The 56,273-nt window shown below is 74.0% G+C and carries 48 protein-coding genes and 2 tRNA genes (1 of these 50 running past the window's edge); 16 read left to right on the top strand and 34 right to left on the bottom strand.

The genetic code is table 11. From position 1 onward, the window contains the following. Positions 1-275: the start of a GntR family transcriptional regulator gene (locus tag ACFV9M_RS21090; protein WP_385075903.1), read on the bottom strand. Its footprint begins 376 nt before the window's first position; the window shows 275 of its 651 coding nt (coding positions 1-275); its start codon is at positions 273-275; the stop codon falls past the left edge of the window. 200 nt (positions 276-475) lie between these two features. On the opposite strand from ACFV9M_RS21090, the gene ACFV9M_RS21085 reads away from it, so the two are divergent. Together ACFV9M_RS21085 and ACFV9M_RS21080 are read left to right on the top strand one after the other, a co-directional pair. Continuing rightward, on the top strand, positions 476-820 hold the full coding sequence (locus ACFV9M_RS21085) for a cupin domain-containing protein (RefSeq protein ID WP_385075901.1): 345 nt from the start codon (positions 476-478) through the stop codon (positions 818-820). 139 nt (positions 821-959) lie between these two features. Further along, complete coding sequence (locus tag ACFV9M_RS21080; protein ID WP_385075898.1) at positions 960-2,123, top strand: Gfo/Idh/MocA family protein; 1,164 nt, start codon at positions 960-962, stop codon at positions 2,121-2,123. Between the two features lie 94 nt (positions 2,124-2,217). Here the strand turns inward: ACFV9M_RS21080 and ACFV9M_RS21075 are convergent, their stop codons facing one another. Continuing rightward, complete coding sequence (locus ACFV9M_RS21075) at positions 2,218-3,252, bottom strand: LacI family DNA-binding transcriptional regulator (RefSeq protein WP_385075896.1); 1,035 nt, start codon at positions 3,250-3,252, stop codon at positions 2,218-2,220. A gap of 363 nt (positions 3,253-3,615) precedes the next feature. Between ACFV9M_RS21075 and ACFV9M_RS21070 the strand changes: the two genes are divergently transcribed. Beyond that, positions 3,616-3,765 (top strand): hypothetical protein, encoded by a 150-nt coding sequence (locus tag ACFV9M_RS21070; protein ID WP_385075948.1) that lies wholly within the window; start codon positions 3,616-3,618, stop codon positions 3,763-3,765. Positions 3,766-3,796: 31 nt separating this feature from the next. Further along, positions 3,797-4,801: a Gfo/Idh/MocA family oxidoreductase gene (locus ACFV9M_RS21065; protein WP_385075894.1), complete on the top strand. Its 1,005-nt coding sequence runs from the start codon at positions 3,797-3,799 to the stop codon at positions 4,799-4,801. 48 nt (positions 4,802-4,849) lie between these two features. Here ACFV9M_RS21065 and ACFV9M_RS21060 read toward each other — a convergent pair whose 3' ends face one another. The 8 genes from ACFV9M_RS21060 to ACFV9M_RS21025 all read right to left on the bottom strand — a co-directional run bounded on the left by ACFV9M_RS21060 (position 4,850) and on the right by ACFV9M_RS21025 (position 13,022). Then, positions 4,850-6,085 (bottom strand): serine hydrolase domain-containing protein, encoded by a 1,236-nt coding sequence (locus tag ACFV9M_RS21060; protein WP_385075891.1) that lies wholly within the window; start codon positions 6,083-6,085, stop codon positions 4,850-4,852. 269 nt (positions 6,086-6,354) lie between these two features. Beyond that, a complete protein-coding gene (locus tag ACFV9M_RS21055) occupies positions 6,355-6,945 on the bottom strand; it encodes a GNAT family N-acetyltransferase (protein ID WP_385075889.1) in 591 nt (196 codons plus the stop codon). 117 nt (positions 6,946-7,062) lie between these two features. Then, positions 7,063-7,983 (bottom strand): ATP-binding cassette domain-containing protein, encoded by a 921-nt coding sequence (locus ACFV9M_RS21050; RefSeq protein ID WP_385075886.1) that lies wholly within the window; start codon positions 7,981-7,983, stop codon positions 7,063-7,065. Between the two features lie 5 nt (positions 7,984-7,988). Then, positions 7,989-9,065: an ABC transporter permease gene (locus ACFV9M_RS21045; protein ID WP_385075884.1), complete on the bottom strand. Its 1,077-nt coding sequence runs from the start codon at positions 9,063-9,065 to the stop codon at positions 7,989-7,991. Next, positions 9,065-10,084 (bottom strand): sugar ABC transporter substrate-binding protein, encoded by a 1,020-nt coding sequence (locus tag ACFV9M_RS21040; RefSeq protein WP_385075881.1) that lies wholly within the window; start codon positions 10,082-10,084, stop codon positions 9,065-9,067. The genes ACFV9M_RS21045 and ACFV9M_RS21040 overlap by 1 nt, the downstream gene beginning before the upstream one ends. Positions 10,085-10,270: 186 nt before the next feature. Next, positions 10,271-11,029: an SDR family NAD(P)-dependent oxidoreductase gene (locus ACFV9M_RS21035; RefSeq protein ID WP_385075940.1), complete on the bottom strand. Its 759-nt coding sequence runs from the start codon at positions 11,027-11,029 to the stop codon at positions 10,271-10,273. A gap of 2 nt (positions 11,030-11,031) precedes the next feature. Beyond that, positions 11,032-12,210, bottom strand: a complete 1,179-nt coding sequence (locus ACFV9M_RS21030) for an acyl-CoA dehydrogenase family protein (protein WP_385075879.1) — start codon at positions 12,208-12,210, stop codon at positions 11,032-11,034. A 239-nt stretch (positions 12,211-12,449) separates the two neighbouring features. Further along, positions 12,450-13,022: a TetR/AcrR family transcriptional regulator gene (locus tag ACFV9M_RS21025; RefSeq protein ID WP_385075875.1), complete on the bottom strand. Its 573-nt coding sequence runs from the start codon at positions 13,020-13,022 to the stop codon at positions 12,450-12,452. Positions 13,023-13,171: 149 nt separating this feature from the next. Between ACFV9M_RS21025 and ACFV9M_RS21020 the strand changes: the two genes are divergently transcribed. After that, positions 13,172-13,549 carry a trypco2 family protein gene (locus ACFV9M_RS21020; RefSeq protein ID WP_385075873.1) on the top strand — a complete coding sequence of 126 codons (378 nt, stop codon included), beginning with the start codon at positions 13,172-13,174 and terminating at the stop codon, positions 13,547-13,549. A 32-nt stretch (positions 13,550-13,581) separates the two neighbouring features. Then, a complete protein-coding gene (locus ACFV9M_RS21015) occupies positions 13,582-17,280 on the top strand; it encodes a tetratricopeptide repeat protein (RefSeq protein ID WP_385102504.1) in 3,699 nt (1,232 codons plus the stop codon). 116 nt (positions 17,281-17,396) lie between these two features. On the opposite strand, the gene ACFV9M_RS21010 is transcribed toward ACFV9M_RS21015, so the two are convergent. The 7 genes from ACFV9M_RS21010 to ACFV9M_RS20980 form a co-directional block, all read right to left on the bottom strand. After that, on the bottom strand, positions 17,397-18,617 hold the full coding sequence (locus ACFV9M_RS21010) for a PucR family transcriptional regulator (protein ID WP_385068848.1): 1,221 nt from the start codon (positions 18,615-18,617) through the stop codon (positions 17,397-17,399). Between the two features lie 49 nt (positions 18,618-18,666). Further along, positions 18,667-19,665, bottom strand: coding sequence for an alpha/beta hydrolase (locus ACFV9M_RS21005; protein ID WP_385068847.1), 999 nt, complete (start codon positions 19,663-19,665; stop codon positions 18,667-18,669). Between the two features lie 120 nt (positions 19,666-19,785). After that, complete coding sequence (locus ACFV9M_RS21000) at positions 19,786-21,354, bottom strand: acyl-CoA carboxylase subunit beta (protein ID WP_385068845.1); 1,569 nt, start codon at positions 21,352-21,354, stop codon at positions 19,786-19,788. Further along, entirely contained in the window at positions 21,347-27,925 is a 6,579-nt protein-coding gene (locus tag ACFV9M_RS20995; RefSeq protein WP_385068843.1) for an SDR family NAD(P)-dependent oxidoreductase, read from the bottom strand. Before ACFV9M_RS20995 ends, ACFV9M_RS21000 begins: the two co-directional genes overlap by 8 nt. Further along, positions 27,922-29,760, bottom strand: coding sequence for a fatty acyl-AMP ligase (locus ACFV9M_RS20990; protein ID WP_385068842.1), 1,839 nt, complete (start codon positions 29,758-29,760; stop codon positions 27,922-27,924). Before ACFV9M_RS20990 ends, ACFV9M_RS20995 begins: the two co-directional genes overlap by 4 nt. A gap of 91 nt (positions 29,761-29,851) precedes the next feature. Continuing rightward, positions 29,852-31,228, bottom strand: coding sequence for an MFS transporter (locus ACFV9M_RS20985; protein WP_385068840.1), 1,377 nt, complete (start codon positions 31,226-31,228; stop codon positions 29,852-29,854). Between the two features lie 950 nt (positions 31,229-32,178). Beyond that, positions 32,179-32,252 (bottom strand) — tRNA-Pro (locus ACFV9M_RS20980). A gap of 100 nt (positions 32,253-32,352) precedes the next feature. Here ACFV9M_RS20980 and ACFV9M_RS20975 point away from each other — a divergent pair. The 3 genes from ACFV9M_RS20975 (at position 32,353) to ACFV9M_RS20965 (ending at position 35,977) form a co-directional block, all read left to right on the top strand. Then, positions 32,353-32,874: a DUF309 domain-containing protein gene (locus tag ACFV9M_RS20975; RefSeq protein ID WP_385068839.1), complete on the top strand. Its 522-nt coding sequence runs from the start codon at positions 32,353-32,355 to the stop codon at positions 32,872-32,874. Positions 32,875-33,040: 166 nt separating this feature from the next. Further along, positions 33,041-33,814, top strand: a complete 774-nt coding sequence (cobF, locus tag ACFV9M_RS20970) for a precorrin-6A synthase (deacetylating) (RefSeq protein WP_385068837.1) — start codon at positions 33,041-33,043, stop codon at positions 33,812-33,814. A gap of 75 nt (positions 33,815-33,889) precedes the next feature. Further along, on the top strand, positions 33,890-35,977 hold the full coding sequence (locus ACFV9M_RS20965) for an MDR family MFS transporter (protein ID WP_385068835.1): 2,088 nt from the start codon (positions 33,890-33,892) through the stop codon (positions 35,975-35,977). Between the two features lie 86 nt (positions 35,978-36,063). On the opposite strand, the gene ACFV9M_RS20960 is transcribed toward ACFV9M_RS20965, so the two are convergent. The 3 genes from ACFV9M_RS20960 to ACFV9M_RS20950 form a co-directional block, all read right to left on the bottom strand. Beyond that, positions 36,064-36,810 carry a cobalt-precorrin-6A reductase gene (locus ACFV9M_RS20960; RefSeq protein ID WP_385068833.1) on the bottom strand — a complete coding sequence of 249 codons (747 nt, stop codon included), beginning with the start codon at positions 36,808-36,810 and terminating at the stop codon, positions 36,064-36,066. Positions 36,811-36,911: 101 nt separating this feature from the next. Further along, positions 36,912-37,685, bottom strand: coding sequence for a sulfite exporter TauE/SafE family protein (locus ACFV9M_RS20955; RefSeq protein WP_385068831.1), 774 nt, complete (start codon positions 37,683-37,685; stop codon positions 36,912-36,914). 135 nt (positions 37,686-37,820) lie between these two features. Continuing rightward, positions 37,821-39,008 (bottom strand): thiolase family protein, encoded by a 1,188-nt coding sequence (locus ACFV9M_RS20950; protein WP_385068829.1) that lies wholly within the window; start codon positions 39,006-39,008, stop codon positions 37,821-37,823. A gap of 170 nt (positions 39,009-39,178) precedes the next feature. Here ACFV9M_RS20950 and ACFV9M_RS20945 point away from each other — a divergent pair, with 170 nt between their 5' ends. The 3 genes from ACFV9M_RS20945 (at position 39,179) to ACFV9M_RS20935 (ending at position 41,245) form a co-directional block, all read left to right on the top strand. Next, entirely contained in the window at positions 39,179-40,000 is an 822-nt protein-coding gene (locus ACFV9M_RS20945; RefSeq protein WP_385068828.1) for an alpha/beta hydrolase, read from the top strand. A gap of 359 nt (positions 40,001-40,359) precedes the next feature. Then, positions 40,360-40,842, top strand: coding sequence for a Dps family protein (locus ACFV9M_RS20940; RefSeq protein WP_385068826.1), 483 nt, complete (start codon positions 40,360-40,362; stop codon positions 40,840-40,842). A 61-nt stretch (positions 40,843-40,903) separates the two neighbouring features. Then, positions 40,904-41,245 carry a DUF3140 domain-containing protein gene (locus ACFV9M_RS20935; RefSeq protein ID WP_385068824.1) on the top strand — a complete coding sequence of 114 codons (342 nt, stop codon included), beginning with the start codon at positions 40,904-40,906 and terminating at the stop codon, positions 41,243-41,245. Positions 41,246-41,282: 37 nt separating this feature from the next. Here the strand turns inward: ACFV9M_RS20935 and ACFV9M_RS20930 are convergent, their stop codons facing one another. Beyond that, positions 41,283-42,524, bottom strand: a complete 1,242-nt coding sequence (locus ACFV9M_RS20930; RefSeq protein ID WP_385068822.1) for an amidohydrolase — start codon at positions 42,522-42,524, stop codon at positions 41,283-41,285. Between the two features lie 169 nt (positions 42,525-42,693). Then, a complete protein-coding gene (locus tag ACFV9M_RS20925) occupies positions 42,694-43,563 on the bottom strand; it encodes a Cof-type HAD-IIB family hydrolase (protein WP_385068820.1) in 870 nt (289 codons plus the stop codon). Between the two features lie 208 nt (positions 43,564-43,771). Here ACFV9M_RS20925 and ACFV9M_RS20920 point away from each other — a divergent pair, with 208 nt between their 5' ends. From ACFV9M_RS20920 to ACFV9M_RS20905, 4 genes are all read left to right on the top strand, one after another. Next, positions 43,772-45,175 (top strand): glutamine synthetase, encoded by a 1,404-nt coding sequence (locus ACFV9M_RS20920; protein WP_385068819.1) that lies wholly within the window; start codon positions 43,772-43,774, stop codon positions 45,173-45,175. A 68-nt stretch (positions 45,176-45,243) separates the two neighbouring features. Next, positions 45,244-46,380, top strand: a complete 1,137-nt coding sequence (locus tag ACFV9M_RS20915) for an amidohydrolase family protein (RefSeq protein WP_385068817.1) — start codon at positions 45,244-45,246, stop codon at positions 46,378-46,380. Between the two features lie 24 nt (positions 46,381-46,404). Then, complete coding sequence (locus tag ACFV9M_RS20910; RefSeq protein WP_385068863.1) at positions 46,405-46,935, top strand: NUDIX hydrolase family protein; 531 nt, start codon at positions 46,405-46,407, stop codon at positions 46,933-46,935. A 47-nt stretch (positions 46,936-46,982) separates the two neighbouring features. Beyond that, entirely contained in the window at positions 46,983-47,375 is a 393-nt protein-coding gene (locus ACFV9M_RS20905) for a (2Fe-2S) ferredoxin domain-containing protein (RefSeq protein WP_385068861.1), read from the top strand. Between the two features lie 178 nt (positions 47,376-47,553). Here ACFV9M_RS20905 and ACFV9M_RS20900 read toward each other — a convergent pair. From ACFV9M_RS20900 to ACFV9M_RS20845, 12 genes are all read right to left on the bottom strand, one after another. Further along, positions 47,554-47,630 (bottom strand) — tRNA-Pro (locus tag ACFV9M_RS20900). 107 nt (positions 47,631-47,737) lie between these two features. Beyond that, positions 47,738-48,097, bottom strand: a complete 360-nt coding sequence (locus tag ACFV9M_RS20895) for an MmcQ/YjbR family DNA-binding protein (RefSeq protein WP_385068815.1) — start codon at positions 48,095-48,097, stop codon at positions 47,738-47,740. A gap of 84 nt (positions 48,098-48,181) precedes the next feature. Next, positions 48,182-48,703 (bottom strand): GNAT family N-acetyltransferase, encoded by a 522-nt coding sequence (locus ACFV9M_RS20890; protein WP_385068813.1) that lies wholly within the window; start codon positions 48,701-48,703, stop codon positions 48,182-48,184. Further along, a complete protein-coding gene (locus ACFV9M_RS20885; RefSeq protein WP_385068811.1) occupies positions 48,700-49,278 on the bottom strand; it encodes a helix-turn-helix domain-containing protein in 579 nt (192 codons plus the stop codon). The genes ACFV9M_RS20890 and ACFV9M_RS20885 overlap by 4 nt, the downstream gene beginning before the upstream one ends. A 133-nt stretch (positions 49,279-49,411) precedes the next feature. After that, a complete protein-coding gene (locus tag ACFV9M_RS20880; protein WP_385068809.1) occupies positions 49,412-50,323 on the bottom strand; it encodes a LysR family transcriptional regulator in 912 nt (303 codons plus the stop codon). Positions 50,324-50,354: 31 nt separating this feature from the next. Continuing rightward, on the bottom strand, positions 50,355-51,548 hold the full coding sequence (locus ACFV9M_RS20875) for a glycine C-acetyltransferase (RefSeq protein WP_385068859.1): 1,194 nt from the start codon (positions 51,546-51,548) through the stop codon (positions 50,355-50,357). 18 nt (positions 51,549-51,566) lie between these two features. Then, positions 51,567-52,595, bottom strand: a complete 1,029-nt coding sequence (gene tdh / locus ACFV9M_RS20870; RefSeq protein ID WP_385068807.1) for an L-threonine 3-dehydrogenase — start codon at positions 52,593-52,595, stop codon at positions 51,567-51,569. A 165-nt stretch (positions 52,596-52,760) separates the two neighbouring features. Then, the gene (locus ACFV9M_RS20865; RefSeq protein ID WP_385068805.1) at positions 52,761-53,327 is read right to left on the bottom strand and encodes a GAF domain-containing protein; all 567 of its coding nucleotides are present in this window, start codon (positions 53,325-53,327) and stop codon (positions 52,761-52,763) included. A 61-nt stretch (positions 53,328-53,388) separates the two neighbouring features. Continuing rightward, the gene (locus tag ACFV9M_RS20860; protein ID WP_385068803.1) at positions 53,389-54,054 is read right to left on the bottom strand and encodes an ATP/GTP-binding protein; all 666 of its coding nucleotides are present in this window, start codon (positions 54,052-54,054) and stop codon (positions 53,389-53,391) included. Next, complete coding sequence (locus ACFV9M_RS20855) at positions 54,032-54,403, bottom strand: DUF742 domain-containing protein (RefSeq protein ID WP_365458594.1); 372 nt, start codon at positions 54,401-54,403, stop codon at positions 54,032-54,034. The genes ACFV9M_RS20860 and ACFV9M_RS20855 overlap by 23 nt, the downstream gene beginning before the upstream one ends. Before the next feature lie 2 nt (positions 54,404-54,405). Beyond that, positions 54,406-54,840 carry a roadblock/LC7 domain-containing protein gene (locus tag ACFV9M_RS20850; RefSeq protein ID WP_385068802.1) on the bottom strand — a complete coding sequence of 145 codons (435 nt, stop codon included), beginning with the start codon at positions 54,838-54,840 and terminating at the stop codon, positions 54,406-54,408. Between the two features lie 98 nt (positions 54,841-54,938). Further along, positions 54,939-55,559 (bottom strand): hypothetical protein, encoded by a 621-nt coding sequence (locus ACFV9M_RS20845; RefSeq protein ID WP_385068800.1) that lies wholly within the window; start codon positions 55,557-55,559, stop codon positions 54,939-54,941. Between the last annotated feature and the right edge of the window lie 714 nt (positions 55,560-56,273).

The raw sequence follows: 56,273 nt of genomic DNA, 5'->3' as shown, positions 1-56,273 counted from the left end.
ACCATGCGGCACTCGGTGATGGCGACCGCTTCGTCCACGGTCACCACCCGCACGCGCGAACCGCGGTTGCGGATCCGCTCGACGAGCCCCTGGGACTCCAGATCGATGAGTGCCGCGCGGATGCTGGCCCGCGTCACACCGAACTGCTCGGCGAGCTCGTTCTCCACCAGCCGCTGCGCCGGTGCCATCTCGCCGTGCAGGATCGCCTGCCGCAGCTGCGCGAGCGCATGCTGTTTGGCTTGCTCCCCGGTGCTCGGACGGGCTTCTTTCGGCATCGTGCCCTCCCTGAGTGAGTGCTTGTCGAACCTAAATCTAGCCAAACAAGATTGTCAACAATTTTGTCTGCCGTATTGCGTGCAGCGAGGAGGAGAAAGGAAGGCGTCGGGCGGGGCGCGACGATGTGTCGCGCGCGCCGGGGCGATACCGCACCCTCTGTCCCCACCGGCGGCGCGGACGTGCTCGCTGGGGTCGGCCCATGACGCACAGCCTCGCTCTCCGCATCGCCGACGCCGACCTCGAACCCGAGCCGCTCGACCCCGGGCAGATCGTCTCCGGGACGCCCGAGGTGACCGGCAGGGTGGTGTGGGAGTCGGAGGACGGCAGGCAGGTCCGCAGCGTCTGGCAGATCACGCCCGGGGTCGTCACCGACACCGAGGCGGACGAGGTGTTCGTCGTCGTCAGCGGCTCGGCGACCATCGAGGTCGAGGACGGGCCCACCCTGACGGTCGGCCCCGGGGACATGGCGGTGCTGCGTGCGGGCGACCGGACGACGTGGACCGTGCACGAGACGCTGCGCAAGGCGTACGCCATCACCCTCTGACCGGCGACCGACGCCGTCGGGGCCGTCCCCGGGGTGCGGGGGCCGTGGTTGACAGGGGTGGAGAGGGCCCACAGGGTGGCTCCGAGGGTGGGCCCGGAACGGCTGTGGACCGGTCCGGCCCCGGCTGAGAGGGGCCGTCATGGTGCAGGCGCTGGGGGTCGCGGTCGTCGGGTTCGGCTGGATGGGCCGGGTGCACACGCGGGCGTACGCGCGCGTGCTCCACCACTTCCCGCGGCTGACCGTGCGGCCGGAGCTGGTCACGGTCGCCGAGGAGGTGCCGGGGAGGGCCGAGGAGGCCGCCGCGCGGTACGGCTTCGTCTCCACGACGCGCGACTGGCGCGAGGTCGCCGCCGACCCGCGGGTGAAGGCGGTCAGCGTCACCGCGCCGAACTTCCTGCACCGCGAGATCGGCGTCGCGATGGCCCGGGCGGGCAAGCACCTGTGGATCGAGAAGCCGGTGGGCCTCACGGCCGACGACGCCCGCGCGGTCGCGGACGCGGTCGCCGAGGCGGGCGTGCAGGGCGCGGTCGGCTTCAACTACCGCGGCGCGCCCGCCGTGGAGTCGGCCCGCGAGCTGATCGCCGCCGGGGAGATCGGCACGGTCACGCATGTCCGCATCCGTCTGTTCAGCGACTACGCGGCCCATCCCGACGGTGCTCTGACCTGGCGCTACGAGCGGGAACGCGGCGGCAGCGGGGTGCTCGGCGACCTCGCCTCGCACGGCGCCGACCTGGCCCGCTTCCTGCTCGGCGACATCACCTCGCTCACCGCCGACACCGCGGTCTTCCTCCCCAGGCGCGCCCGGCCCGCCGCCGCGACCGCCGGCCACACTCTGGCCACCGGCGGCGACCTCGGGCCCGTCGAGAACGAGGACTACGTCAACTGCCTGCTCCGCTTCGCCTCCGGCGCCCGTGGCGTCCTGGAGGCGTGCCGGGTGTCGGTCGGCGAGCAGAACAACTACGGCTTCGAGGTGCACGGCACCCGGGGCGCCGTCTTCTGGGACTTCCGCCGGATGAACGAGCTGGCCGTCAGCCGCGGCACGACGTACCAGGACCAGCCGGTCAGCACCGTGTACGTCGGCCCGGGCGCCGGCGAGTTCGGCGCGTTCCAGCCCGGCGCCGCCAACGCCATGGGCTACGACGACCTGAAGGTGATCGAGGCGTACCAGTTCCTGCGCTCGGTCGCCGAGGGCACGCCGTACGGCGCGACGCTCACGGACGCGGTGCGCAGCGCGGCCGTCCTGGACGCGATGGCCCGCTCGGCGGAGAACGGGACGTGGGTGGGCGTGGACGCGCCGGCGTGACGGCCGGCCGCCTCCACAGCGGCCTCACGGCGACCGCCGGCGTCGTCGGCGGCCTGCGGGCCGTGGCGCGCCCCGCGAGCCCCGGCACCGCCCCTCAGCCGGTCACCGCCTGCGGCGGCATGTTGTACGGCGTCACCACCTGGATCGCCGACGGCAGGATCCGCCCGGCGGGTGGCAGGGCACCGTGGGCGCGCATCACGGCGTGGCAGGCCTCGCGCACGTCCTGGCGCAGGTCGTGGTGGAGGACGGCGGACAGGCGGTGCTCGCGCAGCAGACGGGTGTTGTCGTGGTCGAGGTCGTGCGCGACGAACACCGCGCACTCACGGCCGAGGTCGGCGAAGGCGCGCAGGGTGGCGATGTTGCCGCCGCCGATGGAGTAGACGGCGCGGATGCCGGGGTCGCGGGCGAGGGCGGCGCGGACGAGGTCGTACTGGGTGGCGTCCAGGCCCTGGCCCTCGGCGATCTCGACGAGCATCCGCTCGGGGTGGCGGGCGCGCATGGCGCCGCGGAACCCCATCTCGCGCTCCTCCTCGTTGCGGAAGAAGCCGCTGCTGAGGCTGGTCAGCACATTGCCGGGCCGGTCGCCCAGCCACTGGCCCACGAGGTAGGCGGCGGTGGCGCCGGCGGCCCGGTCGTCGATGCCGACGTAGGCGAGGCGGGCGCTGGCGGGCAGGTCGGTGACGAGGGTGACGACCGGGATGCCGGCGGCGACGAGCCGCCCGACCGCCGCCGTGACCTCGGGGACGTCCGGAGCCTTCAGGAGCACCCCCTGCGAGCCGCGCCGGGCGATCCGGTCCAGCCTCGCGACCAGCTCCGCCGCGGGACCGGTCTCCCGGAAGTGGAAGCGGGAGCGCAGGACGGCCGGGTGCAGGGACGGCAGCTCCGCCTCCAGGGCGGCGCGTACGGCGGTGGTGAACCGTTCGGGCGCCTGCACGACGACGTCGACCATGAAGGTGCGGCCGACGAGCCGGACCTGGGTGCGCTGCCGGTCGAGGTCGGCGATGGCCCGGTGGACCTCCTGCGCGGTGGACGCGCGCACCCCTCCGCGGCCGTTGAGGACCCGGTCCACCGTGGCCTCGCTCAGGCCCGCCTGACGTGCGATCTCACGGATCGGGAAGGGATGGCCCACAGCAGGCTCCTGGGACGGGTGTCAGGGCGCGCCTGAGGGGTTTTTGATGGCTCGCCGCCGGTTGTTCGAGGGGTTTGTACTGACAAGAATGACAGAGCCGCCCGGCTCCCCGGACCGCGCCCGGCCCGTACCGCCCGGCTCCCGTAGCGAAGGGACGACGATGTCCTCCACCTCCGCACCGCCCTCCGTATGGCTGAGCGCGCGGGAGTGCGACCTCGATGCCCTCCGTATGGCTGAGCGAGCGGGGTGCGACCTCGACGCCTTCCCTGCGCTCGTCGAGCGCGCCACGGACCTCGCCGTCCACCCGCACGCGGCGGCGGTGGAGGGCAACGCCCTGGTCCCGCCGTGCGGGCGGTGGCGCGGGTGCCGACGGGCAGGCTCGGGCAGCCGGACGAGATCGCCGGCTTCGTGGTGTTCCCGCTGTCCGAGCGGTCCGGCGTGGTCGCCGGTTCGGTGATCGACTGGGACCAGAGCGTGCTCGGCGGCCTGGACCGGTTCCTTTCCCCCTGGTGACGCTGGACCTTCTCTCAAGGAGCTGCAACCCATGCGTATCGGAATCCTCGGCCTCGGCCGCATCGGCGCCTTCCACGCCGAGACCCTCTCCGGCCTCGACGCCGTCGAGTCGCTCGTCGTCGCCGACCCGTTCGCGGAGGCCGCCAAGGCCGCCGCGGAGCGGTTCGGCGCCGAGGTCGCGGACTCGCCGGAGGCGGTGCTGGCCGCGGGCGTGGACGGTGTGGTGATCGCCGCGGCGACGGACGCCCATCCGGGTCTCGTCCGTACGGCCGTCGCGGCCGGCGTCCCCGTCTTCTGCGAGAAGCCCGTCGCCAGGACCATGCGTGAGGGCGTCGAGGTGTTCGAGGCCGTCGAGGGCACGGGCGTGCCCGTCCAGATCGGGTACAACCGTCGCTTCGACGCGGGCTTCGCCGCCGCCCGGGCCGCCGTGCGGGCGGGTGAGCTGGGCGCGCTGCACACCGTGCGCTCGACCACCCTGGACCCGGCGCCGCCGCCCGCCGCGTACGTCGCGGCCTCCGGGGGCATCCTCCGGGACTGCTCGGTCCACGACTTCGACATCATCCGCTGGGTGACGGGCCGTGAGGTGGCCGAGGTGTACGCGGCCGGCGGGAACCGGGGCGCCGACTACATCGAGGCGGCGGGCGACGCCGACACCACGGGAGCGATCCTCACCCTCGACGACGGCACGCTCGCGGTGGTCTCCAACTCCCGTCACAACGGGCGGGGTTACGACGTCCGCTTGGAACTGCACGGCTTCCGGGACTCCATCGCGGTCGGTCTGGAGGACAAGCTGCCGCTGCGGTCGGTGGAGCCCGGCGCCGCCTTCCCGTCCGGCACGCCCCACGACTTCTTCATGGACCGCTTCGCGGCCGCCTACCGCGCCGAACTCACCGCGTTCACCGAGGTGGTGGCCGGCACCCGGCCCTCCCCCTGCACGATCGGGGACGCCCTGGAGGCCGGCTGGATCGCGGAGGCGTGCACGCTGTCGCTGCGCGAGCACCGGCCGGTGACCCTCGCGGAGGTGCGCGCCGGGTGACGACGGCGGCCACGGGTGCGCCCAGGGCCACAGGCGGGCCGGCAGCCGTCATCTCGCCGCGGGCTGGGTGGGCAGATCGAAGACGTGGTCCGGGGAGATGATCGTCGTGATCGCGTCGCCGAACAGGGTGCTGGGCTCCTCGCCGTCGTGGGTGATGTCGGTGTTCAGCACCACGACGAGGGTCGTGTCGGCCGACGGCAGGTAGACGGTCAGGGACTCGTAGCCCGGCAGTGAGCCGTTGTGGCCGATCCACCCCTGCACGTCGAAGATGCCGAGCCCGTATCCGGCGCCGGGGATGGTGGTCGGCGGGGTGACCAGCCGCTCCTTCTGCGTGGCGGGGCTGATCATCGGTTTCCCGTCGGGCAGTCGGCCCGTGGCGACCGTGCGCGCCCACACCCGCAGATCCTCCAGGGTGGAGATCATGGCCCCGGCGGCCCAGCCCCAGGACGGGTTCCAGTCGGTCGCGTTCTCGACCTTGCCGGTCGCGGTCTGGTCGGTGTAGCCCTGGGCGTGCGGCTCGGGGAACTCGTTGCCCTTGGGGAAGAGCGTGTCGTCCAGGCCGGCCGGTGTGAGGACGTGCTCCTGGACGTAGTCCGCGAGCGACTGGCCGCTGACCTTCTCGACGACCAGGCCGAGCAGGATCAGGTTGGTGTTGCAGTAGGAGAACTCCTTGCCCGGTGCGAACAGCACGGGGTGCTTGAAGGAGTAGCCGAGCAGTTGCGCCGGGGTGAACGAGCGCTGCGGGTCCGACGTCAGCGCCTTGAAGAAGCCTTCGTCCTCCGAGTAGTTGAACAGCCCGCTGCGCATGCCGGCCAGTTGACGCAGGGTGATCTCGTCGCCGCCCGGCACACCGTCGACGTACGTGCCGATGGTGTCGTCGAGGCCGATCTCGCCCTCGTCGACCAGTTCGAGGACCGCGGTGACGGTGAACGTCTTGGTCTCGCTGCCGATCCGCATGTGCAGGTCCGGCCGCATCCGCTCGCCGGTGCTCCTGTCGGCGACGCCGAAGGACTTCACGTACCGGCCCTTGTCGGGCGTCCAGATGCCGACGCTCACGCCGGGCACGGCCGCCTCCTTCATGACGCGCTGGACGGCCTGGTCGATCTGCCGCCGCACGGCGGGGGTCAGTTCGCGGACGTCGTCCCCCGACGGAGACGGCGAGGGCGCCTGGGCGACGGCCGGGGGCGACGGCGCCGCGGTGGCACCCGCGGCCGGTGCCACCAGCGCACCCACCGCCGTGGCGACGACGGCTCCTCTGCGCAGTCGATGACGCGGCTGGCTCATGGGCCCACTCCTCCACGAGGAGACGTTCGCCGCAGGCCACAGCCGCACCAGGGGCACGGGCCGCATGCGGCCCATCAGCACCAGCATAGGAGCGGCCCCGCACCGCTGCCTGTCGGCACCTTCGCCGACGCGTACGCCCCGGGGGCACGCGGGCGGTGCCGCGAAGAGCCCCGCCGCCGGCGCCGGCTCCGGCCCCGGAACCCCGTCCGTGTCACCGCGGCCGGCGTGCGCCCCGCACCCCCTTCATCTCCCGCCGCCCGCCGACGGGTTCATCCCGCCTGCCCGGCCGTCCGCCCGGCTCGTCGGCTGCCGCGCTCGCGTACGTGCACATGGCCGTCGAGCGGGAACTCCGGCGGTGCGGCGAGCAGCAGGCCGTCGAACCCGTAGCCGCTCTTCTGCGCCACCCGGCAGGACGCGGTGTTGTCGGCCTGGTGCAGCAGGGTGAGGCGGGTGAGCCCGGCGAAGGCGGTGAACGCCCAGTCCGTCAGGGCGCCCAGTGCCCGGGGGGCCACGCCCCGGCCGCGGGCGTGGGCGGCGGTCCAGTAACCGACCTCCGGGGCGGCTCCGTGAGGGCTCGTGAGGACGACGTTCCCGGCCAGCCGGCCCTCGTCGTCGCCGGGACGGACCTCCAGGACGGCGAAGGCGAGGCGCCGCCCCGTCCGCCAGCCCTGCCGCTGCTCCCCCACCCAGCGCGCCGCGTCCGCCTCGTCCGCCACGGTCACGCCGGACCAGCGGCGCATGGCCGGATCCGCGTACACCCCCGCCAGTGAGGCCGCGTCCCGCGGGCGCCACGGGCGCAGCAGCAGGGCGGAGGCCGACGCGGTGGCGCCGGCCTCCAGACGTACCGGATCGTCGTCCATGCGCCGAGCGTACGTGACGGGTGTCCGGGCTCTCCGACTCCGGGGCGGGGCGGGGGCGAGGGCGGCGTCGGGGCCGGGGCCAGGGGCGGGGCGGGGCGGGATCGGGGCCGGGGCGGGTCAGGACGTGGACGTCCCGTCACCGGGTTCCGCGACGGGCGCGGTGAGGTCCTCCGCCTCCGGAAGCTCCTCGACGTCCACGCCGCGCACCTGCGCCAGTTCGTGCTTGAGCGCGGCGAGTTCGGCGCCGCCGGCCATGTGGTGGGTGAGTTCCTCCAGGCTCACCTCGCTGCGGTCGGCGGAGAGTTCCAGGGTGCCCAGGCGCAGCACGCTGAAGTGGTCGCCGACCATGTAGGCGTGGTGGGGGTTGTGGGTGATGAAGATGACGCCGAGGCCGCGGTCGCGGGCGGCGGCGATGTACTTCAGGACCACGCCGGACTGCTTGACGCCGAGGGCGGCGGTCGGCTCGTCGAGGATCAGCACGCGGGCGCCGAAGTGGACGGCGCGGGCGATGGCGACGCACTGGCGCTGGCCGCCGGAGAGGGTGCCGATGGGCTGTTCCAGGTCGTCGAGGGCGATGCCCATGGTGCGCAGTTCCGCGTCCGCGATCCTCTTCATGCGGTCGATGTCGAGGCGGCGGACCGGCCAGGGCCCCTGGGTCAGTTCCGAGCCGAGGAAGAAGTTGCGCCAGACCGGCATGAGGGGGACGGTGGCGAGGTCCTGGTAGACGGTGGCGATACCGCGGGCGAGGGCGTCGCGGGGGGTGGTGAAGCGGACCGCTTCGCCGTCGACGAGGAACTCGCCCTCGGTGTGCTGGTGCAGCCCCGAGACGATCTTGATCAGGGTGGACTTGCCGGCGCCGTTGTCGCCGAGGACACAGGTGACCCGGCCGGGACGGACGACGAGGCTCACTCCGTGCAGGGCGCGGATGTTGCCGTAGGACTTGCCGGCGCCCCGCAGTTCGACCAGCGGGCGCTCTCCGTCCGGGGGCGGGGTGCCCGCGAGGACGGCGTCGTGCGGTCCTGTGTTGTCTGTCGTCATGGGGGTCACCTCCGGGTCGCCGTGCGCTGGACCCACAGATTGATGAGGACGGCGCCGAGGAGCATCACGCCGAGGAAGGCCTTGAACCAGTCGGGGTTCCAGCCGGCGTAGACGATGCCCTGCTGCACCATGCCGAACATGAACGCGCCGAAGACCGGCCCGACCGCCGAGCCGTAGCCGCCGGTCAGCAGACAGCCGCCGATCACGGCCGCGGCGATGTAGATCAGCTCCTGGCCGACGCCCTCGCCGGACTGCACGGTGTTGAAGGAGAACAGCTGGTGCATGCCGAGGAACCAGGCGCCGAAGCCGACCAGCGTGAACAGCGAGATCTTGGTGAAGGTGACCGGCACGCCGACGGCCCGGGCGCTCTCCTGGTCGCCGCCGACGGCGTAGATCCAGTTGCCGTACCGGGTGCGCAGCAGCACCCAGGTGGCGAGCGCGGCGAAGAGGAGCCACCACACGACGGTGATCTTCACCTGGACGCCGCCGACGTCGAACGACGAGGCGAAGACCGCCCTGGCCTGGTCGAAGCCGTCCATGTCGCTGATGTCGTCGGTGGCGACGTCGCCGGTGACCAGCCGGGTCACGGCGAGGTTGACGCCCTGGAGGATCAGGAAGGTGCCGAGGGTCACCAGGAAGCTCGGCAGGCCGGTTCTGACCAGCAGCCAGCCGTTGAACAGGCCCACGGAGAGCGAGAGGACCAGGGCGAGGACGACGCCCGTCCACACGTTCAGGGTCAGCTGGTAGCTGAGCATGGCCGCGGTGAGCGCCGAGCTGATCACGGCGACACCGGCCGACAGGTCGAACTCGCCGCCGATCATCAGCAGCGCCACCGGCAGTGCCATGATCCCGATGGTCGACGACTGGTAGAGGATGTTGGCCATCGAGCTGCCGTCGCGCACGGGCGGGGCGGTGGCGAGGAAGAACAGGTACACCGCGACCGCGCCGAGGAGGACGCCGACCTCGGGGCGGGCCAGCAGCCGGCGGGCCGGGGAGCGGCGCGCGGTCCGTCCGCCGGTCCCCTTCGGGCGGGGCGCCGGCGGTGTGCCCACCGCCGGCCCGGCGTGCGGGGCCCCGCTCATCACCGGGTGCCCTTCTCCGCGAAGCCGGCGACGGTCTCGACGTTGGACTTGTCGACGAAGGCCGGGCCGGTCAGCACCGGCTGCTCGCCGCCGCCCATGTAGTTGCCGTTGTTCTTGTAGAGCCACAGCGAGTCGACCGCCAGGTAGCCCTGGAGGTAGGGCTGCTGGTCGACGGCGAACTCGATGGTGCCCTCGCTGATGGCGCCGGTCAGTTCCTTGTTCAGGTCGAAGGTGGCGATCCTCGCCTTGCTGCCCGTCTCGGACACCGACTGCGCGGCCGTCATCGCGATCGGGGCGCCGAGGGTGACGACGTGGTCGATGGAGGCGTCCTGCTCGAGCTTGGCGGTGATCGTGGACTTCACGGACGGCATGTCGGTGCCGTTGACGAAGAGGTTCTCGACGGTGCCGGAGAACGTCTTCCTCACGCCGTCGCAGCGCTGGGTGAGGCCGACGTTGCCCTGCTCCTGGATGACGCAGACGGCGTTCTTCGCGCCGAGCGAGTTCAGCTTGCCGCCGAGGGCCTCGCCGGCCACCGTCTCGTCCTGGCCGAAGAACTCCAGCAGGCCGAGCCGCTGCCAGTCGCTCACCCCCGAGTTCAGTCCGACGACGGGGATCTTCGCGGCCGTCGCCCTGGCGATGACGGCCTTGAGGGCGTCGGGCTTGGCGAGGGTGACGGCGATGCCGTCGACCTTCTGGTCGACGGCGTTCTGGATCAGGTTGGCCTGGTTGCCGGCGTTGGGGTCGCGGGAGTAGACCAGCTTGACGTTGTCCTTCGCGGCGGCGGCCTCGGCGCCCTTGCGGACGATGTCCCAGAAGGTGTCGCCGGGCGCCTGGTGGGTGATCAGGGCGACCGTCATCCGCGGTGTGCCGGCCTTGCCCGCGGCGGCGCCGCCTCCCCCTTCCTCGGCCTTCTTGCCTCCGGAACCGCTGGAGCAGCCCGCGAGGGTCAGGGCCACCGCCGCGGCCATGGCCACGACCGGGGCGAGTCTGCGGGAGCGGGAGGGGGAGGAGTTGTCCATCTTTCCAGCACCTCACTGTGCGACGGGGACGACGGGGAACGAGGATCCGATCGCGGCCGGGAGCCTCACACCCGACGACGACGCGCCCGACGGTGACGCACCCGACGGTCACGATCTACCCCGTGCGCACCGCCGTCACCCTCCGCCCCGGGAGAGACGGCGTCCCCGGGGCGGGCGGCCGCGGGCTCAGCGGGGCGCCATGCGCAGTGCGCCGTCCATGCGGATCGTCTCGCCGTTGAGGTAGTCGTGGTCGACGATCGCCAGGGCGAGCCGGGCGTACTCCTCCGGCCGGGCCAGACGGGGCGGGAAGGGCACGCCGGCGGCGAGCGAGGTGCGGAACTCCTCCGACACCGTGGCCAGCATCGGCGTCTCCACGACGCCGGGGGCGATGGTGCACACCCGGATGCCGTACTGCGCCAGGTCGCGGGCTGCGGGCAGGGTCAGGCCGACGACACCGCCCTTGGAGGAGGAGTAGGCGGCCTGGCCGATCTGGCCGTCGTAGGCGGCGATGGAGGCGGTGTTGACGATCACGCCGCGCTGTCCGTCGCCGTCGGCCTCGGTGCCGGCGATGGCCTCCGAGGCGAGCGCGAGCACGTTGAAGGTGCCGATCAGGTTGATCTGGATCACCTTGGCGTACAGGGCGAGGTCGTGGACGCCCTTCCTGCCGAGGATCCGCATCGACGGGCCGATGCCGGCGCAGTTGACGACCGTGCGCAGCGGGACGCCCGCGCCCGCCGCGGTGGCGACGGCGGCGCGCACCTGCTCCGGGTCGGTGACGTCGGCGGCGACGTAGGTGACGCCGGCGACGTCCGGGGCCCGGTCGATGCCGTCCTTCAGGTCGAGGGCGAAGACCGTGGCGCCGCGCTCCGCGAGCGCCCTCGCGGTGGCCGCGCCGAGGCCGGACGCACCGCCGGTGACGAGGGCGGCGGTGTTCTCGAGCTGCATCATCACTCCTTGCCGAGGACGGTGAGCACACCGCCCTCGCTCCGGTCCAGCGCACGGGAGATGATCATGCGCTGGATCTGGTTGGTTCCCTCGAAGATCTGCATGACCTTCGCCTCGCGCATGTAGCGCTCGACGGGGAAGTCGCGGGTGTATCCGTACCCGCCGAGGACCTGCACCGCGTCCGTGGTCACCTTCATGGCGTTGTCGGTGGCCACGAGCTTGGCGATGGACGCCTCCCGGGTGAAGGGCAGGCCGAGGTCCTTCAGCCGGGCGGCGGCCAGGGCGGTGGCGCGCGCCGACTCGATCGCGGCGCCCATGTCGGCGAGGACGAACGCCAGCCCCTGGTGCTCGATGATCGGCTTGCCGAACGTCTCCCGCTCCCGCGCGTAGCGCACGGCGTGGTCGAGGGCGCCCTGGGCGAGGCCGGTGGCGACGGCGGCGATGCCGAGGCGGCCGCAGTCCAGGGAGGCCAGCGCGATCCTCAGTCCCTCCCCCTCCTCCCCGATGCGGCGGGCGACCGGCACCCGCACGCCGTCGAGCCGCATGGTGGCGGTCGCCGACCCGGTCAGGCCCATCTTGCGCTCCGGCGGGTCGGCGCTCAGCCCCGGGGTGTCCGCCGGGACCAGGAAGCAGGAGACGCCGTGGGCGCGGTCCTCGGAGGTGCGGGCCATGACCGTGTAGAAGTCGGCGTACCCCCCGTGCGTGGTCCACGCCTTGGCTCCGTCGAGGACGTACGTGTCGCCGTCGCGGACCGCGCGCGTGAGCATGGCCGCCGGGTCGGAGCCGGCGTGCGGCTCGGACAGGCAGTAGGCGCCGAGGAGCTCCCCGCCCAGCATGTCCGGCAGCCAGGCGCGCCGCTGCTCCTCGGTGCCGAACCGGGCCAGCGGGAAGCAGGACAGCGCGTGCACGGAGAGGCCCACGGCGACGCTCGACCAGACCGCGGCGATCTCCTCCAGCACCTGGAGGTACACCTCGTACGGCTGGCCCGCCCCGCCGTCCTCCTCGGCGAACGGCAGCCCGAGCAGCCCGCTGCGGCCGAGCGTGCGGAAGACGTCGCGGGGGAACGTTCCGTCCGCCTCCGCGTCGGCGACCCGGGGTGCGAGTTCCTTGGCGGCGAGGGTGCGGGTGAGCTGGATGAGCTCGACGGCTTCCTCGGTCGGCAGGGCGCGAGTGGCAGGCATGGTGACCTCCACGGAGTAGTACTCCGAGTGATACTGGAGTGCAGTGATACTGGAGTGCGTACGAACGTATCAATCACAGTACTGCACGGCCGCCGGGGAAGACACCCGTTCGCGAGGGGAGGTTGCCGCCGGGGGCGGCGACGGGAAGCGGCCGGCGGAACGGCCGCGGCGGGGACGCGGGAGACGGAACGGCCGCGCCGGGAAGCGGGAGACGGAACGGCCGCGGCGGGAAGCGGGCGTCAAGGGGCGACGGCGTGCACGATCAGCGACGCGAGCTGCTCGTAGGCCTCCGCGTCGGTCAGCCCGGTGCGTGCCTTGAGCTCGCCCTGCTGGATCTGCCGCATGGTCGCGGCGGCGACCTCGCCCACGAAGGCGGCGTGCACGTCGCGGAACGCGCCGTCGGAGACGCCCTCCGCGATCAGCCGGCGGACCCGCTCCGCGGCCATCCGCGTGTTCGCCTCGTAGACCTCCCGGGCGGGCGGGAAGTCGGCCACGTCGTCGAGGAAGCGGCGGGAGAGCGGACGCAGTTGCTCGGCGACGGCCGTCAGGTACGCGCGGACCCGGTCCGCCGGATCCGCGGTCTGCGCCACCCGCTTCTCGACGGCCTCGGTCGCCCCCCGGAAGTAGTGCTTTACCGCCTCCACGACCAGCCCCTGCTTGCTGGGGGCCAGCTGGTACAGCGTCGTCTTCGAACAGCGCAGCCGCACGGCGAGGTCGTCGAGGGTCAGGTCCGAGAACCCCTCCGCCGTCAGCAGCGCGACGAGTCGTTCCAGCAGGTCGGCCTGTCGGGCGGTACGGCGGGTGGACGGCATGATCCCAGCGTAACCGCGCCACGCCCGGCCGCTGCCGCCCGGCTGCCCGAGCCCTGGGCCCGCCCGCGTTGGTCCTCTCCCCACCCCGTCTGGCACTCTGTCACCTCAGGACCACGGCGCTCTCCGTCCGCGCCGACGAGGGGGACACGATGCCCGAGGAGCTGGAACTGACGGCCGCGGTACGGCTCGTGCGCGACGCGTTGCTGAGCGCCGCCGCCGACACGCACGACGACCTGCGCTTCGAGGTGGGCCCGGTCGGCATGGAGTTCACGGTCGAACTGCGGCGGGACGTCGCCGCGAAGACCGGCTTCCGGGCCTGGGTCCTCTCCGGCGACGCGGAGGCGAGGGCCGGCCGGACCCGCACCCACAAGGTCTCGCTGACCCTCACGCCGAAGCGGGCCGACGGCCGGGCGGTGGAGATCTCCCGGAGCCTGGCGGACGGGGACCCGGCGGACGGGGGCGTGCCGGGCGGCGGCGCCGGGGCCGACGACGGCTCCGCCCTCTTCCTGGCGCCCGACGCCTCCTGACCGCCCGTCCCGCGCGAGAGGGCACGGACGCCATGAACAGAAGTCGGCTGGTCGCCGTGCGCGCCGACGGGGACGGCAGCGGCGGCCGGGTCGGTTCGGGGTGCGTGATCGCGCCCCGCCTGGTGCTGACGGCGGGCCACGCGCTGCCCCCGCGGGGGACCGCCGGGCCGGCCGCCGGTGCGCGGGTGCGGGTGCAGTTGTTCACCGCCCGGCGGCTCGTTCCCGCCGCCGTCGTCTGGGACGGCCGGCCGGCGGGCCTCGACGCGGCCCTGCTGGAGGTGGCGCCGGAGGACTGGCCGCTCGACGTCGCGGACTCCCCGGTGCGGTTCGGCCGGTTCGTGACCCTGCGGGCGGGACAGCCCGCCGACGCCCTGGGCTTCGCCCGGGCCCAGGCCTCCTCCCCCGCCGGTCTGGAGACCGCCCAGGTCTCCGGCACGGTGAGCCCCGGGGACCGGATGATCGCCGACCGCTGGGAACTCGGTGTCGACCGGGCCCCCGCCGACCTCGGCGCGTCCCCGTGGAGCGGGATGTCGGGGGCGGCGCTGTGGAGCGGCCCGCTGCTGTGCGGCGTGGTGGTGGTGGACTCGGCGCACTGGAACCACGGCAAGCTCCAGGCGGTACCGGCGCACCGGCTGCTGGCCCAGGAGGAGTTCCGGTCACTGCTGACCCGGCGCACCGGGTACGTACCGCTGGCCGAGGCGGTGGAACTGGAGGCGCTGTGCGAACCCGCCGTGCCCAGCCGCGCCCCGCGGCTGCCGTCCGAGTTGCTGCGCCCGCAGGCCGAAGCGGTGCCCTTCACCGGCCGGGCCCGGGAGCTGCGGGACTTCGAGGACTGGTGCGCCGAGGGCGGCGGCCTCGCCACCCGGCTGATCACCGGGCTGGGCGGCCAGGGCAAGTCCCGTTTCGCCCGGGAGCTGTCGGTGCGCATGGCGACCCGCGGCTGGGTCGCCGCGCTGCTGCACGAGTCCGCCGCCGAACGGGCCGACCTGGTACGGGGGTTGCGGGCGCTGACCGCCGTCGACCAGCGGATGCTGCTCGTCATGGACTACGCCGAGACCAGCCCCGAGCTGATCGGCAACGTGCTGGAGGTTCTGGAGGCGCGCGGCGGCCATCATCCCGTACGGATCGTGCTGATCGCGCGCAGCGCGGGCGAGTGGTGGGAGCAGCTCCCGGGTGCCACCGCGCGCAGCGCCGGGACGCTGAGCGGGGCCCACACCGTCGAACTCCGCGACGTCGCCACGACGCCCGCGCAGCGCGCCCTGATGTACGAGGGGGCGGTGCGGGCGCTGGCCCGGCGGCTGCCCGGGCTGCGGGAGCTGACCGAGTACGCCCGCGTCGACTGGGCCGCGGTCGAGCGGACGGTTCTGTCGCGGCCCTACCGGGACTTCGACAACGGCTCCGCCCTGCATCTGCACATGCGGGCCCTTCTGCACCTCCTCACGGAGGCCGACCTCCGGGCGGACCGGCCGGCGGACCGGCCGGCGGGCGGGCCTGCTGACGGCTTCCCGTACGGCTCTCCGGACGGCCGCACGGACAGCCGCACGGACAGCCGCACGGACAGCCGCACGGACGGCTGTACTGACAGCCGCACGGACGGCTGTACTGACACCCGTGACGCGGCCGGCGGCCCCGGCCCGGCCGCGTCACGGGTGCCCCGCCCGGGCCGGGAGCCGGACGTCCGGGCGCAGCTCCTCGGGCACGAACGGCGGTACTGGAAGCGGACCGCCGGCGCCTGGGCCGAGCTCGGCGGCCTCGGCCACGACGTGCTGGCCGACGCGGTGGCGACGGCCACGCTGTCCAGGACCGCCGATCCGCAGCGCGCCGCCGAACTGCTGGGACTGCTCCCGGGCCTGGCCGGCGAGGAGCGGATCAGGGCCGCGGCGGAATGGCTCCACCGGCTGTACCCGCCGACCGAGGCGTCGTACTGGGGCGCCCTGGAACCCGATCTGCTCGGCGAGTACCACGTGGCCCTGCGGTGCCGCGGGAACAGGGCCCTGCTGGGCTCGCTGCTGCCCCGGCTGAGCGGCCGCGAGGCCGAACGGGCGCTGACCGTGCTGGCCCGGGCCGAGGCCCAGCCCGGCTGCCCCTGCCCGGATCTGGCGGAGCAGGTGGCGGACCTGATCGTCGGCCACCCCGACGCCCTGGCCGTCCCGGCGGTGGTGGTCGCCGGGCGGTCGGAGAACCCGGGCTTCCTGCTGCACGCGCTGCACCGGCTGGTCGAGCGGCCCGATCTGCCGCTCGGCCTGCTGGAGGTGCTGCACGCCGCGGTGCCGGACCGCAGCCGTCTGCTGGGCGAGCAGGCGCTGGACATCGCCGGGCGGCTCGTCCACGCGCACCGCCGCCGGGCCCGCCTCGCGGGCGGCGCCCTCGCCCGGCCCCGGGTGCGGGCCGACCTGGCGAGGGCGGAGCACAACCTCGCGGTCCGGCTGAGCTCCGTACGGCGCTGGACGGACGCCGTGGAACGCGGCGGCCGTGCGGTACGGCTGTACCGCGGGCTGGCCCGCAGCGACCCGGGCGCGTACCTTCCGCTGCTTGCCGAGTCGATCGGGGTGCGCTGGGGCGCGCTGTTCGAACTGGGCCGGTACCGCGAGGCGCTGGCGGACTGCACGGAGGCGGTACAGGTCGGCCGGCGGCTGGTGGCGGACGGGGCCGGGACGCGGACCGCGGCCGCCGCGATGCCGCACCGGGCCCGGCTGGCGCAGGCGCTGAGCAACCTCTCCGTGGTGCTGGCCTCGCGGAACCTGCGCGTGGAGGCGCTCAGCGCCGGCGAGGAGGCCGTGGAGATCCTGGAGGAACTGGTCCGCGACCGGCCCACCCGCCAGCACCTCGCCCTGCTCGCCGGCGCGCTGCACAACCTCGCCAACCGGCGCTCACCGGGTCAGGACGCCCTGGAGACGGTGACCCACGCCGTCCTGATCCGGCGCCGGCTCGCCCAGGTCCATCCGGACGCCTACCTGCCCGCCCTGGTGGAGTCCCTGCACAACCAGGCGCTGGAGCTGACCGCGCTGAACCGCTACTCGGCGGCGGTGCGGGTCATCGACGAATGCCTGCGGGTGACGCTGCACCTGGTGGAGGACCAGCCCACCATCCACCGTCCCACGCTGGCCCGGGTGCTCGGGACCCGGGCCGGGGCGCTCAGCGGGGCAGGCTCGCACGCCCAGGCGGTCCGTACGGCGGTGCGGGCGCTGCTGCTCCTCCAGGATCTCGCGCGCGAACGGCCCGCCGACTACGAGCAGGCCATCGAGGCCATGACACGGTACACGGCGAACGTGGCCTGGGACGCGTACGCCGGCTGGGACGAGGCGGCCGGGGCCGCGTGGTGGCTGCGGCTGCACCAGGACGCCAACCGCCGGGCCGCCGTGCGCCGTGAGCGGGAGCGGCGGGAGCGGTGGCGCGCGACCCGGTGGCGCCGGGTCCCGGAATGGCTGGGCCGGTGGGCCGGTATCCGGCTGACGGTGTCGCGCCGGCACGATCCGGCGAAGCCCGCGGCGCGGATCCCCCGTTTCGACGTGGACCTCACCCTGCCCCCCGTCCCCGGCACCCCGGACGGGGACGACAGGATCCGTGACCAGCGTGAGTTCCGCAGACTGCTGGACCGCGGAGGCCTGATCCGGGTGGAGACCCCGAAGCCGGACACGATGCGCGGGCTGTCCCAGCTCGCAGAGGCGCTGGCGCGCGCCTACGAGATGGAGGTGACCTTGGAGTCGTACCTGCCGGACCAGGCGCGGTAGGGGAGCACCGTGCCGCGGGGGGCCGGGGACGGCAGTGCGGTCAGCGGACCGGCCCCCGGACCGCGCACGGCGGGTCGTGGCTTCCGCGCCCGGTACGGCCACCGTCGCCGCGTCCCTCACGCGTCGGCCGCTCCGGCCCGTCCGCACGACGTGTCCCGGAGGCGGAGAGCCAGCTCGGCGTCGAAGCGGAAGTCCGCGTCGCCGAGGCGGTCTCCGAAGAGTTCCCTCAGCTGACGCAGCCGGTTGCGGGCCGTCTGGGGATGGATGCCCAGCGCTGTGGCGACCTCCGGCGCGGACCTGCTCCAGGAGGAGAGCAGGGCACGCAGCGTCTCCTCGAGGCGCTTGGCCTTGCCCGGTGACAGTCCTTCCAGGGGATCGGTCAGCCGCTCGGCCACCAGGGCACTGACGGGCTCGCCCGCCAGCAGGATGAGGTCGGTCAGATGTGTCTCGGCCTTCACCAGCGTCGTGTCGCCCGCGATGCGGCCCCGGCGGATGTGGTGCACCGTCAGGCGGGCGCAGTGCAGCGACAGCCACGCCTCCGCCAGGGGGACCGCCGGTCCCACGACCAGGCGCCGCCCGGGAAGCGCCGCCCGCAGGCGTTGCTCCCGTTCGAGTCCGCCCGTGGCCGGGAAGACCGCACGCAGTTCGGTGCCGCGAGTGACGAACAGAACGTCGGGGAGGTGCCCGAGCGGTGGCGTGGTCTGGTTCTCGACGACGAGACAGGAGACCTGCTCGGGCAGTGGCCACCGCGCCTTGTCGGCCAGGACCTCCAGTGCGGCGCCTCCGTCGAGGTCGCGCTGGAGCAGACGCTCGGCCAGCGCGCGGCGGTGGTCGGCCATCTCGTCCGTGCCCACCGCTTTGGCCTCGGCATAGCCTTTGGTCGACTCGTTGGCCAGGGCGTTGATGTGGACCAGCACGGCCTCGCCCAGGCGCAGCACCGCCGAGAGCGGCAGATCGGCCTGACGGGCGGATTCGACGTAGCAGCGGCAGGCCACCTGCGCCCCGATGCGGTATGCCTCCTGGAGGTGGTCGAGGTCGCGGCCGGCGAAGAACTCGGTGCGGCCGAGTCTGCGGAAATAGGCGGTGACCTGGTCCTGGGGTCGACCGGGGTCCTCGATGAGTTCCACGAACTGGTACACCGCGCGCCGGACCGCGCCGACCAGGTCGCGCCCGACGGGGGACTCCAGCGATCCGCGATAGCTGGCCACGCTGCGCTGGATGACCTCGATCATTTCGGTGGCGATGGTGTCCGCCCGGGGCCGCAGCACATGGGCCATCTCGAGCGGCAACTCGGACCAAGGGGCGTAGATCGGGGCCGTGACGTTGTTCCTTCCCACGCCGAGCACCTCCAGCCGACACGGTGTGAACTACTGCTGACAACTTGTCTCACATGCCGAGCCCTTGGGCAAGAGTGGGCCAGGACTGGTGCAGCGCGCGTTCCCAGTAGGGCCAGTCGTGCGTGCCGTTGCCGTAGAAATCGCTGGTCACCGGCAGCCCGTTGGCTTCCAGCTTCTCGACGAACTGCTTCGAGGTGCCCAGGGCGGCGGGTTCGAGGGCGTCAGCGCCCTCGTCCGGCGCGAGATCACCGGTTCGGCCGTTTCCGGACGAGACGTAGAGCGCCTTTCCGCGCAGTGACTCGACGTTGTCGTACGGATTGTGGGACCGCCACAATCCGTTGGTCAGCCGCTCTTCGCCCCACAGGGCCGTCCAGTTCCAGATTCCTTCCCGGACGAGGATTCCTTTTATCAGCCCGGGAACACCGAAGGACAGCGTGTTGAGCATTCCGCTGTAAGAGGCGGCGGCCCCGAACAGCTCCGGGTGCCGGAACGCGTAGTGCATGGCGCCGAATCCGCCGATGGACAGGCCGGCCACGGACCGCTGGGTGCCCGCCCGGTAGTTGCGTTCGAGGATCTGCCGCGTCTCGGTGACATGGAAGGTCTCCCAGTCCGGCTTCGGACCGAGGCCGAAATTCCACCATGCCGAGTACATTCCGGCCGCCCCGTCGGAGGGCATGACGACCATCACGTCCTTGTCGGCGGTGAACTCCTCGACGTCGGTGAACTGGGTCCACGCGCGGTAGTCGGCCTCGTCGCAGCAGCCGTGCAGCAGCCACAGGGTCGGCCAGGTCCGGTCGGGCCGGCTGTCCCAGCCCTCGGGGAGAAGGACCCGGACCATCGCTCGCCGGCCGAGTGCGGGGGAATCGATCTCCAGGTCGACCGTGCGGTCGTCGATCCGGATCTCGTTCACGACGGCGGCGCCGTCATCGGCGGGCACGGACACGGACGCGGCGACGGCGGGCGTGGCCGCGGGGACGAGAGGGCTCACGGTCAGCGCGGCGGCCAGCAGGGCCACGGCAGCCGCGCGATACCCGCGTGGAATTCTCATGCTCTTTCCTCTCTTGACAGGGGCTTTCCCGACGACGACTTTCCTGGCAACGGCTTTCCCGGCAGCAACTTTCCCGGCAAGGGCTTTCCCGGCAAGGGCTTTCCCGACAAGGGCCGGAACTCACAGCGGGATGTTCCCGTGTTTGCGTGCGGGGAGTTGTCTGCGTTTCGAGCGGAGCGATCGAAAGGCCCGCGCCACCTCGATGCGCGTCGCCGCGGGACGTATGACGCGATCGACGTAGCCTCGCTCGGCGGCCAGATACGGTGACGCCGTTCTCGCCCGGTAGTCGTCCACCAGTGCTTGCCTGATCCGGTCGCGGTCGCCCGCGTCGGTCTCCCGCAGGGTGCGCCGGTGCAGGACGGCGACCGCGCCCTCGGCGCCCATGACCGCGATCTCCGCCGAGGGCCAGGCGAGGTTGATGTCGGCGCCGAGGTGTTTGGAGCCCATGACGGCGTAGCCACCGCCGTAGGCCTTGCGGACCACCACGGTCACCTTGGGGACGGTCGCCTCCGCGTACGCGTAGAGGAGCTTCGCTCCGCGCCGGATGATGCCCGCTCGTTCCTGAGCCAGTCCCGGCAGGTATCCGGGGACGTCGGCCAGGGTGAGCAGCGGGATCCCGAAGGCGTCGCAGAACCGGACGAAACGAGCCGCCTTCTCGGAGGCGTCGATGTCGATGACTCCAGCGAGGTGGCGGGGCTGGTTCGCCACCACGCCGACCGTGCCGCCCTCGACGCGGGCGAACGCGCAGAGCATGTTGGGCGCGAACCCGTCGTGCACCTCCAGGAATTCGCGGTCGTCGGCGAGAGCGGCGACGAGTTCCCGCATGTCGTACGACTGGTCGGGGTCGCCGGGGACGAGGGAGTCCAGCGCCCGGTCGGTGGGAGTGATCTCGTCACCGGAGGTGGACGGGTAGGTGGGAGCGGGGTCCATGTTGTTGGCCGGGAGGTACCCCAGGAGGGTCCGGACCCAGTCGACGGCGTCGTGCTCGTCGCCGGCCCGGTAATGGGCGTTGCCGGACACCGCGCTGTTGACGGCGGCGCCGCCGAGGTCGGCGGCGCTGACGTGTTCGCCGGTGACGGCGGCGACGACGTCCGGTCCGGTGACGAACATGTGCGCCGTCTCGTCGACCATCACGGTGAAGTCGGTGAGGGCCGGGGTGTAGACCGCACCGCCCGCGCAGGGCCCGAGGATCAGGGAGATCTGCGGGACCACCCCGGAAGCGGCGACGTTGCGCATGGCGATCTCGGCGTAGTACGCCAGTGACGTCACACCCTCCTGGATGCGGGCCCCGCCGGAGTCGTTGATGCCCACGATCGGGCAGCCGATGTCGAGGGCCCGGTCCATGACCTTGAGGATCTTCTCGCCGAAGACCTCACCGAGACTGCCGCCCAGGATGCTGAAGTCCTGGGAGAACAGGCAGAGGGGGCGTCCGTCCACGGTGGCCTGGCCGGTCACCACGCCGTCACCGTAGGGGCGGTTGTCCGACATGCCGAAGTCGGTGCAGCGGTGGCGGGCGAAGCGGTCGAACTCGATGAAGGAGCCGGGGTCGACGAGCAGGTCGATCCGCTCACGAGCGGTCAGCTTGCCCTTGGCGTGCTGGCGTTCGCCCGCGCTCTTCTCGTTGACGCGCAGGACCTCGTCGTCGCGTGCGAGCAGGTCGGCGATGCCGTCGGAGTGGCGGTCAGCCACGGTGGCCTCCTGGGACGTGTGTCATCGACTCCAGTTCCTTGAGCAGCCGCTGTGCCACGACGTCGATGTGGGGCGGATCGATCACGGAGATGTGGTCTCCGGGGACGGGGACGACGTCGAGGCCGGGGCACAGGGCGTCCCAGCCCAGGGCGGTGTCGGTGCGCAGATAGCGCGGGTCCAGCGATGTGGTGAGAGGGTGCGGCTCGGCGGCGCGGAAGAGCAGGACCGGGCCGTCGTACGGCCGCGGCCGGTAGGCCTCGGCGATGCGCGCGTCGAGGTACGAGGTGTACTGGTGGTGCAGGGCGGCCTGTCCCAGCTGCGGGACCCGCTCGCGGACGCGTGCGACGACCTGCTCGAACAGGTCGAGGTCGGTTCCCTCGCCGAGGACCGGGACGTCCAGGTCGAGCGCCACGCCGTAGGTGTGCTCGATGTGCTCGGCGAAACGCGCGACGCGGGTGAGGCGTGCCCGGTCGATGTCGTCGGTGGGCAGGGGCAGGATGGCGTCGATCAGGAAGAGCAGGTCGACCTCGGCACCGGCGGCGGTCAGCTGCCGCGCGACCTCGTACGCCAGGCAGCCGCCGAAGGACCAGCCTCCGAGCCGGTAGGGCCCGTGGGGGCGCAGGCGGCGGATCTCGTCGACGTAGGCGGCGGCCTTGGCCTCCACGGTGTCGAGGGTGTCGAGCCGTTCCAGCCCGTAGCAGTTCGCCGCCCGGCCGATCCGGTCGGCGAGTGGCCGGTAGACCGCTGTGGGGCCGCCCGCGGGGTGGAACAGGAAGAGCGCCGCTTCCTGTCCGTGGTCGGCGAGGACCCGCACCGGGCCGTCGGCGCCGCCCTCGATCCGGTGGCGCAGCAGATCGGCGACGGTGGCGATCGTGTCCGTGCCGGTGAGCCGGACGGGGTCGTCTCCGGGCAGGGCGGCCGTCATCTCGTGCGCCAGGCGGGCCAGGTCCGCGTCCGTGGCACCCGCGGTGTCCAGCGTGACGTCGACGGTACGGCCGTGGGCGCCGAGTACGTGGCGCCAGTGCCGGGCGACCCAGCGCTCGGCGGTGTCGCGCGGTTCCGGTCCCGGGGCGCTCCCGGTGCCCGGCCGCTGCCGGGGCACCGCCGTCGTGTCGGTGGCGAGCCGTTCGGCCAGCGCGGCGGCGAGTTCGGTGGTCGAGGCGCCCCGCAGCAGCAGCGGGAGCGGCAGCGGCACGCCGAGGTCGCGTTCGACGGTGGAGCGTGCCCGCATGGCGGTGAGCGAGTCCAGTCCCAGTGACGTCAGGGGCACGTCGGGGTCGAGCGATGACGCGTCGGCACGGAGCAGTGCGCCGAACACGACGAGCAGATGGCCGGCGATCGCCTCCGGCGTGGCGCCGACGGCCGTCCGCGTCGAGGCCGGCGCCGGTGCGGCCGGCTCCGCGAAGTAGGCCCGGCCCACGGCGTCGGGGAACACGTCCCGCACGGAGCTCAGGTCCAGCCGGAACACGCCGACTTGGGACAGTCCCGAGGCCAGGAGCTCCCCCAGGGCGGCGAAGCCTTCGACGGGTCCGAGGCGCGCGGCCGCGGACTCCGCCGTCGCGACGGCGGCACCGATCCCGGACCAGGCACCCCAGTGGACGGTGACCACCGGGACACCCCGCGCGCGCCGGTAGGCGCCGAAGGCGTCGAGCCAGGCGTTCGCGGTGGCGTAGGCGGCCTGCCCCGGGGAACCGAGCAGGGCCGCGGCCGAGGAGTAGTCCACCCACCAGTCCAGATCGAGCGCCGCCGTCGCCTCGTGCAGCCGCAGGGCGCCGTCGGCCTTGGCCCGCCAGACGGCGTCGAGCTGGCCGTCGGTCATGGCCATTACGGCAGCGTCGTCGAGGGCGCCCGCGGCGTGGATCACGCCGCGGACCGGGATGCCGTCCGCACCGCCCTCGGCGACCATGCGGTCGGCGGTGCCGGAGTCGGCGATGTCACCGGTGACCACGGCCACCTCGACGCCCGTCGAGCGCATCCGGTCGATGCTCTCGGCCGCGGCGGATGCGGGCGGCCGGCGGCCGGCGAGCACCAGCCGGGTCGCGCCCCGCTCGGCCAGCCACTCGGCGGTGGCCAGGCCGAGGCCGGTGAGACCACCGGTGATCAGGTAGGAGCCCGGCCGTACGACCGGTGTGCGCGGGGTGCCCGGCCGGGGCGCGCCGCCCCGCAGTCTGCGCACGTACCGTACGCCGCCGCGCCACGCGACCTCGTCGTCCGGCGCGGCCGCGAGGATCTCGGCGGCCGCCTCCGCGACGGCCCGCCCGTCGGGCGCCGGGTCGAGGTCCACGAGGGTGGCGCGCAGCTCCGGGTGTTCGAAGGCGAGTACGCGGACCAGCGCACGCAGCGCGGCCCGACCCGGGTGTCCGGGCTGGTCGTCGGTGACCGAGGCGGCGCCCCGGGTCACCAGCCACAGCCGGGGCGGGGTGTCGAGTTCGGCCAGGGCGCGGACGGTGTCCGCGACCGAGGCGACGAGCCGGCGGGCCGCTCGTGGATCGAGCGGTGCGGACGGGCCGTCGATGGCCAGGACCACGCTGTCGCGGCCGGCTGTGCGGGCGGCGGACCGGTGCGCCGGGGCCAGGTGCGCCGGGGCCAGGTGGACCCGTCCCCCGTGTGCGGTGATCTGGTCGGCGAGCTCGGCCGTCCAGGCGGCTCCGGCTCCGTGGTCGAGCAGCACCTGAGTGCCCTGAGGGCCCGTTGGCCGGGGCGGCCCGTCGTGCGGCAGGGGTGTCCACACGGCGTGATGGCCGAGCCGGTCGAGGCCCAGGGGGAGGTCGCCGCCGGGCAGGGGGGCGCACTCGACGGACGCGAACATCGCCACCACCTGGTCCCGGGCGTCGAGGACCTGTACGTCCCCGTGGCGGACAGCGCCCTCTCCGGCCGGCGCGAGCCTGGCCCGGACCCGTACGCCCGCGGCGGGGTCGCCGTACACGTGGACGCCGCCGAAGCGGACCGGCAGCCAGGCCGTGCGTGCGGCCTCGTCCGTGTCGACCGCCGCGGCCAGCGCGTGCAGGCAGGCGTCGGCCCAGGCGGGGTGCAGGTGGAAGCGGCGGATGCGCAGGTGTTCGGGCACGGCGAGATCAGCCCGGGCGGTGCCCGCCGACGCCGTGGCCGACCGCAGCGCCCGGAACGCCGGGCCGTAGTGCTGGCCGACGTCGTCGAAGCGCCGGTAGACATCGACCGGGTCGCCGTCGGGCACGGGGAAGGCGTCGGCCGGGTCGCCGTCGGGCACGGCGAAGACGTCGGCCCGGTCGCCGCCGGGCACCGCGAAGACGTCGGCCGTGTGGCGTCGGGTCGGCACGGCGGTGGCATCGGCCGTGTGGCGTCGGGTCGGCACCGCGGTGGCATCGGCCAGCAGGACGTGCCGGTCCCCCACGGGTCCGTACACGCGTACGGCCAGTCCCGTGCCGGTCCGGCGTCCGCGCAGGCACACCCGGGTCCGCTCGGCCAGCGGAAGCATGCGGTGCAGCACCAGGTCGCGCACCGCGACCGGACCGAGCACCGACTGCCCGGCGGCGAGCACCAGTTCCAGGTGAGCGGTGGCCGGCAGGACCGGTACGCCGTCGACGGCGTGATCGGCGAGCCAGGGGTGGTCGGCGAGCCCGACGTCGCCGAACCACACGTGCCCGTCGCCTTCGGGCAGTTCGTTTCCCTCCCCCAGCAGGGGATGGCCACCGACGGGCCTGCCCGCCGGGGCGGACGGGACCCAGTACGGGCGGTGTTCCCAGCCCGGCGCGGGCAGGTCGAGCACCACTCGGTCGGGGTGCCGGGCGAGCAGGACGTCCGGGTGCCCCAGGACGTGGGCGCGCGCCACCGCGGCGGCGAATCCCCCGGTCGAGCGGTCCGGGTCACGGCGTACGGTCGCCAGCACCTGTGCGGCGCACTCCCGGCCGGCCGCGGTCTGCTCGACGGCGATCGTCGCGACGGGGTGCGCGGACACCTCGACGAAGCCGTGGCGGCCGTCGTCGAGGGCGGCCGCCACGGCCTGGGTGAACCGGACCGGACGGCGCAGGTTGGCCGCCCAGTAACCGGCGTCGAAGGCGGCTTCTGTCCGGGGGTCGTCGGTGACGGTGGAGTACAGGGGGATCGTGGGCGTGGCGGGGTGGATCGACCCGAGGCCGGCGCGGAACCGGCCCAGCAGGGGATCCACGGCCGCCGAGTGGCCGGCGCCGCCCACCTTCAGCATCCGTGCCAGGCCGCCGCCCGCGCCGACGTGGGCGACCAGGGCGGCGACCTGTTCGCGCGGTCCGCTGACGGTGCACTGGGTCGGGGACGCGTGGACGGCGACGGTGACCGAGGGGAACGCCTCGCGCAGCTCGGTGAGTTCTTCCGCCGACAGTTCGACGGCGGCCATCGCGCCCGCGCCCGCGCCGTCGACGTCGGCCAGCAGGGCGGAGCGGGCGAGCACCACCCGAAGGCCGTCCCGGGCGGTCAGCGCTCCCGCCACGACGGCGGCGGCGATCTCGCCGATCGAGTGGCCGATCACCGCGCCGGGTGTCACGCCGTGGGCGCGCCACAGCTCGGCCAGTGCGAGCTGCATGCCGAACAGTGCGGGCTGGTGGACCCGGAAGTCCTGGGCCCGCGCGTTCTCACCCAGGGCTGCCGAGAGCGGGAACCCCGCCAGGTCGGTGTAGTGGCGGTCCAGTTCGGACACCGCGCGGGCGAACGCCGGTTCCTCCTGGAGGAGCCTGGCGCCCATCATCGGCCATTGCGAGCCGTAGCCGGAGAACACGAAGACCGGTGCCCGGTCGAGCGCCGGGGACGGCTGCGCGGTGTCCAGCAGTTCGTGGGGGCGGCCGGCGGCGAGGGCGCTCAGTGCGGCGAGGACGCCGGACCGCTCGGTGGCGACGATCGTCGCGCGGCAGGTGCCGTGGTCGCGGCCGTGGGCCAGCGCGGCGGCCAGCCGATGCGGTGACACGTCCCGCTCGGTCAGCCAGTCGGCGAGCGCCCGGGCGTCGCGGGCGAGCCGCTCGGTGGTCGGGGCACCGAGGCCGATCACCGCCGGGCGCCGCTGCGGCTGCACGGCCTGTGGTGCGGAGCGCGGCCACTCCTCGAGGACGAGGTGGGCGTTCGTGCCGCCGAACCCGAACGCGGACACCCCCGCGCGGGCCTGCCCCGAGTGGCGGGGCCATACGGTGCTCTCGGTGACGACCCGCAGCCGGGACATGTCGATGTGGGGGTTGGGTGCGGTGTAGTTGCGGCTGGCCGGGATGCGGCCGTGGTGCAGGGCCAGCACGGTCTTGATCAGGCCGGCGATGCCCGCGGCGCCCTCCAGGTGGCCGATGTTGCTCTTGACCGAGCCGGTGAGCAGCGGGCGGTCGTCGGCCCGGTCGGCGGCGAGGGCCTCCGACAGGGCGGCCGCCTCGATGGGATCGCCCAGCAGAGTGCCGGTGCCGTGCGCCTCCACGTAGTCGACGGTGGACGGCGGCACCCCGGCCGAGGCGTACGCCTGCCGCAGCAGTCGCCGCTGGGCCAGCGGATTGGGGGCCGGCAGGCCGTTGGAGCGGCCGTCGGAGTTCACGGCCCCGCCACGGATCACGGCGAGGACCCGGTCCCCCGCCCGGCGGGCGTCGGCGAGCCGCTTGAGGACGACCACACCGCAGCCCTCGCCGCGGACGATGCCGTCCGCGGCCGCGTCGAACGGTTTGCACCGCCCGTCGGGGGCCAACGCGCCGGCGGCGGCGAACGACGCGCTCACCCCCGGCGTGGTCAGCACATTGACTCCGCAGGCCAGGGCGGCGTCCGCCTCGCCGAGCGCCAGCGCGCGCACCGCCTGGTGCACCGCCACCAGTGACGACGAGCACGCGGTGTCGATGGTCATGCTGGGGCCGTGGACGCCCAGGGCGTAGGACAGCCGGTTGGCCGCGATCGAGCCCGCCGCGCCCTGGCTCGACCACGCGTCGGCCCGGGACGCGTCGGCGAGGGTGAGCAGCGAGTACTCGGTGGCCGACAGTCCGACCCAGACGCCTGTGTCCGTGCCCCGCAGTCGCCCCGGCGGGATCCCCGCGTGGGCCAGCGCCTCCCAGGTGACCTCCAGCAGCAGCCGCTGCTGCGGGTCCATCACAGCGGCCTCTTCGGGAGAGATGCCGAAGAACTCGGCGTCGAAGGAGGCGATGTCGGCGAGGACGCCCGCCTGTCGCGGCACGTCGTCGCCTGCCTGTGGCCAGCGCTGTGCGGGGACCTCGCCGACCGCGTCCCGGCTCTCCATCAGGAGGGACCAGTACGCCTCGGCCGTGGCGGCGCCGGGGACCCGGCACGCCAGGCCCACCACCGCGACCGGCGGGAAGGCGGCCGTGGCCGCGTGCGCCTCGACCCGTTCTTCCGGACCGGCGGTTTCGGCGAGCACCTTCGCCAGGTCGGTGACCGTGGGCGCGCTCCACAGCAGGGTGGGAGGCAGGTCGCGGCCGGCCCGGCGGGCGACGGCCGCGGCGATGGCGACCGTCTGCCGCGAGGACAGCCCGCACTCGCGCAGCGGGCGGGACAGGTCGGCGTCGGTGAGTCCGTGCCCCAGCTCGCTGCCCACTAAATCGCGTAACCAGAGCAGCCAGGCGCGCTCGTCGCGCGGCGCGGCCGTCATGACGCGGTCCGCAGGAAGCGGGCCCGGGCGCCGGACCGGCTGATCTTTCCGCTGGAGGTGCGCGGAACCTCTCCCGGCCCCAGCAGCACCATCGCGTGCAGTCCGATGCCGTGTACGTCGGTCAGTGCCGCCCGTACCGTGGCGATGATCTCGCTGTCGGGGACGGCGTCCGGCTCGACGCCCTTGGCCCGCTCGGCCAGCAGGACCAGCCGTTCGCCGTCGTCGGTCGGGACACCGAAAGCGGCCACCGCGTGCCTGCGGACGCCGGGGTGCGCCTGCTCGGCGGTGATCTCTATGTCCTGCGGGTAGTGGTTGCGCCCGTCCAGGATCACCAGATCCTTGATGCGGCCGGTGACGCAGAGGTGGTCGTCGACGATCACACCGAGGTCGCCGGTGCGCAGCCAGCGGCCCTCCCCGTCCTCGACGAAGACGGCCGCTGTCTCCCGCGGTCTGCCCCAGTAGCCCAGTCCCACGTTCTCGCCGCTGACCCAGATCTCTCCCACACGGCCCGCGGCCAGCGGTGCGGCCGTGGCCGGGTCGGTGATCCGTATCCGCTGGTCGGCCGGCAGACCGCAACCGACCAGCGTGACCACTCCCGCCACTCCCGCCGCTCCCGCTGCTCCTTCTGCTCCTTCTGCTCCTTCTGCTCCTCCTGGAGTAGCTCCCTCTGCAGTGGCTCCTCCTGGAGTGGCTCCTCCTGGAGTGGCTCCTTCCGCTTCGACGGCGTGTCCGGCCGCGAGGGAGTCCCGGTCCAGGCGGATCACCCGCGGTCCCTCCCCGGCAGGGGAGGCCGACACCAGTACGGTCGCCTCGGCCAGCCCGTAGGCGGGGCGGTGGGCGTCGGGCGGCAGGCCGCAGTCGGTGAACGACTCCCGGAACAGCTCGATGTTCGCGGGCAGGATCGGCTCGCTGCCGTCGATCAGTGCGACGACGTGGTCGAGGTTCAGCAGTGCGCGATCAGCCTCGGTGACACGCGTCGCGGCATAGGCGTAGGCGAAACTCGGAGCGGCGGTGATCGCGCCCGGGTTGGCCGACATCGCGCGCAGCCATCGGGCCGGGTCGGCCAGGAACGCCTCCGGGTCCATCAGCACCGACCGGGTCGCCGACGCCACGGGGCCGGCCAGTCCGACCACCAGTCCCATGTCGTGGAACAGCGGCAGCCAGGACACGTTGACGGTGTGCCCGGACCGCATGCCGAAGGTGTCGACGACCTGGCGGCAGTTCACGAGGACGTTGCGGTGGCTCACCATGACGCCGGCCGGGGCCCTGGTGGACCCGGAGGTGTATTGCAGGTAGGCGATGTCGTCAGGGTCGGTCCGGACGGTTTCGGCGATCGGCTCGCCGGCGGCGGGCAGCGCGTCGACCGCGACCACCGCGCCCTCGGCGAAGCCCTCGGCGTCCGCGAACTCCCGCACGGCGTGGACCTCGCGCCAGGTGGTGAGCAGCAGGGCCGGCGCACAGTCGGCGAGCACGCCGGACAACCGCGGCCGCTGCCGGGCGTCACCCGGAGGGAAGAGGGGCACCGCGATCAGCCCGGCGCGGATCACCCCGAGGAACGACGCGAGATAGTCGATCGACTGGGCGCACATCACCGCGGCCCGGTCCCCCGCGGACGCCCGGGGCAGGATCCAGGCGGCCACGGCGTCGGCTCGTTCGTCGAGCTCTCTCCAGGTGACGGTGGTGGCCACGCCGTCCCGGACACGGGAGTGGTCGAGGTAGGTGACGGCGGGTTCGTCGCCGCGGAAATCGGCGCATCGGCGCAGCAGGCCGGACAGCGTCTGCGGGGACGGTACTTCGGCGGTGGGGGCGGTGGGTTCGGCTCGTTGCACGTGCATGGGATTCTCGGCAATCGTGGAGGGAACGGGACGGGGAACGTGAGTGGGGAACGTGAGTGGGGAACGCGCAGGGGAACGTGAGGAGGAAGGGTCAAGGGGGCGCCTGCTCGGGCGGGCGCAGCAGCGTCAGCGCGGCGGTCGCGGCGACGGCTTGGAGCCCGGCCGCGATCACCAGCGCCGTGGCGTAGCCGTGGGCGAGATCCGCCACCGCGTTCCGGGCCAGTACCAGGCCGAGCAGGGCGACGCCCAGTGCGGCGGCTGTCTCGCGTGCCGCGGTCAGCAGTGCCGCGACCGTGCCGGAGTCCCGGCCGGCGACCGTGTCCAGCGGATGGGCCGTCAGAGGGGCGGTGCACGCTGCCCCGAGGCCGAGCAGCACCAGACCGGGTACCCGCGACAGCAGGTCGGGAGCATGAGCCGTGCCCGCCAGCGCCAGGAATCCGCCGCCGCCCGTCAGGCAGCCGGCCGCGACGGTCGCGCGCACCCCGAACCGCCTCGTCATGCGCACCACGGCAGGTGTGGCGACCACCACCGCGATCGCGATGACGACGAGCGGCAGGCTGGCCGCCACGGGCCCCTGGGCGAACGTCTCCTGATGGACCATCGGGGTGAAGTAGACGGCCCCGCTGACCCCGATCCCCCAGGGCAGCAGCACCGCGACCGAACCGAGCACGGCGGAGTTCCGTACGACCTCGCGGGGGAGCAGCGGCGTCGCGCTGCGCAGTTCGTGGCGTACCAGCGTCGCCAGTGCGGCCGCGCCCACTGCCACGGGCAGCCAGGTCCAGTCCTGGCCCCAGCCCACGATGGCCGCCATCAGCGCCGTGCTCGCGGCGACCGCGAGCAGTGCGGGGCCGACGGGGATCGCGGTGCGTACCGGCTCGGCCCCGTCGTGCGCCGGCCTGCCGAGCAGGACCGCCGCGGCGGCCAGTGGTGGCAGGTGGGCCAGGAAGATCCATGACCAGTGGCCGTGCTGGGTGAGCACACCGCCCAGCCAGGGTCCCAGCGCGAGCGCGGCGGCCAGGGCCGCGGTCCAGACCGCGGCCCCCAAGGGGCGGTGACGGGCCGGCAGCCCGGTGCGCAACAGCCGCAGGGTGCCGGGAACCACGATCGCGGCCCCCGCACCCTGCCCCACCCGGGCGGCCATGAGAACGACGGCGTCGGATGCCGTCGCGGCGGCCAGCGACGCCGAGGCGAAGAGCACCAGCCCTGCCCGCAGCCCCGCCGGACCCCAGCGGTCGAGCAGCGGTCCCGTGGCCGGAAGCAGCCCGGCGAAGGTCAGCATGTAGGCGATGCCGAGCCACTGGGCGCCCGCCATCCCCAGACCGAGTTCGGCCCGCATGGAGGTCAGAGCCGCGACCAGGACCGAATTGTCCGCGGTGGTCACGAACGCGACCAGTGCGATGACGGTCAGCAGCCGGCCGGAAGACGGTCGAGGGCAGGACGGTCGGGGGCAGGACGGTCGGGCCGTCATGGCGACACCGGTAAGGCCGGCGTGCCCGGTGCGTCCGCGGCTGCGGGCCGCATGCGGTACGGCGCGTTGCCGCCCCGGGGCGACGGGATCAGGACCAGTCGGCGCCGCCCCGGTGACCGCGGGCGTACGGCGACGGAGCGCGGCATCACCCGCTGCCCGGGGATGCCGACGCCACGTGTACCGAAGCCGCATGCCGCCCTCACGACGGGAATTCCGGTGCGATGCCGCCGGCCACCGGGGCGGGCAGGGGAAAGAGCAGGAACAGCCGCCACATCTGCTTTCGCCACCACTTCCGAGAACGCGCGCGGTTGACAGTCGGCCGGTCCGTGGGCCGGGGCTCACATGGCGCCCGGACGACGGCTCCAGTCAGACCGGGCAGGTGCCGCGGTGTCCCGAGCCGCTGAGGTCCTCGCGGTCGGCACCTGCTCGTCGGCGAGGGCCGGCGGGCCGGCCGGCGTCGCGGCGCTCACCGCCGCGTCAGCGGCGAAGACCGCCGGCCCCGGAACGAATGCACGGCGCACGTCGAACTCCTCGATTCACAGCGGAAAAGCGGAGTGCAAAAACTAAGTGGACCGTCACGGCACCGAGAACGGGCTCGGGAAAAGATCGCCGCCCCATGCCACGCCCACCGGAGCGGACTGTCACGTTCATGAGCGTCCTGCTCACCGGCACCACCGTGCGTACGCGACCTCACGGCGGATGGCCATATCCATCGGGGGGCGTCGACCGACTGGGGGGCGACTCGGGCGGATGCGCGTAGTCCCGGACGTACCCGAGGTCACGGCCGCCGAAGCGCCACTCCCCGCACACCGGGCGGGCCCGCTGCCGAGTCCGGTCGCCGTCACCCGCCGACGCCGATCGAGGACTCCGGTCCCCGCTGGTTCCCGGAAATGACCGAGGGCCGGTGTCGGATTCCTCCAAAACCGGCCCTGACCTGCGACTCTCACGAGTCGGGACGACAGGATTTGAACCTGCGACCCCTTGACCCCCAGTCAAGTGCGCTACCAAGCTGCGCCACGTCCCGGTGTGCGCTTCCCGCGGAACTCCGCGTGATCGCGCGAACAGCACTTTACCCCACACCGGGCGCTGCGCCGAAGGCGGCTGCGGCGCGGGACAATCACCCCATGGGCAGCACAGGACACAGCGACGACGACCGGCCCGCGGGCGTGCGGGACCGGGACGCGGAGGGGCGGGCGCGCAACGCCCGGCCCCGGGACGGGCTGGGGCGGCCGCTGCCGTACGGCGCGCCCGGGGTGGAACGCCAGCCCGAGGGGGTGGTGCGCACGCCGCAGGAGACGGTCGCGCAGGCGCAGGCCCTGCTGGACGCGGGCAAGCCGTTCCACGCCCACGAGGTGTTCGAGGACGCCTGGAAGTCGGGCCCCGAGGCGGAGCGCGCCCTGTGGCGGGGGCTCGCGCAGCTCGCGGTGGGCCTCACGCACGCGGCGCGCGGGAACGTCACGGGCGGCGCCCGGCTGCTGCGGCGCGGCGCCGGGGCGCTGGAGGAGTGGGCGCGGGGCGCGGCGCAGTGGCACCCGCACGGGATCGACGTCGCCGGGCTGGCCGGCTGGGCGCGGGGGCTCGCCGGGGCCGTGGAGGGCGCGGACCCCGTGGTGGACGCGCGGGAGGCGGCACCCCGGCTACGGTGACGGCGGCGGAGGCGACGCGCCGTCTGCGGCGGAGGCGACGCGCCGTCTGCGGCGGAGGCGACGCGTCGACTGCGGTGGTGGCGGGCGGAGTCGACGCCCCGGCCGCGGTGGCGGCCGGCGGGATCCGGTGCCGTCACTGTCAGTGGCGTACGGCAGACTCGTGGTCGTGCGAGAGATTCATGTCATCGGTATCGGCGCGGGCGACCCCGACCAGCTCACCCTCCAGGCGGTCAGGGCGCTGCGGAGCACGGACGTGTTCTTCGTCCTGGACAAGGGCGAGGTGAAGAGCGACCTCACGCGGCTGCGCCGGGACATGCTGGACACGCACATACCGGAGGGGACGTACCGGATCGTGGAGGCGCGCGATCCCGAGCGGGACCGCCGGGCGGGCGGCGCGGCGTACTCCCCCGCCGTCGGCGACTGGCGCACCGCCCGCGCCGACATCTACGAGCGGCTGATCGCCGAGGAACTGGGCGAGGACGACCAGGGCGCGTTCCTGGTGTGGGGGGACCCGGCGCTCTACGACAGCACGCTGGGGATCCTGGAGGAGGTGCTGGCCCGGGGCACGGTGGCGTTCACGTACGACGTGGTGCCGGGCATCAGCAGTGTCTCGGCGCTCGTCGCCCGGCACCGGACGGGGCTCAACCGGGTGGCGCGGCCGGTGCAGATCACCACCGGGCGGCGGCTCGCCGAGGGCTTCCCGGAGGGGGTGGACGACGTGGTGGTGATGCTCGACGCCCACCAGACCTTCCGGCGGTACGCGGGGGAGGACATCGACATCTACTGGGGCGCCTACATCGGCACCCCGGACGAGATCCTCGTCTCCGGCCCCCTCGCCGAGGCCGGTCCCCGCATCGAGCGGCTGCGGGCCGAGGCGCGCGAACGCAAGGGCTGGATCATGGACACGTATCTGCTGCGCCGCAACCCCGGCGACGCCTGAGAAGAGCCCGCGGGGCGGCACCCGGGCGGACCGCTCCCGCGTGCGGGGCGGGCCGGCGGGTGTGATCGTGACCTGGTGACTGTCACCGACGAAGCCGCGGGACCGGCACCGCCCGCCGCGCAGCCGCCCGTGCTGGACACACGCCGGCGCAACGTCGTCTTCGTGACGATCGTGCTGGGGGTGCTGCTGGCGGCCCTGGACCAGACGATCGTGGGCACGGCGCTGCCGACCATCGTGTCGGACCTCGGCGGAGCCGCGCACATGTCGTGGGTGGTCACCTCCTACCTGCTCGCGGAGACCGTCGCGACGGTGCTGGCCGGCAAGTTCGGCGACCTGTTCGGCCGCAAGGTGGTCTTCCAGGTCTCGGCGATCGTCTTCATCACGGGGTCGTTCCTGTGCGGTCTGGCCACCAGCATGCCGCTGCTGATCGCGTGGCGGGCGATGCAGGGCGTCGGCGCGGGCGGTCTGATGGTGACGTCGATGGCGCTGATCGCCGACGTCGTCCCGCTGCGGCAGCGCGGCACGTACCAGGGCGCGATCGGTGCCGTGTTCGGCGTGTCCACCGTCATCGGGCCGCTGCTGGGCGGCCTGTTCACCGACCACCTGTCGTGGCGGTGGGCGTTCTACGTCAACGTGCCCATCGCGATCCTCGTCGTCGTCGCGGCCGCGCGCACCATCCCGGTGGTGCGCGCGGCGTCCCGCCCGGTCATCGACTACCTGGGCATCGCGCTGGTCGCGGTCGGCGCGAGCGCCCTGATCCTCGCGACGAGCTGGGGAGGCGTCGAGTACGCCTGGGGGTCGCGGGTCGTCATCGGCCTGTTCGTGGGCGGCGCGCTGGCGCTGGCCGGGTTCTGCTGGGTGGAGAGCCGGGCGAGGGAACCGATGCTGCCGATGCGGCTGTTCGGCAACCCGGTGTTCACGGTCTGCTCGTTCCTCAGCTTCATCGTCGGCTTCGCCATGCTCGGCGCGATGACGTACCTGCCGAGCTACCTCCAGTACGTCGACGGCGACTCGGCGACCGTCTCCGGCGTCCGCACCCTGCCCATGGTGATCGGTCTGCTCATCGCGTCGGTCTTCAGCGGCAACGTCGTCAGCAGGACCGGCGCCTACCGGGTGTTCCCGATCGTCGGCTCGCTGGTGATGGCCGTCGGGCTGTACCTGATGTCCCTCATGGGCCCGGCGACGGGCGCCTGGCTGGAGTCGCTGTACATGTTCGTGCTGGGCACCGGCATCGGCCTGTGCATGCAGGTGCTGACCATCGCCGTGCAGAACACCGTGGAGTACGCCGACCTCGGCACCGCCACCTCCGGTGTCACCTTCTTCCGCACCCTGGGCGGTTCGTTCGGCACGGCCGTCTTCGGCACGATCTACACCAACGCCCTCACGGCGAACCTGCGGGACGGTGTCGCGGCCGCCGCGGCGACCGGGGGTGCCGACCCGGCGACCGTCGCCCGGGCCGCGACCAGCCCCCAGGGTCTGCACGGGCTGCCCTCCGACACGGCGGCCCCGATCATCGACGCCTACGCCGACACCCTTCAGACGGTGTTCCGGTGGACGGTGCCGGTCGCCGCCCTCGGCTTCGTCGTCGCGCTGTTCCTCCGGCAGGTCCCGCTGCGCGACAGCGCCCGGATGGGCTCCACCGACCTGGGCGAGGGGTTCGCCTCACCGCACGACGCGAACGCCCGGCGGGTGCTGGAGACCTCCGTCGCGAAGATCATCGGCCGGACGGACCTGGACACCGCGCGGCGGATCGTCGAGGACTCCGACACCCGGCTCGACGTGGCGGGCGCCTGGGCGGTGATGCAGGTCGAGCTGTTCGACCGGATGGTCGGCCACGCCAGCCTCGGGCTGATCGCCGCCCGCCGCCACATCCTGCCGGAGGTCCTGCTGCCGGTGTTCGACCGCATGGTCGACGAGGGCTACCTGACCCGCCACGGCTCGCTCCTGTCGCACACGGCGGCGGGCGAGCGCGAGGCCCGCGTCATCACCGAGGCGTGGGGCCACTGGCTGGAGGACCGCATCCGGCAGGACATCGGCCGGCCGGCGGGCAGCGACCTGCGGGCCGCCGTGGACACCATCGCCAAACGGCTCCTCGTCGAGGACCTCAGCACCGGCCTGCCCCGCCGGGCGGCGCAGCTCGCCCCCGGACCCGCGGCACCGTGACACTCCGCAGCCCCCTGACACCCGGGGGCACGCCGAGCCCGGCACGCCGAGCCCGGCACGTCGAGCACGGCACGTCGAGCCGGCGGTCAGGAGGGGGCGAGGTCCAGGCCTGCCAGCACCCCCGCCACGTCCGGCACCACCGGCACCCCCTCCGGCAGGGCCGGCCGTCGTACCACCACGACCGGCAGGCCCAGCTCGCGCGCGGCGGTCAGCTTGGCGGCCGTCGCCGCTCCCCCGCTGTCCTTGGTCACGACCACGTCGACACGGTGCTCGCGCAGCAGGGCCAGTTCGTCGGCGACGGTGAACGGGCCACGGGCCAGGACGACGTCGACGTCCGCCGGCATCGGCGGTCCGGGGGGTTCCACCGACCGTACGACGAAGTGGAGTCCGGTCAGGTGCGCGAAGGCCGCGAGGCCCAGGCGTCCCGTCGTGAGGAGGACCCGCCGGCCCAGGCCGGGCAACAGGTTTGCCGCCGCCCCCAGGGAGGCGACCGTATGCCAGCGGTCGCCCGGGCCGGGCCGCCAGGACGGCCGGCGCAGGACCAGCAGAGGACATCCGGTGGCGGCCGCGGCCCGCGCCGCGTTGGCGGTGATGCCGGCGGCGAAGGGATGGGTGGCGTCGACCACGGCGTCCACCCGCCGCTCGCGCAGCCACGCGGCGAGGCCCTCCGCCCCGCCGAACCCGCCGATCCGTACGTCCCCCGCGAGCGCCCCCGGCCGGGAGACGCGCCCCGCCAGCGAGGACGTCACCCGGACGCCGGGACGGGCCGCCAGGGCGGCGGCGAGTTCGCGTGCCTCGGTGGTGCCGCCGAGCAGGAGGACGTGCGCGGTCATGCCGTGTCCCGTTCGCCGGTGGGCGCACCCGCCCGGCCCGGTCGTCCCGCTCGCGTCCGTTCGTCCGTCACGCCGGTCAGTCTAGGAAGCGCCCGCACGGTCTACCGCAGCAGCAGTTGGAGAGCGCCGACCACGGTGGCCGCGATGACGAGCCTCTCGAACACCTTCTGGTTGATGCGGTGCACGGCCCACTTGCCGAACAGCGCCCCGGGCACGACGAACACGGCGAGCGCCGCGTCCAGGAGCAGCGAACGGCCGTCGATCAGGCCGAGGCCCACGCTGAACGGCACCTTCGACACGTTCACGATGAGGAAGAAGAACGCGGAGGTGCCGAGGAAGCCGAGTTTGCGGAAGCCCGCCGACAGCAGGTACATCGACATCACGGGGCCGCCCGCGTTGGCGACCATCGTGGTGAAGCCGCCGAGGACGCCGTAGGAGCGGGCCTTGGCCCGGCCCGCCCGGGTGACCACGGCGTCGGGGTCGTCGGCCGCCTCGGCCGTGCGCCGCCGCCACACCGTGACCCCCGCCATGAGCAGCAGGATCGCGCCGATCGACGTCCGGACGATCGCGTCGTCGGCCCACACCAGGAAGAGGGCGCCGACGACGACGCCGGCCGCGACCGCGGGGAAGAGCCGCCAGAGCGTGGGCCAGTGGGCGTGCCGCCGGTAGGTGAGGACGGCCAGGACGTCCCCGGCGATCAGGATCGGCAGCAGGACGCCGGTGGAGGCGCGGGCGGGCAGGACCGCGGCGAAGATCGCCAGGCTCACCGTGTTGGCCCCGCTCACGGCCGTCTTGGAGAAGCCGACCAGCAGGGCGGCGAGGGCGAGGGCGGCGAACTCCCAGCCGGTGAGGTGCCACAAGGTCATCATGTTCATCGCGGGAACCGATGCTATGCGCACCTAACGGGCGGCGGTAAGCGGCGTCTCGCCTGACGGCGCCTCCCTGCGGGGGCGCCGGGCTTCCCGACGGGCCGTCAAGGCGGGGTCAGGACAGCCCTAGTGCAGCCCTAGCTAGTGCCTCTCCACCAGCACCGCGCTCCCCTGTCCCACGCCCACGCACATCGTCGCCAGCCCCCGCGCGGCACCCGTGCGCCGCATCCGGTGGAGCAGCGTGGTGAGGATGCGGGCCCCCGAGCAGCCGAGCGGATGGCCCAGGGCGATGGCTCCGCCGCTGGGGTTGACCAGGCCGGGGTCGATGCCCAGCCGGTCCACGCACGCCAGTGCCTGGGCGGCGAACGCCTCGTTGAACTCGGCCTCCTGCACGTCGTCGACGCTCCACCCGGCGCGGGTGAGGGCCTTGCGGGTGGCGGGCACCGGGCCGATGCCCATCACGTCGGGGTGGACACCCGCGGAGGCGCCGGCGACGTAGCGGCCCAGGGACTCCAGCCCCAGGTCGTTCAGTGCCTCCTCGCTGACCAGGAGGAGGCCCGCGGCGCCGTCGTTCATCGGTGAGGCGTTGCCCGCGGTGACCGTGCCCCCGGGCCGGAAGACCGGCTGGAGCCCGGCGAGCCGCTCGTACGAGGTGTCCTCGCGGATGCCCTCGTCGGCGTCGACGACCACGCCGTCCGGGCGCCGGACCGGCAGGAGTTCGTCGTCGAAGTGGCCGTTCCCGCGCGCCTCGGCGGCCCGCCGGTGGCTGCGCAGGGCGAACTCGTCCTGGCGTTCGCGCGGGACGCCGTACCGGCTCGCGACCTCCTCGGCGGTCTCGCCCATGGCCAGCAGGCCGTGCAGGTCCTTCATCGCGGGGTTGACCAGACGCCAGCCGAGCCGGGTGTCGACGGTCTCGACGCGGTGCGGGAGGGCCTCGTCGGGGCGGGCCAGGACGAAGGGGGCGCGGCTCATCGACTCGGAGCCGCCCGCGAGCACGATGTCGGCCTCACCGGCGGCGATCGTGCGGGCGGCGGCGGTGACGGCCTCCATTCCGGAGGCGCACAGCCGGTTGACCGTGGCGCCGGGCACGGTCTCGGGGAGGCCGGCGAGCAGCGCGGCCATGCGGGCCACGTTGCGGTTGTCCTCGCCGGACTGGTTGGCGGCGCCCCAGTACACGTCGTCGATGCGGGCCGGGTCGAGCGCGGGCACCTCGGCGACCAGCGCCCGGATCACCGAGGCGGCGAGGTCGTCGGGACGCACGGTGGACAGGGCGCCGCGCAGCTTTCCGATGGGGGTGCGGCGGGCGGCCGCGAAGTGGACGGGACGCACGACTGGACTCCTGACCGACGACGCCGGGGACGACGGCGCCGGGTGATCGGCACGGCACCGACGCCGTGGCACGGCACACAAAATTAGCACTGCTAGTTTTGGACTATAGACCGGTGCCCCGCCCCCTGGGAAGATCCCCGGGAACCCGCACCCACCCAGCCGGAGGAGACATGGCCGAGCACGTCCTCACGGGCACCCGGGGCCCGCTCACCGCCTACGAGTGGCCGCATCCCCGGCCGCGTTACGTCGCCCTGCTGGTGCACGGCTACGGCGAGCACGCCGGGCGCTACGAGGGCCCGGCCCACGCCCTGGCCGGCCACGGCGCCGCCGTGTTCGCCGTCGACCACGTCGGCCACGGCCGGTCGGCCGGTGAACGTGTGGTGATCGAGGACTTCGAGGACGTCGTCGCCGACGTGCACACCGCGGCCCGGCTAGCGCGGGCCGCCCACCCCGAGCTGCCGGTGGTCGTGATCGGCCACTCGATGGGCGGGCTGGTCGCCGCCCGCTACGCCCAGCGGCACGGCGACGGGCTCGCCGCGCTGGTGCTCTCCGGGCCGGTCATCGGCGCCTGGGAACTGCCCGGACGCCTGCTCGCCCTCCCCCGGATCCCGGACACGCCGGTCAGCCCGGCCGCGCTCTCCCGTGATCCCGCGGTGGGCGCCGCGTACGCGGACGATCCGCTGGTGTGGCACGGGCCGATGAGACGGCCGACGCTGGAGGCGTTCGTACGGGCCCTGGCGGCCGTCGCCGAGGGCGGCGACGTCGGCACGCTGCCGGTGCTGTGGCTGCACGGCGAGGACGACCGGCTGGTCCCGCTCGACGGCAGCCGTGTCGGCGTCGAGCGGCTCAGCGGGGGCTGTCTGACCGAACGGACCTACCCCGGGGCCCGGCACGAGGTGTTCCACGAGACGAACCGGGCCGAGGTGTTCGCCGATCTGACCCGCTTCCTCGACGGCGTACTCGCCCGGGAGGCCGGACTGCTCGCTCCGTGAAGGCGACTACTCGCCCCGTGCGGCCGGACCGCTCGCCCCGTGCGGCCGGACCGCTCGCCCCGTGCGGCCGGACCGCTCGCCCCGTGCGGCCGGACCGCCGCCCACCGCTCGCGCTCCCGCCCTCGCCGCACGCCGTGTTTGCAGGGTTTCGCCCGGGGCACCCGCGCCCCGATGGAGTGGTGGCGCAGCGCCGTCCGCGGGAGCGACGACCTCGAACCGTCCTTCCCCGTGGGCCCGTCCTGACCGGCCCCGCACGATGTCGGACAGGGGGCCTCGGGCGGGCGGGGCGGGGCCGGCGGGGGTGAGCGCGTCGAACCGCTCCGTACCGCACGGAACGACGCGACTAGGAGAACCTCGGTATGACTGTCGTGAACAGCCCGCTTCCCGAATCGGCCCGTCAGGTCACCTTCGACGCGTTGCAGGGCACCCTCGTCGATCTGCTGGGGCTCTCCCTGATCGGGAAGCAGGCCCACTGGAACATCGTGGGCCCCCGTTTCCGCTCGATCCACCTCCAGTTGGACGAGGTCGTCTCGGCGGCCCGCTCCCACGCGGACACCGTCGCCGAACGGGCCGCCGCCCTCGGCCTGCCTCCGGACGGCCGCCCGGAGACAGTCGCCTCGGCGTTCACGCTGCCGTCCCCGAAGGACGGCTGGCTGCGCGACGAGGACGTCGTCCGGGTGATCGCGGAGAGCCTCGGGGCCGCCATCGGGCGGCTGCGGGAGCGGATCGAGGCCACGGAGAAGGCCGACCCCGTCACCCAGGACCTGCTCATCGGCATCACCGCCGAGCTGGAGAAGCAGCGGTGGATGTTCGAGGCGGAGAACTGGCCGCGCGACCACTGACCCACCCGGCCCGGGGGCGCACGTCCGACGACGGGACCCCCACCCGACGAAAGGGCACACCATGACCGACGCCCTCGAACTCGACGCGCTGTGGGAGGAGTTCCACCGCGTGGTGAACATGACCTCGCAGGAGCTGGCCGCCTGGCTGCGGGTGCGGGACGCCGGCGAGAACACGGAGTCCCTGCCCGACGAGGCGGGCACCCCGACCGGGCAGCACGTGCTGGCCATCCTCCAGAAACGGCGCACCGACCTGACCGACGACGACGTCCGGGTGATGTACCGGGTCGTGGACACGGTGACCGCGCAGACCGATCCGGAGAGCGAGCCCGAGACCGAGTCCGCGGACGACACCCGCCGGCGTCACCGCCTGATGACGATCGGCCACGACCCGCTCAAACCGTGAGAGCCGCGGGCGCGGCCGGCGGGGCGCCGCCCCGCCGTCACCCCAGGCGGCTCAACGCGGCCGACACCAGCGTCCGCACGCCGGGGACGACCACCGAGAGGTCGGGGGCGAACAACGGACTGTGGTTGCCGGGCACGGCGGCCAGCTTCTCCGCCAACTCCTCGCCCGGCGCCGCCTCCCACACCGCGGCCGGCGTCGACGTGACGTACCAGTAGTCGTACGGCACGCCGTCCGGCGCGAGCAGGGAGAAGTCCTCGCTGCCCATCGCCTGGCCGAAGTCGAACACGGTGTGCGCGCCGAAGAGTTCCCGGTGGACGGCGGCGATCTCCTCGTCCAGGGCCGCGTCGTTGACCGTGACCGGGTATCCGGGGATCAGCTCGATGCCGGGCGGCACGGGGCAGCCGGCCGCCCGGCACTCCCCCTCCACGACGCGCCGGACGGCGCCGAGGACCCGCTCGCGCACCCGGGTGTCCTGGGTGCGCACGTTCAGCGAGAGCCGCGCCTCGGCGGGGATGATGTTGGGCTTGGTCCCGGCGTGGAACCGCCCCACCGTCAGCACGACGGACTCGCTGGCGGACACCTCGCGCGAGACCACGGTCTGCAGCCGGGTGACGATGTGCGCGGCCGTCACGACCGGGTCCACCGTGGACTCCGGGCGCGAGCCGTGCCCTCCGACACCGTGGACGACGATCTCCAGGTCGTCGGAGGCCGACAGGGTCAGCCCCGGGGTGTGCGGGTAGGAGCCGGCGAGCCCGGGCGTGACGTGCTGGCCGAGGAGGACGTCGGGGCGCGGGAAGCGCCGGTGCACCCCGTCCGCGAGCATCGCCGACGCCCCGCCCTCCGCCTCCTCCGCGGGCTGCCCGACCACCACGAGCGTGCCGGACCAGGTCTCGCGGGCCCCGGCGAGCGCCTCGGCCGCGCCGGCCAGCCAGGTGACGTGCAGGTCGTGGCCGCAGGCGTGCATCACGCCGTCGACGGTGGAGGCGTAGGCGAGGCCGGTCGCCTCCCGCACGGGCAGCGCGTCCATGTCGGCGCGCAGCCACACCACCGGCCCGTCCCCGTTCGCCAGCACCCCCACCACTCCGGTGCGGGCGACGCCCTCGGTCACCTCGAACCCGGCGGCGCGCAGCCGTGCCGCGAGGCGTGCGGCCGTGCGGTGCTCCTGGAAGGACAGCTCGGGATGGCGGTGCAGGTCCCGGTAGAACTCCTCCAGATCTGCCGCCCCGAGCCCCGAGGTCACCTCTAGGGCGCGACGCGCGACGACGGCCGGCTCGCTCATACCGTTCCCTCCCCTTCGACGTAGGCATGTCGACGTAGGCATGTCGACGTACCGTCGCCGACGTACCGACGCCGCGTACCGAGTCGGTCCGAAGCCTAGGACGCCCGTCCTTCCGGTCGCCCCGGTGCGCCGGGTCCCGGGTCCCGGGTCATGGGTCCCGGCTCCCGGGTCAGAGGCCGCTCACCGGCAGGTCGAGCAGGCGTACGACGGTCTTCAGGACGCCGTTGTCGTTGTTGGAGGGGGCCAGGTGGCGGGCCCGGCGGACGACCTCCGGGTGGGCGTTGGCCATGGCGAAGGACCAGTCGGCGGCGTCCAGCATCTCCAGGTCGTTGAGGTAGTCGCCGAACACCATGGTCTGCGCGGGCGTGACGCCCAGGTCGCGCTGGAGGCGGCGCAGGGCCGCGCCCTTGTTGGCGGTGCGGTTCATGACGTCGACCCAGTGCTCGCCGGAGACCACGACCTGGTGGGTGTCGGCGAAGCGCGCGAGGGCGGGGGCGGTGGTCCGCTCGGCCGGCCCGAAGTCGAACAGCGCGACCTTGATGACGTCGTCGTCGACGGCGGCGACGTCCTCGACGACCTCGTGCCGGACGTAGTAGCGCGCCACCTCGGCCAGGAAGGCCTCGTCGGCCCGCTCGACGTACGCCGACCGCTTCCCGCACACCACCGCCCCGACGTCGACGCCGTCGGCCGCGAGGCGCCGTACGGCCGCCACGACGTCCTCGACCACGCCCGGCGCCAACGGGTCGGAACTCACCTCCGCGCCGTCCCGGACGACGTAGGTGCCGTTCTCCGCGATGAAGACCATCCCGTCGGCGACCTCGGCGAACTCCCGCGCCAGCGTCGCGTACTGCCGTCCGCTGGCCGGGCTGAACAGCACGCCCCGCTCCCGCAGCCGCGCCAGCACCTCCCACAGCCCCCGCGGCACCCGCTTGTCGTCGTCGAGGAGGGTCCCGTCCATGTCGGTCACGATCAGACGGATGTCGGCCGCGGCGGCCGACGGCTCGGGGACGGACAGCTGGGGGGCGTCAGAGTAGGGCATGTCCTGCTTCCTGTACGGGGGCGACCGGAAAGTCACCCTACCGGGGGACCCCGCGTGTCCCGCCATGCTGGAGCCGGGCCAGGCCCGGTGTCCTGCTCCCGGTGGCGGGCCGGGCCGGTCCGGTCCGCCGTGGTGCCGCCGTACGGCGCGGTGACCGTGAAACCCTGGCCGGCGGACCGCCCGTGCGGGCCATGACCGTGGAGGCCGTATGACCGCCCTTGCCGACCCGCTGCCCGGCGGACGCCCCGGTGACGTGGAACGGGCCAGAGCCCTGAGCGGGGAACTGTCGGGGCGCGGCGTGCACGGGGTCGTCCTGGCCTACGTCGACACCGCGGGCGTCGGCCGGGTCAAGACGGTCCCGGTCGCCGCTCTGGCGTCGGCGGCGGCCTGGGGCGTCGGCATGTCCCCCGTCTTCGACACCTTCCTGGCGGACGACAGCGTCGTCACCACCGACGTGCTGGGCTCCCCGGACGGCGACCTGCGCCTCTTCCCGGACCTCGACCGGCTGGTGGTGCTGGCCGGGCAGCCCGGCTGGGCATGGGCGCCGGTCGACCGGATCACCCAGGACGGCGGCCGTCATCCGGGCTGCTCCCGCACGTTCCTGCGCCGGATCGTCGCCGGCGCGGCCCGCGCGCACGGCCTGTCCTTCCGGGCGGGCATCGAGATCGAGTGGGTGATGGGGCTGGACTCCGCGCCCGCCGGCGCGTTCGTCCCGGCGGCCACGGGACCGGCGTACGGCGCGATCCGGCAGGTGGAGCTGAGCGACTGCACCGCGGACCTGCTGGCGGCGTGCGCGGCGCAGGGCGTGGACGTCGAACAGGTCCATCCCGAGTACGCGCCCGGCCAGTTCGAGATCTCCGTCGGCGCCCTCGACCCGGTGGCGGCGGCCGACCGCAGCGTGCTGGTGCGCCAGACGATCCGCGCGGTGGCCCGGCGGCACGGCCTGCGGGTGTCCTTCTCGCCCGCCGTCGAGGCGCGGGGGGTCGGCAACGGCGGCCACGTCCACCTCTCCGCCTGGCGCGACGGCGTGAACCTGCACGCCGGGGGCGAGCGCCGCCATGGCATGACGGCCGACGCGGAGGCCTTCACGGCCGGTGTGCTGGACCGGCTGCCGGCCCTGACGGCGGTGACCGCGCCGAGCCCGGCCAGCTATCTGCGGCTCAGGCCGTCCCAGTGGGCGGGGGTGTTCACCGCCTGGGGCCTGGAGACCCGTGAGGCGGCGCTGCGGCTGGTGCGGGGCACCGCGGGCCGGCGCGCGGAACAGGCGAACCTGGAGGTCAAACCCGTGGACCTGGCCGCCAACCCCTATCTCGCCCTCGGCTGCCTGATCGCCGCGGGCCTCGACGGGCTCGCGGCGGGCGCCACCCTGCCCGAGGAGACCTCCGGCGACCCGGTGGGCCTCGACGCCGACCGTGCCGCGGCCCGCGGTGTGCGCCGGCTGCCGGTCTCGCTGGACGAGGCGGTGGCCGAGTTCCGTGCGGACGACGTGCTGCGGGCCGCGCTGGGCCCGGTCCTCGCCGACGCCGTGACCGCCGTGCGGCAGGGAGAGATCGCGGCGGTGGAGGGGCTGGACGACGAGCGGGTGGCCGCCGCCTACCGCTGGAGATACTGACATGGGCGCCCGGCCTACCGCCGGAGGTACTGACATGGGCGGCCCGGCCTACCGCCGGAGGTACTGACATGGGCGCCCGCGGGCCGGTCCACGAGGCGCTCGACGAGCTGGAGCTGGTGGACCACCACTGCCACGGCGTGGTCACCGGCCCCCTGGACCGGGCGGGTTTCGAGACGCTGCTCACCGAGGGCGACCGTTGGCCGGGCCTCTCGCCGTTCGACACCCCGGCCGGCGTGGCCGTACGGCGCCACTGCGCGCCCGTCCTCGGCCTGGAGCGGCACGCCCCCGCCGACGCGTACCTGGCCCGGCGGGCCGAGCTGGGCCCGGGGGAGGTCAACCGGCGCTTCCTGCGGGCCGCCCGAACCGGCGTGCTCTGCGTGGACACCGGGTTCGACGCGCACCGGCTCACCACCCCCGCCGAACTCGCCGGGGCGGCGGACGCGGCCGTCCACGAGGTCGTACGGCTGGAGTCGGTCGCCGAGGAGGTGGGCGCGCGGGGCGTCGGGGCGGGCGGCTACGCCGACGCGTTCCGGTCGGCCGCGCTGGACGCGGTGGGCCGCCCGGGGGTGGTCGCGGTGAAGTCGGTGGCCGCCTACCGCACCGGCTTCGTGCTGGACCCGGCCCGCCCCACGGACGCCGAGGTGACGCGGGCGGCGCGGCGCTGGCTGGCGCGCGGCGGCCGGCTGGACGAGCCCGTCCTCGTCCGCCACCTGCTGTGGACCGCCGTCGACCTGGGCCTGCCGCTCCAGCTGCACACCGGCTTCGGCGACCGCGACATCCGCCTGCACGACGTGGATCCCAGCCATCTCACGGAGTGGCTGCGGCTGACCGCGGGCACGATCCCGGTGCTGCTCCTGCACTGCTGGCCCTACCAGCGGCAGGCCGCCTACCTGGCCGCCGTGCACGAGCAGGTGTACCTGGACGTGGGGCTCACCCTGCACCACGTCGGCCCGGCCCGGGCACGGGCGGTCCTGGAGGAGGCGCTGGAGATCACACCGTTCCGCAAACTGCTGTACAGCTCCGACGCCTACGGTGTCGCCGAGTTCTACGGGCTCGGCGCGCTGGCGTTCCGCCGCGGGCTGGGCGATCTCCTCCAGGACCGGGTGGACGCGGACGAACTGGACCTGGCCGACGCGCTGCGGCTGGCCCGGTGGGCCGGAGCGGACAATGCCCGCCGGGTGTACCGGCTCCCCGACGCACACTGAAAGTATGATCAAGCAATGTCTGACATGACCGAGACCACACCCGGATGGCTGAGCGCCGACGAGCTCGAGCTGGCGCGCGCCCGCATGCCGATCCTGTACGTCGAGGCCGTGCCCGTGCGCGTCGACGACAGCGGTGAAGTGACCAGCATCGGCCTGCTGCTGCGGATCGGACCGGACGGCAATGTCAGCCGCACCCTGGTCTCCGGCCGGGTCCTGCACCACGAGCGGGTCCGTGACGCCCTGCTGCGGCACCTGGAGAAGGACCTCGGCCCGGTGGCCCTGCCCCGCGTCCCGGCCTCGCTCCAGCCGTTCACCGTCGCCGAGTACTTCCCTACGCAGGGCATCACCCCCTACCACGACCCTCGCCAGCACGCGGTGTCGCTCGCCTACATCGTGCCGGTGACCGGTGACTGCCGTCCCCGGCAGGACGCCCTGGACCTGGTGTGGTTCGACCCGCAGGAGGCGGCCTCCCCCGCGGTGCAGAGCGAGATGCCGGGCGGGCACGGCTTCCTGCTGCGGCAGGCGCTGGCCCACGTCGGCCTGTCGGCCTCCTGACCGGCGTGGGAGCGGACTTCGCCCTGCCGGGCCGGCGCGCGGTGGCGATCGGTGCCGCCGCGCGCCGCCCCTGCACGCTCGTCGTGTGCCGGGGCTGCTGCTGCGGTGACGGCCGCAAGCACCCCGGCTACGACCACGTCTGGCAGCTGGACCGGCTGCGTGCGGCGGCCGCCGCGTCGGACGGCGCCTTCCAGGTCCGTACGACGGACTGCCTCGGGCCGTGCGACCAGGCCAACGTCATCGTCGTGCAGCCCTCCGCCGCCGGTCGCCGGGCCGGCGGCCGGGCCACCTGGGTCGGGTTCGCGATGGACGACGACTGCACGGAGGAGATCCTGGACTGGGCCGCCGCGGGCGGACCGGGCGTCACCGAACCGCCGGTCACGCTGGAGCTCCAGTTCATCAGCCCGCCCCGGGAGAAGCGGACGCGCGGCCGCCGGTGAGGCCGCACCCGGCACACACCGCGGTGACTGCGGCACTCACCGCGGTGACTGCGGCACACACCGCGGTGACTGCGGCACACACCGCGGTGAGTCCGGAACACGCCGCGGTGAGTCCGGAAAACAACGAGGGCCGTTTTCCCCTGTGATGGGAAAACGGCCTTCCGACCTGCGATGAAGCTGGTCGGGACGACAGGATTTGAACCTGCGACCCCTTGACCCCCAGTCAAGTGCGCTACCAAGCTGCGCCACGTCCCGTTGCCCGTCTGACCTGGGGTTTCCCCCGGCCGAACGTGCAGGAAAACCATACCGCACTCGGGTCGGTGGTCGTGCACCCCTTTACGGCGGCCCGCCTCCGGGCCGGGTCACCCGTCCGTCGGCACGCCCAGCCCCGGATACGCCTCCAGCAGGCGCGGCGGGGCGGCCTGGCGCCAGGAGTCGGCCAGGATGTCCCGCAGTTCGCCCTCGTCCTCCAGGGCGGCCAGCCGGACCCGGATCCAGGCGAACTGGGCCTCGTGGGAGGCGATCCAGAACTTCCCCGGTTCGGCGAGGGCCAGTTCGTCCCGCTCCTCCTTGGGGCAGCGCACGGCGAGGGAGGTCTCGTCCTCGGGCAGCGTGGCGAACATCTTCCCGGCGACCCGGAAGGTGGGCATGCTCCAGGCGGTCTTCTCCGTCGTGTCCGGCAGGGACAGGGCGATACGGCGTACGTCTTCGGCGTCCGGCATGTCTCGCACCGTAGCGTCCGCCACTGACAGCGCCCGGCTGTGCCGCTGCCCGGGGCGGAGCCGGGCGCTGCCGGGCGCCGACGCTCAGCCGGCGGCGACCTGCTTGAAGTACAGGCTGGTCGGCCGCAGGACGCCCGCCGGGTCGGCCGCGTAGTCGGGGATCACTCCGGCCCGCGTCCATCCGGCGGTGCGGTAGAGGTGCTCGGCGGGGCTGCCGGTCTCGGTGTCGAGGTGGAGCAGGGTGACGCCGCTCGCCGCGGCGGCCTCCTCGGCGGCGGTCAGGAGGGCGCGGCCGAGGCCACGTCCCCGGGCGTCCCGGTGGACCATCAGTTTGACGAGTTCGGCGCGGTGGCGGCCGTTGGGCCGGTCGGTCAGGGCGAGGCTCACGGTGCCGAGGACGCGGTCGCCGTCGTGGGCCGTCCAGACCACGAGGTGTCCGGCGGCCACCGCCGCCTGCCGCCGCGTCCACCAGGCCACGGCCTCCGCCCGGTCGAGCGGGGCGAGGAAGCCCACCGAGGCGCCGCCGTCCACGGTGTCCACCAGCAGGTCGGCCAGGCCCTCGGTGCGGTCGAGCAGCCGGGCGGCGTCGAGGCGGGTCGGTGTCACGGCAGCACCACCGCCAGCACGTAGCGCGCCTCCGCGTCGCCGGCGGACCGGAAGCGCGTCGGCCCCCACACCCGCAGCCGCAGGCAGTCGCCGGCGCCGAGGCGGTGGACGACGTCCTGCGCGGTCACGTCGAGGGCGCCCGCCAGGACCCAGATGTGCTGTTCGAGTCCGGGTACGGGCGGCCGGTCGTAGGCGATGTCGGCGCCCGGGGCGAGCCGGCCCTCTACCAGTTCGCCGCGCAGTCCGGGGTGCGGCGGCGAGACGGAGCGGCGGACGAAGCCGGAGTCCCGGTCCTCCCACACGGGCTGCTCGGCGGCCCGCAGCAGCGTCGCGGGCTCCGCCTCGACCTCGCTGAGCAGCCGGGACATGGTCCGCCCGTAGACGTGGCACAGGCGGTTCAGCAGTGAGGCGGTGGGGCTGATCTCCGCGCGCTCGGCGCGGGACAGGGTCGACCGGCTCACCCCGCTGCGCTCGGCGAGTTCCCCCAGCGACCAGCCGCGTTCGGCGCGCAACTGGGCGAGGCGGGCGGCGAGGCGGGCGTCGACCGCCTCCGCGACCTCGAGTGACTGTTTCATATTCGGGATGCTATCCCAGATCCGGGAATCCCTGGATGCCGCGGTCGGCGACGCGGCGGCCGACGCGTCGTCGTGTACACCGCCGCCCAGCGGCTGTACGTCCGTGTCGGCGGCGCCTGGACGTGGACCCGGCTCAGCTCGTGGCGGCCGGGGTGACCTCCGCGAGCGCGTCCAGCACCGGACGGATGAGCGGGTGTCCCTCCGCGCCGCGCCGCACCGCCGCGAAGACCCGGCGGGTCGGGGCGGCGCCGTCCACCGGGCGGACCACCACGCCCGTCAGCTCCATGCCGCGCAGCGCCGAGCGCGGGACGAGTGCCACGCCCGCGTCGGCCGAGGCCAGCGCGACGACCGCGCGGAAGTCGTCGGAGGAGTGCTCCAGCCGGGGCTGGAATCCGGCGTGCTCGCAGGCGAGCACCACCACGTCGTGGCACGGGTTGCCGGGGTACGGGCCGATCCAGGGGTCCTTCGCCAGCCCGGCGAGCGGCACCCGGGGCTCGTCGGCCAGCCGGTGGGCGACCGGGACGACCGCGTCGAAGGGCTCGGCGTACAGCGGGACATGGGTGAGGCGCGGGTCGTCGGCGGCCGGGGCCCCTCGGTACTCGACCGCGACGGCGACGTCCACCTGCCGGTCGAGGACCATCGGCAGACTGGCGTCGCCCTCGGCGTCCTGGACGCGGATCCGTATCCCCGGGGCGGTACCGGCGAGCCGGGCCACGGCGGGCGCGACGACCAGGGCGATGCCGGTCGCGAACGCCGCGACGGTGACCGTCCCGGCGGCGCCGGAGCCGTAGGCGGCCAGTTCCGCCTCCGCCCGCTCCAGCTGGGCGAGGACCGCGTTGGTGTGGGCGAGCAGGATCTCCCCGGCCGGGGTGAGCCGTACGCCCTTGGCGCCGCGTTCGACCAGGCGGTGACCGGTCTCCTGCTCGAGGGCGGTGAGCTGCTGGGAGACGGCGGACGGGGTGAGGTACAGCGCGGCGGCAGCGGCCGTCACCGTGCGGTGGTCGGCCACCGCACGGAGGATGTGCAGGCGCCGCGCTTCGATCATCGGAGCGATTCTCCCAGTCCGACCGGGGTGCTCAGGCCTCCAGCTCCGCCCGGGCCGCCACGAACGCGTCGACCGCGCGGTGGACGTCGTCCGTGGAGTGCGCGGCGGACAGCTGGACGCGGATGCGGGCCCGGCCCTGCGGGACGACCGGGTAGGAGAAGCCGGTCACGTACACCCCGCGCTCCAGCAGCAGGTCGGCCATGCGGCCCGCCGTCGCCGCGTCGCCGGTCATCACGGGCGCGATGGCGTGGTCGCCGGGGAGGACGTCGAAGCCCTCGTCCGTCATCCGGCGGCGGAACAGGGCCGTGTTCTCGGCGAGGCGGACGCGCAGGTCGTCGGCGGCCTCCAGCAGGTCCAGGACCTTGAGGGAGGCCGCGGCGATCACCGGGGCGAGGGTGTTGGAGAAGAGGTACGGCCGGGAGCGCTGGCGCAGCAGGGCGACGATCTCGGCGCGGGCGGCGACGTAGCCGCCGGAGGCGCCGCCGAGGGCCTTGCCGAGGGTGCCGGTGACGATGTCGACGCGGTCCATGACCCCGTGCAGCTCGGGGGTGCCGCGGCCGCCGGGGCCGACGAAGCCGACGGCGTGGGAGTCGTCGACCATGACCATGGCGTCGTGGCGGTCGGCGAGGTCGCAGATCTCCCGCAGCGGCGCCACGTAGCCGTCCATGGAGAAGACGCCGTCGGTGACGATCAGACGGCGCCGCGCGTCGGAGGCCTCCTTCAGCCGTGCCTCCAGGTCGGCCAGGTCGCGGTTGGCGTAGCGGAGGCGGCGGGCCTTGGACAGGCGGATGCCGTCGATGATGGAGGCGTGGTTGAGGGCGTCGGAGATCACCGCGTCCTCGGGGCCGAGCAGCGTCTCGAAGACCCCGCCGTTGGCGTCGAAGCAGGAGGAGTACAGGATCGTGTCCTCCTGGCCGAGGAAGGCGGACAGCCGCGCCTCCAGTTCCTTGTGCACCTCCTGCGTGCCGCAGATGAAGCGCACGGACGCCATGCCGTAGCCCCAGCGGTCGAGGGCTTCATGGGCGGCCGCGATCACCTCGGGGTGGTCGGCGAGGCCGAGGTAGTTGTTGGCGCAGAAGTTGAGGACCTCACCGGGGCGGCCGCCCGCGGTGACGTGCACGGCCCTGGACTGCGGGGTGCCGATGACACGCTCGGGCTTGTGCAGACCGGCGGCGCGGATGTCGTCGAGGGTGGCGCGCAGGTCGTCGCGTACGGAGTCGAACATCATCAGTCCTAGGGGGTCTCAGAGGGTCCAGTCGAGGATGACCTTGCCGCCGCGGCCGCTCGCCGCGTCGGCGAACGCCGCCTCGAAGTCGCGGTAGCCGTACCGGCCGGTGATCACGGGGGCGAGGTCGAGGCCGCCTTCGAGCAGCACCGACATGGCGTACCAGGTCTCGAACATCTCCCGGCCGTAAATGCCTTTGAGGGTGATCATCGAGGTGACGATCCGGGCCCAGTCGACCGGGAACTCCTCGGACGGCAGGCCGAGCAGGGCGATCCGGCCGCCGTGCGTCATGTTGGCGATCATGTCGCGCAGCGCCTCGGGGCGGCCGGACATCTCCAGGCCGATGTCGAAGCCCTCGCGCAGGCCCAGCTCCCGCTGTCCGTCGGCGATCGTCGCGCCGGAGACGTTCAGCGCGAGGCTCGCCCCGATCGTGCGGGCCAGTTCCAGCCGCTCCTCGCTCACATCGGTGATCACCACGTTGCGGGCTCCGGCGTGCCGGGCCACCGCCGCGGCCATCAGGCCGATCGGGCCGGCGCCGGTGACGAGGACGTCCTCGCCGACCAGCGGGAAGGACAGGGCGGTGTGCACGGCGTTGCCGAACGGGTCGAAGATCGCCGCCACGTCGAGGTCCACGGGGACGCGGTGCACCCACACGTTGGAGGCGGGCAGGGCGACGTACTCGGCGAAGGCTCCGTCGCGGCCGACGCCGAGGCCGACGGTGGCCCGGCACAGGTGGCGGCGGCCGGCGAGGCAGTTGCGGCACTTTCCGCACACCAGGTGGCCCTCGCCGCCCACCCGGTCGCCGACCGTGATCTCCGTGACGTCGCGCCCGGTCCCGACGACCTCGCCGACGAACTCGTGCCCGAGCGTGAGCGGGGTGCGGACCGCCTGCCGCGCCCAGCCGTCCCAGGCCCGGATGTGCAGGTCGGTGCCGCAGACACCGGTCCGCAGGACCTTGATCAGTACGTCGCCGGGTCCGACGGCGGGTTCGGGGACGTCCACGAGCCACAGCCCGGGCTCCGCCTTCTCCTTGACCAGCGCCTTCAACGCTACGGCTCCTGTGGTGAGGGCCCGGGCGCGGGCACGCCGAAGGGGCCCGCATCCGGGAGGGGGGTGGATTCGGGGAGCAATCTGCCGTACTCCGCCCGCCCCGGTCCATCGAGGATTTCTTAAGCGGTGCCGCAGCTTTCCTTCACACGGGTCCGCGGCGGGCTACGGCAGCCCGTCGTCCAGCGGCCGTTCGAGCCGTACGGCGAGGTCGGCGGCGGTCGCCTTGATGGTCTCCAGGCCGGCCTTCCCCCAGGGCCGGGGCGCGAGGTCGGCGACGCACACCGTGCCGAGCACCATGCCGGTCGTGTCGATGAGCGGGGCTCCGAGGTAGGAGCGGATGCCGTACTCGTCGACGGCCGGGTTGCCCGCGAAGCGCGGGTAGTCGCGGACGTCCTCCAGGACCAGCGCCTTGCGCCGCACGACGACGTGCGGGCAGTACCCGTACTCGCGGGGCAGCCGGCGGCCCAGCGCGGGCTTGCCGGCGCGGGCGGCCGCGCCGCCGTCCGGGGTGTGCAGGCCGGCGAAGAACTGCCGCTCCTCGTCGATGAAGTTGACCATGGCGTACGGTGCGCCGGCCAGTTCTGCGAGACGGTCCGTGAAGGCGTCGAGGGCGGGCTCCGGCCGCTCCCCGAGGCCGAGTCGGCGCAGCCGTCGGGTGCGGGCGGGAGCTTCCTCGTCCTCGGGAGTGAGCAGCAGTCGACCGGCCGGGCGCGGCGGGTCGTAGCTCATGGCCGGGCTCCGTCGCTGTGGGCGTGGGGCATGTGCGGCTCCGGTGCGTCGGTTGCGGGGATCACCTGTGGGCGCCGCGGCTCGGCTGGGGTGCCGCCGGGGCGTGCTCGATGAGGTGCCTGACGAGGGTGAGCAGCGTCTGGACGCCGGACGCGGAGATCCGGGCGTCGCAGCGCACGACGGGGACCCGCGGGTGCAGGTCGAGGGCGGCGCGCACCTCCTCGCAGGCGTAGCGGTGGGCGCCGTCGAACTCGTTGACGGCGACGATGAATCCGAGGCCGCGTTCCTCGAAGAAGTCGACGGCCGCGAAGCACTCCTGCAAGCGGCGGGTGTCGGCGAGGATCACCGCGCCGAGGGCGCCCTCGGACAGTTCGTCCCACATGAACCAGAAGCGTTCCTGTCCGGGGGTGCCGAACAGGTACAGCACGTGGTGGGGGTCGAGGGTGATGCGGCCGAAGTCCATCGCGACCGTCGTCTCGACCTTGTTCTCGATGCCGTCGAGGTTGTCGGTCGCGGCGCTGACCGTGGTGAGCAGTTCCTCGGTGCTGAGCGGCGCGATCTCGCTGACCGCGCCGACGAACGTCGTCTTGCCCACCCCGAACCCGCCGGCCACGAGGATCTTCAGCGCGGTGGGGAAGGGCTCGGGGCCGTCGTCGTGCTTGTCGTGCTTGTCGTGCTTGTCGTGCGCGGCGTGCTCGTCGTGCTCAGAGCTGTCGTCGTAGTCCATCGAGCACTGCCTCCAGTAGGGCCCGGTCGGTGGGGTGGTGGTGGAACTCGGGGGGCTTGGTGGTCAGCGCCCCGCAGTCGACGAGGTCCGACAGCAGCACCTTGGTGACCGCGGCCGGCAGCTTCAGGTGGGCGGCGACCTCGGCGACCGGGACGGGGGCGCGGCACAGTTCCAGGGCCTGCGCGTGCTCGGGGCCGAGGTAGCCCAGGGGGGTCACCCCGGTGGCTCTCACCTGCGACATGAGGTCGAGGGCGACGGTGGGTCTGGTGCGCCCGTTGCTGACCGTGAACGGGCGCACCAGCCGTCCGGCCGCGTCGTCGAGCCAGGGCCCGTCGCCGGCCGCCGCCACGCTCAAGGCCCCATCACCGACGGTTCGACGGCATGCTGCCGGGGCGCGGTCACCAGGTAGGGGCGGACGCTCTTGACCAGCATCGCCATCTCGTACCCGAGGACCGCGGCGTCGGCCTCGCGGCCGGCGAGCACGGCGAGACAGGTACCGGAGCCGGCCGTGGTGACGAACAGCAGCGTCGAGTCGAGTTCGACGACGACCTGGCGCACGTCCCCGCCGTCGCCGAACCGGACGCCCGCACTGCGCCCGAGGGAGTACAGGCCGGAGGCGAGGGCGGCCATGTGGTCGGCGCTGTCGGGGTCGAGGCCGTGGACGGACTTCACGAGGCCGTCGCAGGAGAGGAGGACCGCACTGGTCGTGTGCGGTACGCGCTGCACGAGGCCGCTCATCAGCCAGTCGAGATCGGAAACATGGCCGGTCGGCGCGTCGCTCGCCATGGTGGATCGACTCCTAGGGGTACGAAGGTCCGCGGGAGCGGTGGGGGTCGGGGTGGGGGTGGGGGTGGCGGTGGGAGTGGGGGTGGTCAGGGGGGTGCTCATCCGGCCGGTGTGCTCCCGTCGTGCCGGGTGGTGGGGTGGTGGTCGTGACCGTCGGCGCCGTACGCCTCGCCAAGGGCGGGCGCGGGCTCGGTGCGGCCTTCGGCCGCGGGCGGCGGGGGCGGCGGGGGCGCGAGAAGCTCCGCCGGTCCGGCGGCGGCCGCTCGCGAGGCCTCCGCCTCCAGGCTCTGCTGGGCCTCGGCGAGGCCGATGCCGCGCTGGAAGGCCGCCATCAGGCCGGGGTCGTGGCCGACGGGCCGGTCGGTGTCCTGACGGGGGGCCGGGCCGCCGCGCAACTGGGGCACGATGTGCTCCTGGGCGCGGCGGCGGGGCAGTCGGGGCTTGCCCATGGTGCCGCGGACCGCGCCCACGCGCGGAAGCGGCGCCTGGCCCGCGTAGCCCTCCACGACGGGCCGGTCGCCGGGCCGGATGCCGGGCACGGCCTCCGCCGGGTTGGGCCGCTCCTCGTGCGCGCCGCGGACGGGCAGGGGGGCCGGACCGCGCCCGTCCCCCCGCGAGGCGTCGTGCCGGGCCCGGCCGACCGTGCCCGCTGCCCCGCCCGGGGCACGGGTCCCGGGGCCGGCCTCGGGATCCGCGGACGTCGCGGGCGTCGTCGGCATCGACCGCGCCCGGCCGGACACGGGGTACGGCCCCGCCGAGGACGGCGCCGTGCCCGCGGCCGACGCGTCCGTTGCCGAGGTCTCCGTTCCGGTCCGAGGCTCGGCCTGAGGTCGGTGCCGAGGCCCGGCCTCGGCCCGGCCGTGCTGCCGTGACGCGGTCGCGGTCCCGGCACCGGCTTCGGTCTGCGGCTGAGCCGCAGTCCACGGCCCGACCGGGGCCTGCGCCCGAGCCTGGGCCTGCGCCTGCGCCTGCGCCTGGGCCTGGGCTTGCGCCGGGGCCGGGCCTTGAGCCCGAGCCGGGGCCTGGGGTTGAACCGGAGCCAAGGCTTGAGCCGGGGCCGGAGCCGAAGCCGGGGCCTGGCTTGGAGACCCGCCCGAATCCCGACCCGCAGCCAACGCCCGACCCGGGCCCCGACCCGGGCCCGGGGCCTGGCCCGGGGCCTGGCCCGGGGCCTGGCCCGGGGCCTGGCCCGGAGCCGACGCCCGACCCGAAACCGGGGCCTGGACTGAGGCCTGGCCCGGAGCCGAATCCCGGCCCGGAACCGGCGCCTGAGCCGAGTGCCGTGCCGGCCCCTCGGGCCCGACCGGAGCCGAAGCCTGCACCCGCCCCACAGGCGAAACCGGAGCCGAAGCCTGCACCCGCCCCACAGGCGAAACCGGAGCCGAAGCCTGCACCCGCCCCACAGGCGAAACCGGAGCCGAAGCCTGCACCCG

It is taken from the genome of Streptomyces sp. NPDC059895 (genome assembly GCF_042731035.1).
In the GTDB taxonomy this organism is placed as follows: Bacteria; Actinomycetota; Actinomycetes; order Streptomycetales; family Streptomycetaceae; genus Streptomyces.
Note: the sequence above shows the minus strand (reverse complement) of the source record. Positions and strands in the feature narration are given on the sequence as shown.

What these genes read in the sequence shown, in the direction of transcription:
- ACFV9M_RS20865 (WP_385068805.1), bottom strand. Translation starts at nt 53,327, where the DNA reads ATGAGCTACGACCCGCCGCGCCCGGCCGGTCGACTGCTGCTCACTCCC.
- ACFV9M_RS20985 (WP_385068840.1), bottom strand. Translation starts at nt 31,228, where the DNA reads ATGACGGCCCGACCGTCCTGCCCCCGACCGTCCTGCCCTCGACCGTCT.
- ACFV9M_RS21040 (WP_385075881.1), bottom strand. Translation starts at nt 10,084, where the DNA reads ATGGACAACTCCTCCCCCTCCCGCTCCCGCAGACTCGCCCCGGTCGTG.
- ACFV9M_RS20850 (WP_385068802.1), bottom strand. Translation starts at nt 54,840, where the DNA reads ATGGCGAGCGACGCGCCGACCGGCCATGTTTCCGATCTCGACTGGCTG.
- ACFV9M_RS20995 (WP_385068843.1), bottom strand. Translation starts at nt 27,925, where the DNA reads ATGACGGCCGCGCCGCGCGACGAGCGCGCCTGGCTGCTCTGGTTACGC.
- ACFV9M_RS21005 (WP_385068847.1), bottom strand. Translation starts at nt 19,665, where the DNA reads ATGAGAATTCCACGCGGGTATCGCGCGGCTGCCGTGGCCCTGCTGGCC.
- ACFV9M_RS20935 (WP_385068824.1), top strand. Translation starts at nt 40,904, where the DNA reads ATGACCGACGCCCTCGAACTCGACGCGCTGTGGGAGGAGTTCCACCGC.
- ACFV9M_RS21085 (WP_385075901.1), top strand. Translation starts at nt 476, where the DNA reads ATGACGCACAGCCTCGCTCTCCGCATCGCCGACGCCGACCTCGAACCC.
- ACFV9M_RS20915 (WP_385068817.1), top strand. Translation starts at nt 45,244, where the DNA reads ATGGGCGCCCGCGGGCCGGTCCACGAGGCGCTCGACGAGCTGGAGCTG.
- ACFV9M_RS20845 (WP_385068800.1), bottom strand. Translation starts at nt 55,559, where the DNA reads ATGCCGACGACGCCCGCGACGTCCGCGGATCCCGAGGCCGGCCCCGGG.
- ACFV9M_RS20930 (WP_385068822.1), bottom strand. Translation starts at nt 42,524, where the DNA reads ATGAGCGAGCCGGCCGTCGTCGCGCGTCGCGCCCTAGAGGTGACCTCG.
- ACFV9M_RS21020 (WP_385075873.1), top strand. Translation starts at nt 13,172, where the DNA reads ATGCCCGAGGAGCTGGAACTGACGGCCGCGGTACGGCTCGTGCGCGAC.
- ACFV9M_RS21035 (WP_385075940.1), bottom strand. Translation starts at nt 11,029, where the DNA reads ATGCAGCTCGAGAACACCGCCGCCCTCGTCACCGGCGGTGCGTCCGGC.
- ACFV9M_RS20910 (WP_385068863.1), top strand. Translation starts at nt 46,405, where the DNA reads ATGACCGAGACCACACCCGGATGGCTGAGCGCCGACGAGCTCGAGCTG.
- ACFV9M_RS20925 (WP_385068820.1), bottom strand. Translation starts at nt 43,563, where the DNA reads ATGCCCTACTCTGACGCCCCCCAGCTGTCCGTCCCCGAGCCGTCGGCC.
- ACFV9M_RS21030 (WP_385075879.1), bottom strand. Translation starts at nt 12,210, where the DNA reads ATGCCTGCCACTCGCGCCCTGCCGACCGAGGAAGCCGTCGAGCTCATC.
- ACFV9M_RS21025 (WP_385075875.1), bottom strand. Translation starts at nt 13,022, where the DNA reads ATGCCGTCCACCCGCCGTACCGCCCGACAGGCCGACCTGCTGGAACGA.
- ACFV9M_RS20875 (WP_385068859.1), bottom strand. Translation starts at nt 51,548, where the DNA reads ATGTTCGACTCCGTACGCGACGACCTGCGCGCCACCCTCGACGACATC.
- ACFV9M_RS20975 (WP_385068839.1), top strand. Translation starts at nt 32,353, where the DNA reads ATGGGCAGCACAGGACACAGCGACGACGACCGGCCCGCGGGCGTGCGG.
- ACFV9M_RS21015 (WP_385102504.1), top strand. Translation starts at nt 13,582, where the DNA reads ATGAACAGAAGTCGGCTGGTCGCCGTGCGCGCCGACGGGGACGGCAGC.
- ACFV9M_RS21045 (WP_385075884.1), bottom strand. Translation starts at nt 9,065, where the DNA reads ATGAGCGGGGCCCCGCACGCCGGGCCGGCGGTGGGCACACCGCCGGCG.
- ACFV9M_RS21060 (WP_385075891.1), bottom strand. Translation starts at nt 6,085, where the DNA reads ATGAGCCAGCCGCGTCATCGACTGCGCAGAGGAGCCGTCGTCGCCACG.
- ACFV9M_RS20940 (WP_385068826.1), top strand. Translation starts at nt 40,360, where the DNA reads ATGACTGTCGTGAACAGCCCGCTTCCCGAATCGGCCCGTCAGGTCACC.
- ACFV9M_RS21080 (WP_385075898.1), top strand. Translation starts at nt 960, where the DNA reads ATGGTGCAGGCGCTGGGGGTCGCGGTCGTCGGGTTCGGCTGGATGGGC.
- ACFV9M_RS21050 (WP_385075886.1), bottom strand. Translation starts at nt 7,983, where the DNA reads ATGACGACAGACAACACAGGACCGCACGACGCCGTCCTCGCGGGCACC.
- ACFV9M_RS20885 (WP_385068811.1), bottom strand. Translation starts at nt 49,278, where the DNA reads ATGAAACAGTCACTCGAGGTCGCGGAGGCGGTCGACGCCCGCCTCGCC.
- ACFV9M_RS20945 (WP_385068828.1), top strand. Translation starts at nt 39,179, where the DNA reads ATGGCCGAGCACGTCCTCACGGGCACCCGGGGCCCGCTCACCGCCTAC.
- ACFV9M_RS20920 (WP_385068819.1), top strand. Translation starts at nt 43,772, where the DNA reads ATGACCGCCCTTGCCGACCCGCTGCCCGGCGGACGCCCCGGTGACGTG.
- ACFV9M_RS20955 (WP_385068831.1), bottom strand. Translation starts at nt 37,685, where the DNA reads ATGAACATGATGACCTTGTGGCACCTCACCGGCTGGGAGTTCGCCGCC.
- ACFV9M_RS20895 (WP_385068815.1), bottom strand. Translation starts at nt 48,097, where the DNA reads ATGCCGGACGCCGAAGACGTACGCCGTATCGCCCTGTCCCTGCCGGAC.
- ACFV9M_RS20860 (WP_385068803.1), bottom strand. Translation starts at nt 54,054, where the DNA reads ATGGACTACGACGACAGCTCTGAGCACGACGAGCACGCCGCGCACGAC.
- ACFV9M_RS21055 (WP_385075889.1), bottom strand. Translation starts at nt 6,945, where the DNA reads ATGGACGACGATCCGGTACGTCTGGAGGCCGGCGCCACCGCGTCGGCC.
- ACFV9M_RS20880 (WP_385068809.1), bottom strand. Translation starts at nt 50,323, where the DNA reads ATGATCGAAGCGCGGCGCCTGCACATCCTCCGTGCGGTGGCCGACCAC.
- ACFV9M_RS20960 (WP_385068833.1), bottom strand. Translation starts at nt 36,810, where the DNA reads ATGACCGCGCACGTCCTCCTGCTCGGCGGCACCACCGAGGCACGCGAA.
- ACFV9M_RS21065 (WP_385075894.1), top strand. Translation starts at nt 3,797, where the DNA reads ATGCGTATCGGAATCCTCGGCCTCGGCCGCATCGGCGCCTTCCACGCC.
- ACFV9M_RS20990 (WP_385068842.1), bottom strand. Translation starts at nt 29,760, where the DNA reads ATGCACGTGCAACGAGCCGAACCCACCGCCCCCACCGCCGAAGTACCG.